We start from the raw sequence: 57,050 nt of genomic DNA, 5'->3' as shown, positions 1-57,050 counted from the left end.
GTGCCTTCATGGCGCGCGCCGGTGAGCTGGGCGCCGACCAGGCGCTGACCTTCCTGCGCGAGATCGACTCCATCAACATGCGGCGCCGCGGTCAGATGGTGGAGATGGCCCGGGACGCGCTCGGCGGCGATTCGTTCCTCGGCAAGCGGGTGGCCGTGCTCGGCGCGACCTTCAAGCCGGACTCGGACGACGTGCGCGACTCCCCGGCCCTGAACGTCGCCGGGCAGATCCACCTCCAGGGCGGCCAGGTCACCGTGTACGACCCGAAGGGCATGGAGAACGCCAAGCGGCTGTTCCCGACGCTCGGGTACGCGGACTCCGCCGTCGAGGCCGTACGGGGTGCCGACGTCGTGCTGCACCTGACGGAGTGGCGCGAGTTCCGCGAGCTGGACCCGGCGGTGCTGGGCGAGGCGGTCTCGTCCCGCGTGCTGCTGGACGGACGGAACGCGCTGGACCCGGAGCTGTGGCGCCGGGCCGGCTGGACGTACCGGGCGATGGGCCGCCCCACGGCCTGAGCCCGGCCCTGCGCCCTCGACGGGCGAACACCGCCGGCGGCCGGGGCCCCCTGCTCCGGCTCCAGATCCAGCTCCAGCTCCAGGCGGCTGGGTCCGGTTTCGAGGCCGGGCGCCAGTCTCGCCTTCAGCTTCAGGCGGCAGGGTCCGGTTCCGAGGCCGGGCGCCGATCCCGCTTCGGCTTCAGGCGGCGGGGTCCAGCTCCGGTCCCGAGGCGGGGCGCCGATCTCAGCGCCGGCTTCGGCTTCAGGCGGCAGGCTCTGGCCCCAAGGTCGGGCGCCGATCTCAGCGCCGGCTTCGGCTTCAGGCGGCAGGCTCTGGCCCCAAAGTCGGGCGCCGATCTCAGCGCCGGCTTCGGCTTCGGGCGACAGGTTCCGGTCCCGAGGCGGGGCGCCGAACTCAGCGCCGCCGGCTTCGGCTTCGGCTTCGGGCGAAGCGCGGGCGGGTGCGGCGGGCACGGCGTCGGTCGAGGGCGTGGCGGTGGACGCCGGTCCGGCCGAGGCTCAGTCGGCCGGACCGTCGCCGGTTGCATTCTGCACCACTTCGCTGTGCCGTGACCGGAGACCGCCGGACCGCGTCCGGCTCCCGGCCCCGCCGGCCGCGGGATCCGGGGCGGCCGGACGCTACCTGGCGCGGTAGCGGCGCATCTTGGCACGGGCCCCGCACACCGCCATCGAGCACCAGCGGCCACGGCCCGCGGGCGAGCGGTCGAAGTACGCCCAATGGCAGGTCGGGGCCTCGCAGGCCTTCAGCCGCTCCCAGGTGCCCTCGATCAGCGACTCGGCGATCGCGGCGGCCACACGGAAGTCCAGGGGCGGCGCCGGGGAGGCCGCGGCGTCCGGACCGGCCACGACGGGCACCAGGCGCGCGGCTCCTCCGTCCGCGTCGAGCGTCACCCGCAGGGGCGCGCGGGCGAGGAGTTCGCCGAGCGGGGTCACCTTCCGGTGCGCCGGATGCCCCGCGTGCGCCAGGCACACCGCCCGCAGCGACTCGCGCAGCTCACGCGCCTGCGCCGCCTCGCCCGCCGTCAGACCGAAGCGCGCCAGCCCCTCGGGCGTGTCCAGGACATCGGCGCCCGACTCGATGTCCAGGGTGTTCACCAGGGCCTGGACCAGGGCAAGGCCACCGGGTGCGGGCGCTCGGTCATTCATGCTTGCGACGTTACCCCCAATGCGGGAGCATGAGGTAACCGTTACCTCATGAAGGTGTTTACGGGTAACCCATCAGTGTTGCTGGAGATCCCACGGAGGAAGTCATGGCTCTCGCCGAACTGGACGTCGTCGTCCTGGACTGTCCCGACCCGCGCGCCCTGGCCGAGTTCTACGCGGGGGTGCTGGGCGGCACCATCACGGAGGAGACCGACTGGTTCGACCTGGACGTGCCCGGCGGCCGGAAACTGGCGTTCCAGGCCGCGCCCGGGTACGTACCGCCGCGCTGGCCGTCGCCCGACGGCTCGCAGCAGCTCCACCTGGACCTCAAGGTCGAGGACCTGGACTTGGCGGAGAAGGGCGTTCTGGCGCTCGGAGCGACGCCGCTGGACACCGAGGACCGGGCACGTTCGTTCCGGGTGTACGCCGACCCGGCCGGGCACCCGTTCTGCCTCTGCGCCTGCTGAACGGAGCCGGCGGCGCCCAGCAGTTCGGGACGGCCCGTCGGCCCGTCGGGCCGGCCGTCCGGATCAGCCGTCCAGGTCGGCGATCCTCGCGGAGGACGGCGGCCTGCGGTGCTGCGCGGCGCGGGCGGTGAAGTCCGCGCCGCGCAGCACGCGCTGGACGTTGCCCCAGGTGAGCAGGGCGAGGTCGGAGGCGGACCAGCCGCGGGTGATGAGCTCCGCGATCAGATGCGGATAGCAGGAGGCGTCGGCGAGGTCCTGCGGGTGGGCGGTCCCGGAGTCGTACGTGCCCGAGAGGCCGACGCAGTCCGCTCCCGCGAGCGCGCGGACGTGGTCGAGGTGGTCGGCGACGTCCCGTACGGACGGGCCGGTCTGCTCGGCGGTGAGCGGGACCATGCAGAGGCCCTTGGCGACACCCAGTTCGGCCAGGACCGCGTCGGACAGGTTCGAGGGGTGGGGGCGCAGCGCGCGGGCCGCCGAGCGGGTGAACAGGGCCGGGGCCTTCGAGGCGGCCAGGGCGCGCACGATCGTGGCGTCGGAGGCGCCGGAGAGGTCGGCGAGGACGCCGAGCCGGTTCATCTCGCGCAGCACCTCCTCGCCGAACCGGGTCAGGCCCGTCTCACCCGCCCACGACGCGCCGGTGAGGGTGAGGACGCGCAGGCCGAGCGCGTGCAGGGCGCGCAGGATGCCGAGCGAGTCGCCGAGCGCCGCGGCTCCGGCCGGGCCGAGGACGACTGCGACGCGGCCGCAGTTGCGGGCGTCGGCGACCTCGCCGGCGCCGCGCGCCAGCCGCAGGCCCTCGGGGTGGGCGTCGGTCACCGTCTTCACCAGGTCGAGCTGCTCCAGGGTGGCGCCGACGGCCCGGTCCCCGGCGATGCCCCTGGGCAGGTGCAGCGACCAGAACAGGGCGCCCACGTGCCCTTCGCGCAGTCGCGGCAGGTCCGTGTCCACGGCGCTCTCGCCGAGCTCCAGGTCGAACCAGGGCAGATGGCGCAGGGCCCAGGGCAGCCCGCTGTAGCCGTCGGCGACGGGGGTCCCGGCCAGGAACGTACGGGCCCGCGCCAGCGGGTCGGGGCCGTCGGCCAGCGGGTCGGGGCCCTCGGCCACCGGGGCGCGGTCCGGGGCACCGGAGCCGGCGTCGGGGCCCTCGGCCACCGGGGCGCGGTCCGGGGCACCGGAGCCGGCGTCGAGGCCCGTGACAACGCCGAGGAGGGTCGCGGGGGCCGACGGCTCGGTGTCGGGCCAGGCAGCGGGCGGGTCGAGCTCCCCCACCTCGGCGGTGGTGCGCAGTTCGTCCTGCAGGTCTGCCATGAAGGACTCCGGGGTGTGGGCAGCGGTGATCACCAGCGGTGTTACCGCCACCGTGGCACGCGGCCCGGGGTGCTTCCTGGTGGGTGCGGCGTTCGGGGGAGCCCACCGCTCCGCCGCCCCGGAACGCCCCGGCACCACCACCGGACACACGCGGAAACGGCCCCCATCGGACACACGCGGAAACGGCCCCCATCGGACACACGCTGAAGGCACACCCCGCCCTCGCCACAGCCACGCGGAAGCCGCACCCCCGCCCCAGAACACCCGGAAGCCGCACCCCACCCCGGCCATAGCCACGCGGGAAGCCGCACCCCGCCGCCACCGGACGCACGCGGAACCGCCCCCGCACCCCACCAGCGCCACACTCAAGCCGCACCCCCCGCTCCGGCACACACGAAAGGCGCCCGGGCGGGGAGCCCGGGCGCCTTCGTGTGGGCCGCGGAGTGCGGGGCCCGGTGGCTCGGTGAGCCGGCGGCTTCAGCCGTCCAGCTGTTCCAGCGTCGCGTTCGACGGTGCCCGGCGGGAGCGGAGGTCGCGGGCCACGTCCTCCGCCGCGCCCAGCACGCGCACCGCGTTCTGCCAGGTCAGCTTGGCCACGTCCGTGGTGGACCAGCCGCGGTCGAGGAGCTCGGCGATCAGGTTCGGATAGCCCGAGACGTCGTCCAGTCCGGACGGGGTGAACGCCGTGCCGTCGTAGTCGCCGCCGATGCCGACGTGATCGATGCCGGCGACCTCGCGCATGTGGTCGAGGTGGTCGGCGACCGTCGACACGGTGGCGATCGGGCGCGGGTTCTCCTCCTCGAAGGCACGGTGGACCTTCATGGCCTCGGCGGTGGTGTCGAGGTGGTGGAAGCCGTTCGCGCGCATGTTGTCGTCGGCCGCGGCCGTCCAGTCGACCGCCGCCTGGAGGACGAACTTCGGCACGAACGTCACCATCGCCACTCCCCCGTTGGCGGGCAGCCGCTCCAGCACGTCGTCCGGGATGTTGCGCGGGTGGTCGCACACGGCGCGGGCCGAGGAGTGCGAGAAGATCACCGGCGCGGCGGAGGTGTCGAGCGCGTCGCGCATGGTCGTCGCGGCCACGTGCGAGAGGTCCACGAGCATGCCCTCGCGGTTCATCTCCCGGACGACCTCGCGGCCGAACGCGGACAGGCCGCCCACGACGGGGACGTCCGTCGCCGAGTCCGCCCAGGCGATGTTGTCGTTGTGGGTGAGGGTCATGTACCGGACGCCGAGCGCGTACAGCCCGCGCAGGGCGGCGAGGGAGTTGTCGATCGAGTGACCGCCCTCCGCGCCCATGAGCGAGGCGATACGGCCCTCGGAGCGGGCCGCCTCCATGTCGGCGGCCGTCAGCGCGGACCGCAGGTCCGCCGGGTACCGGTCGATCAGCTGCCGTACGCAGTCGATCTGCTCCAGCGTCGCGGTGAGCGCGCCGGGCAGGTCCGAGCGGACGTACACCGACCAGTACTGGGCGCCGACGCCGCCCGCGCGCAGCCGGGCCAGGTCCGTGTGGAGGTGGGCGCTCTGGTCGGTGGCGATGTCACGGGCGCCGAGGTCGTAGCGGACCTGCTCCCGCAGCGCGTAGGGCAGGTCGTTGTGTCCGTCGACGACCGGGAACTCGTCCAGCAGGGCGCGGGCGCGGTCGATCGAGGGCAGGGAGGACGACGGCATCCGCGTCACTTCCCGAAGCCGAAGCCGCCGGCGGCGCCCTCGACCTTGGCGCGCAGCCGCTTGCCCTTCTCGGTGGCCTGGTCGTTCAGCTCCTGCTGGAACTCCCGCATCCGGCCGAGCAGCTCCTCGTCGTGGGCGGCGAGCATCCGGGCGGCCAGCAGACCCGCGTTGCGGGCGCCGCCGACGGAGACGGTCGCCACGGGCACGCCGGCCGGCATCTGCACGATGGAGAGCAGCGAGTCCATGCCGTCGAGGTACTTGAGCGGGACGGGCACGCCGATGACGGGCAGCGGGGTGACCGACGCCAGCATCCCGGGCAGGTGGGCGGCGCCGCCGGCGCCAGCGATGATCGCCTTGAGCCCGCGCTCCGCGGCCTGCTCGCCGTACGCGATCATCTCGTGCGGCATGCGGTGCGCCGAGACGACATCGACCTCGTACGGGATCTCGAACTCGTCCAGCGCCTGGGCGGCGGCCTCCATGACCGGCCAGTCGGAGTCCGAACCCATGACGATGCCTACAACGGGGCTCATTCGGTGATCGTGCCTCTCAGGTAGCCGGCTGCGTGCCGGGCGCGATCGAGGACGTCGTCCAGGTCGTCGCCATAGGTGTTGACGTGGCCGACCTTACGGCCGGGCTTCACGTCCTTGCCGTACATGTGAATCTTGAGCTGCGGGTCGCGGGCCATGCAGTGCAGGTACGCGGAGTACATGTCGGGGTAGTCGCCGCCGAGGACGTTCGCCATGACCGTCCACCTGGCGCGCGGGCGCGGGTCGCCGAGCGGGAGGTCGAGGACCGCGCGCACGTGGTTGGCGAACTGGGAGGTGACCGCGCCGTCCTGGGTCCAGTGGCCCGAGTTGTGCGGGCGCATGGCCAGTTCGTTGACGAGGATGCGTCCGTCGCGGGTCTCGAAGAGTTCGACGGCCAGGTGGCCGACGACGCCGAGTTCCTTGGCGATGCGCAGCGCCAGTTCCTGCGCCTCCAGGGCCAGCTCCTCGGCGATGCCGGGCGCCGGGGCGATCACGGTGTCGCAGACGCCGCCGACCTGCTGGGACTCGACGACGGGGTACGCGACGGCCTGGCCGTGCGGGGAGCGGACGACGTTCGCGGCGAGCTCCCGCGCGAAGTCGACCTTCTCCTCGGCGAGGACGGGGACGCCGGCGCGGAACGGGTCGGCGGCCTCCTCCAGGGAACGGACGAACCAGACGCCCTTGCCGTCGTAGCCGCCGCGGACGGTCTTGAGGATGACCGGGAAGCCGTCGCCCTCCTCCCCCTCGGCGAGGCCCTCCGCCGCGAAGGCGGCCACGTCCGCGACGTCGGTGACGATGCGGTGCCGGGGGCACGGCACACCGATCGCGTCGAGCTTCGCGCGCATCACCCCCTTGTCCTGGGCGTGCACGAGCGCGTCGGGGCCGGGGCGGACGGGGATGCCGTCCGCCTCCAGGGCCCGCAGGTGCTCGGTCGGGACGTGCTCGTGATCGAAGGTGATCACGTCACAGCCCCGCGCGAAGTCACGCAGCGTGTCGAGGTCGCGGTAGTCGCCGACGACGACATCGCCGACGACCTGGGCCGCGGAATCCTGCGGAGTGTCACTGAGGAGCTTGAACTTGATGCCGAGCGGGATGCCCGCCTCGTGTGTCATACGAGCGAGCTGGCCACCGCCGACCATGCCGACTACCGGGAACGTCACGCTCCAAGAGTATCGGCCGCGCCGCAGTGGCCGATTTCCGCGGCGATTCGCCCGATTTTCCCTTCCGCTGACCGGCTCTTTTCTTACCTGTGAGCACATGCACAGGCACCGCGAGGGGGCGCTGGTTAGCATGGGCTGGTTGGCGTATTCCATCGCGCGTTCACTCGCGCGGCACACGATCTAGACCCACCGACGGGGGCTGGCGAGACCATGGGCAGTGCTACACCGGGGCCTCATAGGGGGCCTCGCAGCGCGGTTCGGCGCCGCTTCGACCTGCTCTTCCGTGAGGTCGCCAAGTTCGGCGCGGTGGGCGGTGCGGGGCTGCTCGTCAACCTGCTCGTGTTCAACCTGGTGCGCCACCTCACGGACCTGCAGGTCGTGCGGGCCAGTGTCATCGCGACGGTCGTGTCGATCGCCTTCAACTACGTCGGGTTCCGCTACTTCACCTACCGGGACCGCGACAAGGGCGGGCGCACCAAGGAGCTCACGCTGTTCCTGCTGTTCAGCGCGGTGGGCCTGGTCATCGAGAACGGCGTCCTGTACGTGGCGACGTACGGCTTCGGCTGGGACAGTCCGCTGCAGAGCAACGTCTTCAAGTTCCTCGGCATCGGCGTGGCGACGCTCTTCCGCTTCTGGTCCTACCGGACCTGGGTGTTCCGGGCGCTTCCGGCCCGTGAGGCCGTGGCCAGTGCCGAATCGTTCCTGGACGAGGAGCCGGAGACCCGCCGTCCGCGGGCCCGCGTGAACTGACCGTTCCCTTGCCCGCCTGACCATTCCCTTGCCCGCCTGACCATTCCCTTGCCCGCCTGACCGTGCGCTCCTCCGCCTGACCGTGCGCTCCTGCGCCGGGCCGGCGGCGCGTCCCCCTACCTGACCGTGCGCTCCTCGTCGCCCTCGGCGAGCCGGGGCGGGCGCTTGTGCGGGGTGCGGGAGAGGAAGAGACCGAAGACCGGCGGCTGGGCCTGGAGCATTTCCAGGCGGCCCCCGTCGGCCTCCGCGAGGTCGCGGGCGACGGCGAGACCGATGCCGGTGGAGTTGCGGCCGCTGATGGTGCGCTCGAAGATGCGGGCGCCCAGGTCGGTGGGGACGCCGGGGCCCTCGTCGGTGACCTCGACGACGGCCTGGTTGCCGGTCACCCGGGTGCGCAGCGCGACGGTGCCGCCGCCGTGCATGAGGGAGTTCTCGATCAGTGCCGCGAGGACCTGGGCGACCGCGCCCGGGGTTCCCACCGCCTGGAGATGACGCTTGCCGGAGCTGACGATCGCGCGTCCGGCGCTGCGGTAGGCGGGGCGCCACTCCTCGAGCTGCTGCTTGATGACCTCGTCCAGGTCGAACGAGACGGCGGAGCCGGTCCGCGGGTCGCGGGCGTTGGTGAGCAGGCGCTCGACCACGTCCGTGAGGCGCTCCACCTGCGTCAGCGCGATGGTCGCCTCCTCCTTCACCGTGTCGGGGTCGTCGGTGAGGGTGATCTCCTCCAGGCGCATGGAGAGCGCCGTCAGCGGTGTCCTCAGCTGGTGGGAGGCGTCGGCGGCGAGGCGGCGCTCGGCGGTGAGCATGCGGCCGATGCGCTCGGCGCTGCCGTCCAGTACGTCGGCGACCCGGTCGAGCTCGGGGACGCCGTAGCGCTTGTGACGCGGGCGGGGATCGCCCGAGCCCAGCCGTTCCGCCGTCTCGGCGAGGTCGGTGAGCGGGGAGGCGAGCCGGTTGGCCTGGCGCACGGCGAGCAGGACGGCGGCGATGATCGCGAGGAGGGCGACGGCGCCGATGACCAGGAGCGTGCGGCCGACCTCCTTGGTCACCGAGGAGCGGGGCTCCTGGACGGTGACGGTCTCGCCCGACTCGCCCTTGGCGGTGTACTGGATGACGTCACCGGTGGGCTGGTTGCCGACCTCGATGGGGTCGCGGCCCGGAATCCTGATCACGGCGTAGCGCCGGTCGGTGACCTGGTTCTTGAACGTGTCGTCGGTGATGTTCTCGTCGCCGAGGATGCGGCTGTCCACGATGCTGGCCAGCCGGAGCGCCTCGGAGTCCACGCGCTCCTGGGCGCTGTTGCTGATCGTGCGGGTCTCCACGATCACGAGGGAGACGCCGAAGACGGCGATCACGACGAGGACGACGGCGAGGGTGGACTGGATCAGACGGCGACGCACGGGGCCCTCCGGGCAGATGGCTGTACCGGGACCAGTGTGCACGTTCGCCGCCGCGGCCCGGGCCGGCCACCGGTCCGGAGCGCGGGGTTTCCCCGCGGACCGGACCGGACAGGTCGGGCATCGCGCACGCCTCCGTGGAGGGCGGAGCCTCAGCTCTTCTCGAAGCGGAAGCCGACTCCTCGTACCGTCGCGATGTAGCGAGGGTTCGCGGCGTCGTCGCCGAGCTTCTTGCGCAGCCAGGAGATGTGCATGTCGAGGGTCTTGGTGGAGGACCACCACGTCGTGTCCCAGACCTCGCGCATGAGCTGGTCGCGGGTGACGACGCGGCCGGCGTCCCGGACCAGGACCCGCAGGAGGTCGAACTCCTTCGCCGTGAGCTGGAGTTCCTCGTCGCCCATCCAGGCGCGGTGCGACTCGACGTCGATGCGCACGCCGTGGGTGGCGGGCGGCTGCTGGGGTTCGGCGGAGCCGCGCCGGAGCAGCGCCCGGACCCGGGCGAGGAGTTCCGCGAGCCGGAACGGCTTGGTGACGTAGTCGTCGGCACCCGCGTCCAGGCCGACGACGGTGTCCACCTCGTCGGCACGCGCGGTGAGGATGAGGATGGGCACGGTGTGGCCCTCGGCGCGAAGGCGGCGGGCGACTTCCAGGCCGTCCATGCCGGGCAGTCCGAGGTCGAGGACCACCAGGTCGACACCGCCCTGCATTCCGGCGTCGAGCGCGGTGGGGCCGTCCTCGCGGACTTCGACCTCGTAACCCTCCCGGCGCAGGGCACGGGCCAGCGGCTCCGAGATGGACGCGTCGTCCTCGGCGAGCAGTACACGGGTCATGGGGTGATGGTAGTCCGCCGTGCAGTACGCCAGGGCAGTGATCCGCCCGTGGGATTCACACCCTCCGTCCGGGTGTTTCTTACCTGTGGGTGTGGGATGAGATCGTGGATGACACCTTCGAAAGATCGCTCGCGGTTCCATGATTGCCTGTGATCCATCTCTCAAGTCCTTCCATATGGGGCATTGCGATGTCGTATGGTGACCAGACGCCTGTTGCACCACATCGGGACCTTTGGCTCGAACTTGATGCTGAAGGTCTCTTCTGTGTGCGGGCTGGTGTCAGCCAGCCTCGAAGGAATGACCTGTGGCCGGGCCCGGACACGCTGACGCGTGACGGGCGTGGATCCCGGTGGTCGCCGTCCGCCGCTCCGGCAATGCCGGAGCGGACTCCCCATGGGCGTGGGGAAGGACGCGGAACCCCGCCGGTGCCGGCCGCCCCCCATGGGCGCGTAATTCCCCCGAGCTCCCGCTGTCCGCGTGAGTGAGGGGACCCCCCAACAGCGCGTCCCGACCAGCAAGGATCGACCATGGCGTCCAGCCTGACGAAGGACTCGGTGACTCCGGGAATCCCCGGCTCCGAGAAGACCTTCTTCGGCCACCCCCGCGGACTGGCCACTCTCTTCATGACCGAGATGTGGGAGCGTTTCTCCTACTACGGAATGAAGGCACTGCTCCCGCTGTACCTGGTGGCACCGGGCGGCCTGCACCTCAGCGCGGCCACCGCGACCGCGATCTACTCGGTGTACCTCTCCCTGGTGTACCTGCTCGCCCTGCCCGGCGGCTGGTTCGCCGACCGCGTTCTCGGCCCCCGCAAGACGGTCGCCGTCGCGGGTCTGATCATCATGCTGGGCCACCTCACGCTGGCTCTGCCCTCCTCCGGCACCTTCTACGCGGGCCTCGGCCTCGTGGCGATCGGTTCCGGTCTGCTGAAGGCCAACATCTCCACGATGGTGGGCCACCTCTACGACGGCCCGGACGACCCGCGCCGTGACGGTGGCTTCACGCTGTTCTACGTCGGCATCAACCTCGGCGCCTTCGCCGCTCCGCTGATCATCGGCACCGTCGGCGAGAACGTGAACTGGCACCTGGGCTTCGCCCTCGCCGCGCTCGGCATGGCGCTGGGTCTCATCCAGTACCTGCTCGGCGGCCGTCACCTCAGCGCGAAGTCGCACGAGGTCCCCACGCCTCTGACCGCCGAAGAAAAGTCCTCGACGCTGCGCAAGTCCGCGCTGTGGGCCGCTGTCGCCGTCGTCTTCTACGCGATCGTCGGCTTCTCCGGCCACTACACGCTGAACTGGCTGCTGGTCCCGATCACGATCGCCGGCCTGGTCATCCCGGTCATGGTCATCGGGCGCATCAAGCGCGACAAGTCCCTGGACCGTGCCGACCAGTCGAAGATGTCCGCGTACATCTGGTTCTTCGTCGCCGCGGCCGTCTTCTGGATGATCTACGACCAGGGCGGCTCGACGATGTCGATCTTCGCCGACGAGTCGGCCAAGAACACCATCTTCGGCTGGGAGTTCCCGGTCTCCTGGTACCAGTCGGTCAACCCGGTCATGATCATGGCGCTGGCCCCGGTCTTCGCCTTCGCCTGGCTGTGGCTGAACAAGCGCGGCAAGGAGCCGAGCACCGCGACGAAGTTCGCCTCGGGTCTGATCCTGATCGGCGCGTCGTTCTTCCTCTTCCTGGCCCCGCTGATGATCGCCGAGGGCGGTCACAAGGCGGCCGCGATGTGGCTGGTGGCGATCTACTTCGTGCAGACCGTCGGTGAGCTGACGCTGTCCCCGGTCGGCCTCTCCGTCACCACGAAGATGGCTCCCGCGAAGTACGCCTCCCAGATGATGGGCGTCTGGTTCCTGGCCGTCACCGCCGGTGACGCCACGACCGGTCTGCTCTCCATCGCCGAGGTCGACCTCAACAAGACGGGCATCGTCGCCATGGAGGCCACGCTCGCCGTGATCGCCGGTGTCGCGGTGTGGATGTACCGCAAGAAGGTCAAGGCGCTCATGGGCGACGTCCACTGACGTCGGTCCCGCAGCACGGCGAAGGGCCGCCGCACCGTCCGGTGCGGCGGCCCTTCGCCGTTCCCCGCGGGCCGTTCCCCGCGGGCCGTTCCCCGCGGGCCTTCTCACGGGCCGTTCCCGCGGCCGGTACGGGAACCGGCCGCGGGCCACGGGGATCAGAACGTGCCGGTCACCGTGTCCGGCGGCGGCCCGGCATGAAGGTGAAGACCGCGCCGCCCAGCAGAACGACCGTGCCCGCCACCAGGCCGAGCGCCTGGAGGGCGCTGTGGCTGTCGGAACCCGTCTCCGCCAGGCCGCCCGACGTTCCGGCGGAACCCGAGCCGGACGAGGTGGACCCGCCGCCCGAGGCGCCGCTCGCCTGCTCCGAGGTGTCCAGGGTCAGCGAGACCTCGGACCTCGTCGGGGTGCAGGTCGTCGTCGTGCCCAGGGCCATCACCGTCAGCACGCCCGGGGACAGCGTCGAGCTCCCGGTCGCGCCCGGCTTGTAGGTGCCCTTCAGATCGGGGATCTCGATCGGGTCGCCGGACTTGATGGGCGCGGAGTTCGTCGGGCCCTCCACGTGCACCGTTCCCTTGTCGGCGCCGCCGAGGACCACCTCCATCGACGGCTTCACCGAATCAGCCGGGATGTCCGCCGGGCTGTCCATGACCGACGCCTTGAACCGCACCGTGAGCGCGAAGCTCCCACCGTCCTTCTTGGCGTTGATCTGGACGGCCGAGGTGGCGTTCTTGTCTCCGATGGGTGTCTTGCACGCGTAGGGGACGGAGACCTCCTTGCCCGTGAAGTCGGTCTGCCCGCCGGACCCGCCGTCGGTCCCGCTGCCGCTCGGCGACGGGGTGGCCGAACCGCTCGGCGACGGCGCGGTCGGACTGGGACTGGGAGTCTGGGTCGGAGTCGGTGTCGGCGTGCCGCCCGAACCGCCGCCGCTCGTCACCTTGATGGTCGCCGAGGAGTTCACCGACTCCTTGGGCGTGCACTTGGTGTCGGTGGAGATCGGCTTGCTGACATTGATGTTGTACGCGTCCGGGGTGAGCGTGACGTCGCCCGCCGTCGTCAGCTTCAGCCTGCCCGTCATGTCGGACAGCTTCATGGCGCTGTTCTTGGGGATGGCGGGGTTCTCGCGCGGTCCCTCCATCGCGATGTCCGCCGTCTGCGCGCCGCCCGCCTTCAGCGTCCCCGTGGGCTTGACGGTGTTCGCGTCGAGGTCGAGGACGTCGGGGTTCTTCGAGGCGGCCTGCACGAACTTCCAGGTGATGGTGACCTCGTCGCCCACCTTGGCCTCCGCGGGCGCGGTGATCTCCACCTTCGTGGTGCCCTGAACGGGGGGCAGCCCGGAGATCGCGGGCGGAATGCACTCCGTGCTGTACGAGACCTCCGCGGCCTGCGCGGGGACGGCGGCCACTCCCAGCAGGATGCCCGCACCGCCAAGCATCAGCGCGACCCCGGCCGCGCCCGCTCTGCGGCCTCCGGCCCGTTCCACTCTCCGTTGCGTGCTCACGTATGCCCCTTTCTCGTCTGCGTCGTCGGACCGTTCTCGTGCGGTGCGGAGAGCTGACCGTTCGCCCCGGTCCCCGGACCGGCGTCCGGGGTGAACCAGGGCAGGGCCGGAGCCGGGGAGGCGGGGTCGTCCGCCGGGGTGCGGGGGGCGGGGTTCGTCCAGGGCAGCCGCAGGGTCGGCCCGCCCGGTCGCAGCCCCCGGTGCCGTGCCGCCCGCCCGGTCGACCTGCGGGGGCGCACCCGGTCGACCACGGCCATGCCGACACGGAACACGGCGGCCGGGACGACCACGCAGAGCAGGATCCAGAAGACGGTGACTCCCCAGGGGCGGCCCACGCCCCACGGCTGCTCGGCGAGCACCTTCCCGCCGTACTTCAGCGAGATCGTGTAGTCGCCGTGCGCCCCGGCCGGCAGTTCGACCGGGAGTCTGATCTGTGCCTTGCGGCCGGGCGCGATGCTGCCCCGCCACTGCTGCTCCTCCCACCGCGGGGCGAACACCCCGTGGGAGGTGCCGACCTGGAAGACCGGGTCCTTCACGGGGCTGGTGCCGACGTTGCCGACGGTGAGGACGAGGGTGCGCGAGGGCGGTGAGCCGAACCAGGTCAGCAGGCCACTGGACCCGTCGAGCCGGGGGTCGGTCAGCACCGCGACGCGGCCGCCGCTCTCCTCCTTCGGCAGCGGCGCGACCGCGTGGCCGGCCACCATGAAGATGGCGTCGGCCTCGGCCTTCTCCCCGGTGACGGTGGCGACGTGCACCACACAGGGACAGGGCCTGGGCGGCTCGGCGACCGGCAGTCTCCTGCTGAAGCCGCCCTTCTCGTCGGTGGTGACGGCCCGTCCGTCGGCGTTGGCGCAGGAGTTGGTGCCGCCGATCACCCCGCGCGAGGGCACGGACTGCCCGCAGATCAGCATCATCAGCAGTGTCCCGGGCCGCCATCCGCTGCCGGTCACGGTGATCGAAGCACCGGTTCCCGCCTCGGACCTGGACAGCGTGACGCCGGGTTTCCCTGCGGCGGACGCCGAACCCGACAGGCCCACCACCGACGGGACCAGGACGAGGGCCAGCACCGCCCCCAGCGCCGCCGCCCGCACCTTTCCGCCCAGGACGCTCACGACACCGCTCCCGTCAACTCGACCTCCGTGCCGGTGTGTTCACCGGCTCCGTCGTCCCGCGCCCGACGTCCGCGAGGCCCCGGCATCCCGGGGCGCCTCCGGTGCCGTACGACGGACAGGGCGGCCGTCAGCGCCACCAGGGCGCCCGACACCCCGGCCACCGCGCCCCACGGCACGAAGCGGACCTTCGCGCTCGCCGTCGCGCGCACCCCGTCCGCCGCCGTCACCGTCAGCCGCACCTGCGCCGCGTCGAGCGCCGGCGGGCCGGTCCACGGCTCGTGGAGGGTGACGCGGCGGCCCGGCAGGAGTTCGACGGGCAGGGCGCGCGGGCCCCGGTCGAGCAGCGCGCCGAACACCCCGTCCGCGCGCACGGCCAGCCGCGGGGCGAGGACCGTGGTGCCGCGGTTGACCAGCTCGTACGAGATCCTGCCGCCGCCGACCCTGACGTGCTCCACGGTCAGCGCCGACAACGCCGGCCCCGGCACCCGCAGTTGGACCCGGACCGCCGAGGTGCGGCCGCCGCCGCTCGCGACGATCGCGCCGGGATGGTCGCCGGGAGCCGCTCCGGCCGGGACGCCGATGCTGAACGGCACGTCGGCCCGGGTGTGGCCCGGCACCCGTACGGACAGTTCCCGCACCGCGGTCCTGCGGCCGCCCGCGTGCCCGGCGAAGGCGATCCACGCGCCCGCGTCCGCCGCCCGTTCGCGCACCGTGAAGGCGCCGTCGGCGGCGTTGTCCGCGTCGGCGCCGCGCAGCCGGACCGTGACGGGCCGCGTACCGGGGTTGAGCACGGACACCGCGTCCTGGAGCACCGTGCCGGGCGTGCCCTCCGCGTAGACGGAGGGCCGTCCGTCGGCCGCGCCGCCCGCGGCCGGAACGACGGACCAGCCCTCGGCGGCCAGGGCCGTCGGTGCCGCGCTCAGCAGCACCAGGGTCAGGCCCAGCACGCGGGCAGCGGGGAGTGCGTACGGCATGCGGCGGCTCCAGGTCGTGGTGCGGGACGGTCAGCGGCGTACCGCCTGATGCCTGCGCGTCAGCCACAGCACGCCTGCCGCGCCGGCGAGCAGGACCGTGCCGCCGAGGGTGCCGAGAGCGATCACGGAGTCCTCGGGCCCGGTCTGCGGGAGGGAGTCGCCGGAGCCGGTGCCACTCTGGCTCCCGCTGGAGCCGGAGGAGCCCGAACTCGACGAACCCGAACTCGACGAACCCGAACCGCCGGCCGCCGTGACGTCGAGGGTCAGCGAGGGCCCCGGGTTGTTCGAGGGCGTGCACGTGGTCGTGGTGCCGAGGGCCTTGATGGTGAGGACGCCCGCGGTGAAGGTGACCTTGCCCGACTTCTTCGGCGTGTACGTGCCGCTCAAGTCACTGATCTTGATGGGGGTGTTGGCGGGGATGGCGGCCGCGTTGGCCGGTCCGCTGACCGCGACCGTTCCGCTGTCCGCGCCACCCACCTTGATGACGGCGCTCGGTGACATCGCGCCCTTGCCGAGCTCGACCGGGCTGGAGGAGACGCCCTTCTGCCAGGACATCGTGAGCTTGTAGGCGCTGCCGCTCTTGACGCCCTTGATGTCGATGGGAGAGACGGCGCTCTTGTCGCCGATCGGCGTCTTGCACTGGTAGTTGACGTCCACCACGTCGGCCTGGGCTGCGGGGGCGGCCGTCAGCACCGCCGAGCCGGCCAGGGCCGCGGCGAACGCGAGCGCGGCGGTTCGTTTCTGGTACGTCCGGTACGTCACGGGCTCGCCCTCATTCCTGACGGTACATCAGATCGGCCGTCAAGGTACGCCCGGTGACTTGTGGAGGGAAGACAAAGTGCGCGCCGGATCCGTGGGGATCCGGCGCGCATCGGGTGGTGCGGGAGGAGGGGTCGGGACCGCGGGGGCGCCGGGCGGCCGGACCCGCGGACTACGCGGGAGCGCCCAGTTCCGCCCAGACGGTCTTGCCCGCGACCCCGGGCGTCCGCAGGACCCCCCAGTCGAGACAGAGCCGCTGCACGATGAACATGCCGTGGCCGCCGGGGCGGCCGGCGCGGTGCGGGGTGCGCGGGGCGGGCTGGCCCGAACCCCGGTCGGAGACCTCGATGCGCAGCACCTTGTTGTCGCAGGAGACGCGGAGCTCGTCCGGGCCCTCGGCGTGCAGGCAGGCGTTCGTGACCAGCTCGGAGACGACCAGCAGGACGTCCTCGGCGGCCGCCCGCCGGTCGGCGCTCGCCGCGGGCAGCCAGCCCCAGGCGTACAGCGCCTGCCGGGCGAAGTCGCGGGCGAGCGGCACGACGCCGCTCTCGCCGGCGAGGTTCAGCGCCCTGACCTGGCCACCGACGGACACGGAAGCCTTGGCCGCGGCGCTGTCGACAGGCGCCGCACCCGCGGGGGAGACACCGCCGTCGGGCGCCGCACCCGCAGGGGAGCCACCGCCGTCGGGCGTCACACCCGCCGGGGTGCCCTTGTCGACGGGTGCCGGACCCGCCGGGAAGGCACCGCCGTCGGGCGTCGCGCGGGCCGGGGAGCCACTGTCGACGGGCGTCGCGCCGTCCACGGGCGCCACGCTCCGCGCGGACACCGCGGAAGCGCCGCCGTCGCCCGACTCGGGGCCGCGGTCGCCCGGCGAGCAGGGCCGGGTGGTGCTCATCAGCGCTTCACCTCACCGATTCACCGGTTCACGATTCAAAACTCAGTACGCAGTACTCAGTACGGATGGATCAACGGCTTTCGCCGCTTGTGGATCAACAACTACCGCCGAGCCGGCCGCCGGCCCCTGGACCGCCGGAGCATTCACGATGTCTCCTGCCCGACGAAACCGTCCGAACACCCATCTTTTCGGCGCGGGATCTGTGACGCGGGTAACGCGCCGATCGCGCAGAGGCGCCCGGGACGGGGAAGGAGGCATGGCGGAAGGCCTCCGGCTCAGCCGGACAGCGCCGCTTCGAGCGTGTCGTGGACGGTGAAAACGGCCTCCGCCCCGGTGATCTCGAAGACCCGCGCGACCACCGGCTGCATCGCGGCCAGGTGCACCCCGCCGCCCGCGGCCTCGGCCTTCAGCCGGGCGCCGAGCAGCACATTGAGCCCGGTGGAGTCGCAGAACTCCAGCCGGGAACAGTCGATGATCAGGCGCGCATACCCCTTTTCGAGGCAGCCCTCGAGTGGCTCACGCAACAAATCGGCCGTGTGGTGATCGAGCTCACCCGCGGGAGTCACGACGGCGCTCGCGCCCTCTTCCCGCACCTCGACAAGAAGCCGGCCAGACTGTGCGCTGCCGACCGTCCCGCGGTCCATGCCGTCTCTCTCCCGAGTGTCGCGACTACTGACGTACGCACTCGAACACTACGCCTTCTCTACGTCACCCGACACCCGAACAACCCCCTGATATTGGACATTTCACCACAGATGACACTTGCGGTGAGTTCCGGAAACCGGGTAGGGCTAGTAGAGACACCTATCCGACCCGGCCGGCTTTGGAGGCGCCGCACACCGCAGTGCACGTATTGGCATCGGCGGCCATATGCCGAGAACGATGGAGGACACATGTCACCCCGGCTCGACGCATCGCAGACCCTGACGGCGACGTCGACACCTTCTCCGGACGCCCCGGAGCACGTCGACGCGACCGGAACCCACGGAGTCGACGCACTCACCGGACTCGACGGACTTCCGGAGATCCCCCCGTACGACGAGGTGGGGCCGGTGGACGCACGGGCTCTGTCCAAGACACTCTTCGCGCGGCTCGAATCCCTCGAAGAGGGCACGCACGACCACGCGTACGTACGCAACACGCTCGTCGAACTCAACCTCGCGCTGGTGAAGTTCGCCGCCTCCCGCTTCCGCTCCCGCAGCGAGCCGATGGAGGACATCATCCAGGTCGGCACCATCGGCCTCATCAAGGCGATCGACCGCTTCGAGCTGAGCCGGGGCGTCGAGTTCCCCACCTTCGCGATGCCGACGATCATCGGCGAGATCAAGCGCTTCTTCCGCGACACCTCCTGGTCGGTGCGGGTACCCCGCAGGCTCCAGGAACTCCGGCTCGACCTGGCCAAGGCCGGCGACGAGCTGGCCCAGCGCCTCGACCGCGCCCCCACCGTGGACGAGCTCGCCGAGCGGCTCGGCATCGGCCGCGACGAGGTCGTCGAGGGCATGGCCGCGTCGAACGCCTACACGGCCAGTTCGCTGGACGCCCAGCCCGAGGAGGACGACTCCGAGGGCGCGCTCGCGGACCGCATCGGCTACGAGGACCACGGACTCGAAGGCATCGAGTACGTGGAGTCCCTCAAGCCGCTGATCGCGGAACTCCCGCAGCGCGACCGGCAGATCCTCTCCCTGCGCTTCGTGGCGAACATGACCCAGTCCGAGATCGGCGACGAACTCGGCATCTCCCAGATGCACGTCTCCCGGCTGCTGTCGCGCACCCTCGTGCGACTCCGCAAGGGCCTGACCGTCGAGGAGTGACACGACTTCGCGGCCCGCGGGGCCGCGCGTCCGAGAGGTCCGGTGCCGACGGCGCCGGACCTCTCCGCTTCTCCCCGCACGCGCCCGTGTCACGCACGGGCAACTTCCCTGTCCCGCACGGACATTGGGTGGGCGGATTGAGAGCGCTCCCAAGGAATCGTTGTCCGGCAACTCTTTCCCCGGAAGGCCGATCCGGTCACTATGGGGCTCCCAAACTGGCCGGTACGTCAGGACGGGACGAGCACGCACCAGGTGCGGGGAGGCGGACGAACATGGCACAGGGCGACCCGGCCGGCAAAGACACACCGGCCGAGGCCGACGGACTGCCCGCGGGAGCGTCCGACGCACGGCTGACCGAGCTGCTGCGCTCCGGCACCTCGACCGCGTACGCGGCTCTCCAGGAACTCCGCACCCGCCACCGCGCCTCCGTCCTCGCCTACGCCCGGCTGTGCACCACCGGCGACTCCGGAGCCTCGCAGCTCGCCGCGCAGACCTTCACCCTCGCGGCCCGCGAGACGGCACGCGGCATCGACCCGAACGTCCCCTGGCGGCACCAGCTCCTGCTGCTGACCGGGCGGGTCGCGGCCTCCTGGGCCCGCGACCAGCGGGCCGCGGGACTCGACCCCGGGCTGCTCCTCGTCCTCAGCACGGCGGGCCCCGGCGGCCCCGTACCCTCCCTGCTGCCCGCCTTCCAGTCCCTCCCGTCCCGCGCCCAGGGCCTCATCTGGTACGCGGTCCTGGAGCGCGAGCCCGCCGAACGGACGGCGGTCCTGCTCGGCCTCACCGCCGACGACGTCACGTACGGCACCGACCAGGCACTCCAGTTGCTGGGCCAGGCCTGTCTGAGGTACCGGCTGGCCGCCTCGGACGATCCGCGCTGCGGGGACTTCCGCCGGCTCATCGAGGAGTCGGTGCGGCCCGACAACCCCCGCACCAGCAACGACCTGCACACCCACATGGCGCGCTGCGCGCACTGCTCGGCCGCGTACGAGGAACTGACCGCCCTGCGCGACCACCCGCGCTCCGCCCTGGCCGAGGGCCTGCTGCCCTGGGCGGGCACGGCGTACGTCTCGGACGACATGCCGCGCACGGGCGCCGTCCCGTCCGGTCCCGCCCCGGCCCGGCGGACGTCGCCGCTGCCCTGGCCGCCGTCCCGCCGGTTCGTCCTGACCTCGGCGGCGGCGCTGGGCGTGGCCCTGGCACCGGTGCTGTTCCTGCTGCTGTCCTCGGGCGACGAGCCGTCCACGGGTGCGGCGGGCTCGGTCGGGGCGCTCCCGGGTCCGCCCGCGGTGACCGTCACGGCGACGGTCCCGGTCACCCCGTCGGCCTCCGCGACCTCGCGCCCGCCCTCGCCCTCGGACTCGGCGACCTCCGCCTCGCCCTCGCCGTCCCGCAGTCATGCGCCGACGAGATCACCGAGCCCGAAGCCGGCCCCGACCGTCGTGTTCCGCCCGCCGGGCGGCACCTACACCCAGGTGGTGAACGTCGCCTCGGGGCTGTGCCTGGACATCCGCGACGGCGACCTGGACAAGGGCACCGACCTCGTCACGGCGCCCTGCACCTCCTCCTCCACCCAGCGCTGGCGCGTCGCCGACGGTTCCCTCCGGTCGGCCGCGGACGACGACTTCTGCCTGGACAGCCGCGGTTCCGTCGATCGCGGTGTGGGCATCTGGGAGTGCTCCTCGCTCGACGGCGACCACGGCGACAACCTCCGCTTCACCGTCGACCCGGACGGCGTGATCCGTCCGGCCGTGGCCATCGAGACGGCCATGACTCCGGACGGCGAGGGAGGACTGTCCCTGGTACCGCTGACCGGAGGCACGGGCCAGCGCTGGCGCGCGGGCGGCGCCTGAGAGCCTCCACGTCGGCCCGTGTCGGCCGGCCGCTTCGGGGGCGGAGCCTTCGGGCTCAGATCTCGCGGACGCCGCGTCGCCAGACGCCGGTGACCAGCGGGACGCCCGGGCGGTAGGCGAGGTGCACGTGGCTCGGGGCGTCCAGGAGGGTCAGGTCCGCGAAGGCGCCCGGCGTGATCCGGCCGACGTCGTCCCGGCGCAGCGCCCGCGCGCCTCCCGCGGTCGCCGACCACACGGCCTCGTCCGGGGTCATCCGCATGTCCCGTACCGCGAGCGCGATGCAGAAGGGGACGGACGAGGTGAACGACGAGCCGGGGTTGCAGTCGGTGGACAGGGCCACCGTGACACCGGCGTCGATCAGCCTGCGGGCGTCGGGCCACTCGGCGCGGGTGGAGAACTCGGCGCCGGGCAGCAGGGTCGCCACGGTGTCGCCGCTCGCCAGGGCGTCGACGTCCGCGTCGGTCAGGTGGGTGCAGTGGTCGGCGCTCGCCGCGTCCAGCTCGACGGCGAGCTGGACGCCGGGGCCGTACGAGAGCTGGTTGGCGTGCACGCGCGGGTGCAGGCCCTTGGCCTTGCCCGCCGTGAGGATCGCGCGCGCCTGGTCGCCGTCGAAGGCGCCCTTCTCGCAGAAGACGTCCACCCAACGGGCGTACGGGGCACAGGCGTCGAGCATCTCGCCGGTCACCAGGGCGACATAGCCGGCCGGGTCGTCGGCGTAGTCCGGCGAGACGATGTGCGCGCCGAGGTAGGTGACCTCGTCGGTGTGCGAGGCGGCGATGCGCAGCGCGCGGGCCTCGTCCTCGACGGTCAGGCCGTAGCCCGACTTGGTCTCGAAGGTCGTGGTGCCCTGGCGCAGGGCCTCGCGCAGGTAGCGCGTGAGGTTGCGCTCCAGTTCCTCGTCGGACGCGGCGCGGGTGGCGGCGACGGTGGTGCGGATGCCGCCCGCGCTGTAGGCGCGGCCGGACATGCGGGCGTTGAACTCCTGGGTGCGGTCGCCGGCGAAGACCAGGTGCGAGTGGGAGTCGACGAAGCCCGGAATCAGCGCGCGTCCGCCGGCGTCGACCCGGTTGTCGGTGGCGGGTGCTTTGCTTGATTCACCGGTCCACGCGACACGGTCGCCGTCGATGACGACGGCCGCGTCCTGGATCAGACCGAGGGGGGAGCCGTCGCCGAGGGAGGGATCGTTGGTGACCAGACTGGCGATGTTGGTGATGACGGTCGTGCTGCTCATGGCGTCCTCAGGGGTGGCGGGACTGCTGGTGGGGGGTGCCGGGCGGGTGGTGGGAACTGCCAGCCGGGTGGCGGGTGGTGGCGGACGGGCGGTGTCCGCCGCCCGTCCGGGACTCAGGAGCGCAGCGCCTGGACGGCGTCCGCGAGCGCTGCCGGCACATCCGGTACGAGCCTGTGCGCGCCGTCGCGCACGACGTGCCGGCCCGCCACGACCGTGTGCCGGACGTCGGCGGCCGTGGCCGCGAATACGGCTGTCTCCGCGCCGAGGCGCGGCACCGGTCCCGCTGTTCTGACCGAGTCGAGGGCGATCGTCGTGAAGTCGGCGAGCGCGCCCGTCTCGATGGTGCCCGCCTCGTCCCAGCCGAGGGCGGCGTGGCCGTCTGCGGACGCGGCGCGCAGCAGGGCGGCGGCCGTCCAGTGACCGCGGGTGCGGGTGCGCAGCCGCTCGTTCAGTTCCATCGCGCGGGCCTCTTCGAGGAGGTCGATGACGGCGTGGCTGTCGGAGCCGAGCGAGAGGGGTGAACCCGCGCGCTGGAGGGCGACGGCGGGGCCGATGCCGTCGGCGAGGTCACGTTCGGTGGTGGGGCACATGCAGGTGCCGGTGCCCGAGCCGCCGAGCAGGGCGATGTCCTCGTCGGTGAGGTGAGTGTTGTGGACACCTGTGGTGCGCGGTCCGAGGACGCCGTGGTCGGCGAGCAGCCGGGTGGGCGTGCGGCCGTGGGCCTCCAGGCAGGCCTCGTTCTCCGCGGTCTGCTCGGACAGGTGCACATGGAGCGGGGCGCGCCGCTCCTCGGCCCAGCGCGCCACGGTGGCGAGCTGCCCGGCGGGCACGGCCCGTACGGAGTGGATCGCCGCGCCGATCCGTGCGTGATCCCGGTCCTTGAGAAGTGAAGAGCGATCCGCCCAGGCGTCGGCGGTGCCGTCGGAGAAGCGCCGCTGGTGGGCGTTGGGCGGCTGGCCGAAGCCGGAGGAGAGGTAGGCCGTGTCGAGCAGGGTGATGCGGATCCCGGCGTCGGCGGCCGCGGCGATCAGTGCCTCGCCCATGGCGTTGGGGTCGCTGTAGCGGCTGCCGTCGTGGGCGTGGTGCACGTAGTGGAACTCGCCCACCGCGGTGACTCCGGCGAGTGCCATCTCCGCGTACACCGCGCGGGCCAGCGCGTGGTAGGTCTCCGGGGTCAGCCGGTCGGCGAAGGAGTACATGATCTCGCGCCAGGTCCAGAAGGTGCCGGAGCCGACCTGGACGGTGCCGCGCAGGGCGCGGTGGAAGGCGTGGGAGTGGGCGTTGGCGAGTCCGGGGAGGGTGAGTCCGCGCAGGATCTCGGCGCCCGGCGGCGGGGTGCCGACGCCGGTGCGGACGTCGGTGACCCGGCCGTCGGCACCGGCCCCGGAGCCGCCGGCCGACACGGTCACGGCGACGCCCGGCTCGACGTGGGTGTCGAGCCAGGCGTGTTCCAGCCAGTACGTCTGTGTCACCTGCAGGCCAGCCCTTCGAGTACGTCGGCGAGAGCGGTCACCCCGGCCACGCAGTCGTCCTCGGCGGCGTACTCGGCCGGGGAGTGCGAGACACCCGTGGGGTTGCGTACGAACAGCATGGCGGTCGGGACGGTGCCGGACAGGATTCCGGCGTCGTGTCCGGCGCCGGTCCCGAGGACGGGCACGTTCAGGGCGGCGTCCCGGTCCTTGCCCAGGATGCGGGCGAGTTCGTCGCGCAGGGCGTGCTCGAACTCGACGACGGGGGTGAACGACTCGCGGATCACGTCGAGTTCGACGCCCTGTGCCTCGGCGTACTCGCGAGCCGCCTTCTCGACGCCGCCGACGACCGTGTCGAGGGTGGCCTGGTCGGCGGCGCGGGAGTCGAGCCAGCCGCGGACGAGGGAGGGGATGGCGTTGACACCGTTCGGCTCGACGGCGATCTTGCCGAACGTGGCGACGGCGCCTGCGAGCCGGGCCTCGCGGCGGGCGGCGAGGACGGTCTCGGCGTAGGGCAGCATCGGGTCGTGGCGGTCCACGAGCCGGGTCGTGCCCGCGTGGTTGGCCTCGCCGCGGAAGTCGAAGCGCCAGCGGCCGTGCGGCCAGATGGCGCTGGCGATGCCGACCTGGTCGCCACTGAGGTCGAGGGCGCGGCCCTGCTCGACGTGGAGTTCGACGAAGGCGCCGATCCGGCCGAGGCGTTCGGGGTCGGGGCCGATGCCGGCGGGGTCGTACCCGGCGCGTTCCATGGCCTGCGGCAGGGTGATGCCGTCGGCGTCGGTGAGCCGGTGCGCCTGCTCGACGGTGAGCTGTCCGGCGGCGAGCCGGGAGCCGACGCAGGCGAGGCCGAAGCGGGCGCCTTCCTCGTCGCCGAAGTTGACGATGGCGAGGGGCTTGGTGAACCGGACGCCCCGGGCACGGAGTTCGTCGAGCGCGGCGAAGGAGGAGACGACACCGAGGGGGCCGTCGAAGGCGCCGCCGTCGGGCACGGAGTCCAGGTGCGAGCCGGTGACCACGGCGTCGCCCCCGGCGGGGTCGCCGAGCCAGGCCCACTGGTTGCCGTTGCGGTCCAGCTCGTAGGTGAGCCCGCGGGACTCGGCCTGCTGCCGGAACCAGGCGCGGCAGTCGGTGTCGGCCCCGGTCCAGGCGAACCGTCGGTAGCCGCCGGAGGCGGAGCTGCGGCCGACCGGCAGCAGCTCCGCCCACATGCTGTGGAACGTCACGCGTCGTCACCTTCGCGCATCGGGATGCGCACACCGCGCTCGTCGGCCACCGACTCGGCGATGTCGTAGCCGGCGTCGACGTGGCGGATGACGCCCATGCCGGGGTCGTTCGTCAGGACGCGGCGGATCTTCTCGCCGGCGAGCTTGGTGCCGTCGGCGACGGAGACCTGGCCCGCGTGGATGGAGCGGCCCATGCCGACGCCGCCGCCGTGGTGGAGGGAGACCCAGGAGGCGCCGGAGGCGACGTTCACCATGGCGTTCAGCAGCGGCCAGTCGGCGATCGCGTCGGAGCCGTCGAGCATGGCCTCGGTCTCGCGGTACGGGGAGGCGACGGAGCCGCAGTCGAGGTGGTCGCGGCCGATGGCGAGGGGGGCGGCGAGTTCGCCGGAGGCGACCATGTCGTTGAAGCGCTCGCCGGCCTTGTCGCGCTCGCCGTAGCCGAGCCAGCAGATGCGGGCGGGCAGGCCCTGGAAGTGGACGCGCTCGCCGGCCAGCTTGATCCAGCGGTGCAGGGACTCGTTCTCGGGGAAGAGGTCGAGGATCGCCTTGTCCGTCTTGCGGATGTCCGAGGCCTCGCCGGACAGGGCGGCCCAGCGGAAGGGGCCCTTGCCCTCGGAGAAGAGCGGGCGGATGTAGGCGGGGACGAAACCGGGGAAGGCGAAGGCGCGGTCGTAGCCGGCGAGCTGGGCCTCGCCGCGGATGGAGTTGCCGTAGTCGAAGACCTCGGCTCCGGCGTCCATGAAGCCGACCATGGCCTCGACGTGCCGGGCCATGGACTCGCGGGCGCGGGTGGTGAAGCCGGCCGGGTCCTTGGCGGCCGCGTCGGCCATGTCGTCGAAGTCGACGCCGACGGGGAGGTAGGCGAGCGGGTCGTGGGCCGAGGTCTGGTCGGTCACGATGTCGATGGGCGCGCCCTCGGCGAGCATGCGGGGAAGCAGCTCGGCCGCGTTGCCGAGCAGGCCGATGGACAGCGGCTTGCGCTGGTCGCGGGCCTCGACGGCGAGCTGGAGGGCGTGCTCCAGGGAGTCGGCCCGCACGTCCAGGTAGCGGTGCTCGATGCGGCGCTCGATGGCACGCGGGTCCACGTCGATGCAGATCGCGACGCCGTCGTTCATCGTCACGGCCAGGGGCTGGGCGCCGCCCATGCCGCCGAGACCGGCGGTCAGCGTGATGGTGCCGGCGAGGGTGCCGTTGAACTTCTTCGCGGCGACGGCGGCGAAGGTCTCGTAGGTGCCCTGGAGGATGCCCTGGGTGCCGATGTAGATCCAGGAACCGGCGGTCATCTGGCCGTACATGGTCAGGCCGAGCTGCTCCAGGCGCCGGAACTCCTCCCAGTTGGCCCAGTCACCGACCAGGTTGGAGTTGGCGATGAGGACGCGCGGGGCCCACTCGTGGGTCTGCATGACACCGACGGGGCGGCCGGACTGGACGAGCATCGTCTCGTCCTGCTTGAGGGTCCGCAGCGTGCGGACCATGGCGTCGTAGGAGCGCCAGTCGCGGGCGGCCTTGCCGGTGCCGCCGTAGACGACGAGCTTGTCGGGGTGCTCGGCGACCTCGGGGTCGAGATTGTTCTGCAGCATCCGCAGGGCGGCTTCCTGCTGCCATCCCAGGGCGCTCAGTTCCGTACCGCGCGGCGCTCGGACGGGGCGGGGTCCTGACATGGTCTGCCTCCTAGCGGACTGTTGCTGTGGATATTCACATCCTGGCTCTTTGAATAGAGCTAGTCAATAGGTGCGCGGCCCCGCGCGCGCCCCTCCCGGATGTTTGGCTGGGACCCATGGGCGCAGAGATGGACAGGGCAGGGGATCGGGCAGGCGGCGACGACCGGGCGGGTGGGGCTGCGATGTCTTCGGCACAGGCCCGGGACGCGGCGCGCGTCTCGCGGCGGGACGACGCCGTACGGGCCGCCGTGGAGCAGGGGCTCCTCGCGCCGGACCGGCCCGTCGTCGCGCTCCTGGACGTCCCCGGCATACGGGCCTCGGCCGCCGCCCTGCACTCCGCCTTCGCGGCGGTGACCGCCCCCGGAACTCCGGTGCTGCACGCCTTCGCGGTGAAGGCGACGCCCCTCGTCCCCGTCCTGCGGCTGCTGCGCGAGGAGGGCATCGGCGCCGAGGTGGCGAGCCCCGGGGAACTCGCGCTCGCCCGGGCGGCCGGCATCCGGGCCGGGCGGACCGTGCTCGACTCGCCGGCCAAGACGCCCGCCGAACTGCGCGAGGCGCTGGCGCTGGGCATCGCGGTCAACGCGGACAACCCGCAGGAGCTGCACCGCATCGACGCCCTCGTCCGCTCGGCGGCCACCCGCTCCCCCATCGGACTCCGGGTGAACCCGCAGGTCGGCGGGGGATCGATCGGTGCGCTGTCCACCGCGACGGCGACCTCCAAGTTCGGGGTCGCGCTGCGGGACGAGGGAGCCCGCGCCTGGATCGTGCGGGCGTACGCGGAGCGGCCCTGGCTCACCCGGCTGCACGCGCACTCGGGCTCGCAGGGCATGCCGCTCCCGCTGATGGCACGGGGTGTGGCGGAGACGTACGCGCTGGCCGAGGAGATCAACCGGCACGTCGGGCGACAGCAGGTCGACACGATCGACATCGGCGGCGGACTGCCGGTCGACTTCGGCTCCGACACCATGGCGCCGACGTACGAGCAGTACGCGCGGCTGCTCGCGGAGGTGACACCGGGGCTGTTCGACGGGCGGTACGGGCTGGTGACCGAGTTCGGGCGGTCTCTGCTGGCCAAGCACGGGACGGTGCTGGCCCGGGTCGAGTACACGAAGTCCGCCGGGGGCCGGGCCGTCGCGGTCACCCACGCCGGGGTGCAGGTGGCGACCCGCACCGTGTACGCGCCGGAGTCGTGGCCGCTGCGGATCGCCGCGTACGACGCGAAGGGCCGGCCCAGGACGGGGCCGGACGTCGTCCAGGACGTCGCCGGACCGGCCTGCTTCGCGGGCGACCTGCTCGCCGAGGGCCGCCCGCTGCCGCCGCTCGAACCGGGCGACCATGTGGCCGCCCTCGACACGGGCGCGTACTGCTTCGCGCACCACTACGCGTACAACTCCCTGGCCCGCCCCGGCATCTACGGCTACGCACCGGCTGAGGGCGACCCGGGTGCCACCCGCTTCGCGGTCGTACGGACCCCCCAGACCCTCCCCGAGATCGTCACCGAGTCGGGCGGCCCCCACACCCACTCCCTCACCGGCTTGTAGAAGATCAGCCCCTCCCCTCCCCTTCGGCCGCGGGAAAACTCAGCCCCTCCCCTCACCTTCGGCCGCGGGAAAAATTCAGCCCCTCCGGCGTTTGAGGAGCGGGGTCCGGGGCGGAGCCCCGGGAACGGGACGGGAAGGGGCGGAGGGGGCGAACCCTAGAACGCAGGCACCGGCCGACCGGCACCACACTCACCGGCGGACGCCACAGCGCACCCGACACGACGAGCGCCCCCTCACACCCGCATACGCCCCCGCACTCCCGCCCCAGGGCAGCACAAACCGACCCCAGGGGGTTTAGGCACGCCTGAGAATGTGGTCAGTTGACCCACCTTAGTCATCGCGGGCATTTTCCACAGGAAAATGCCGGATCACTCCCTTCCCGTGCACACAGTGCGTAACTTCGGCGTCACTCGGCCGAACCCTTTGGCGGGAGGGAGACACGGTGCCCGGTATCGACGAGTGCCTGCTGGAGGCCATGACACTGCCCGGTGCGCGGGGCGCATCGGTGGTCGACTGGACCAGCGGCCTGGCCCTGGGCACGGTCGGCGACGCTCCGGGCGACGACCACGAGACGACCGCGGCGGAGGCGGCCGAACTGGCCCGGCTCGCCGCGGAGAACCGCTCGTTCGCCCCCAAGGGCGGCTCCGACTGGTCCGAGTGGTCCGACCAGGAAACCCCGATCGAAGACCTGATCATCAGCAACCGCGACAGCTACCACGTCCTGCGATTCGTCCGGACCGCCTTCGACAGCAGCGTGTTCCTGCATCTGTGGCTGGCCCGCTCGGACGGCAATCTCGCCCTGGCCCGCATCCGACTGGGCGAGATGGCCGGACGGCTGGTGCTCGTATGACCACGGTCAGGACCTCTCCCCCGCCCCGGCTCCCGATGAGGGACCCGGCACCGGGCGCCGCCGGCGGCGCCTCACCGATGCTCAGCAGGCTCGCCGACGAACGGGCCACCGGCGTCCTGATCCGCGAACGCGGCACCCTCTACCTCGCCGACGGCGAGGTCGTGCACGCCGAGAGCCCGGCCACCCCCGGACTCGACGTCCTCTTCTCCGTCCACGGCGTCCTGGACCCCGAGGTGTGGCGGGAGGCGGTCGCCACGGCCGGGGCGCGCCGCCGGGTCGGCCGGTTCCTGATCGACAGCGGGCGGATCGCGGAGGGCGCGCTGGAACTGTGCCACCTCGGCTCCCTCTACGACGCCGCGTACTTCGTGCTCGGGCCGAGCAGCACCCCGAGCCGCTTCCGTTACGGCGCCGCCCACTGGTTCGGCCCGGTCCGCCCCGTCCCGGTCGCCGCGCTGGAGCGCGAGACGGTGCGCCGGCGGGAACTCCTGCACCGGATCTGGCCCGACCCGGCCACCGACACCGCACCGCTGCGGCGCGCCCGGCTCACCGCGGGGCCGACGGTGCCGCTGCGCCAGGAGGCCGTCCTCGGCCGGGTGGACGGTGTCCGCACGGCGGCCGACGTGTCCCTCGCGCTGGGGCGGCCCGCCTTCCACACGCTCGTCGACCTGCGCCGGCTCGCCGCCGCCGGACTCGTGACGGCCGCGCCCGAACCGCAGCCGCTTCCCCCGCCCGGCGTGCTCACCCAGACCTCCGCCGATCCCGACGTCGCGTTGCTGCGGCGACTCAGAGACGCGCTGGAGGCCTTGTGAGTCCCAACCCCGCGGGAGGCCTTGTGATCCGCGCGCTACGACAGCGTGCCGAGAGGAGACTGCTGATGGCGGCGGAGGCCGAAGTCCTGGACGAACTCCATCGGCTCCGGGCCCGCGTGCCCCAGCTGACCGGAGCCCTCGCGGCCAGTGCCGACGGCCTCGTCCTCGCCCATGACACACCGGGCGTGGAGCCGGACGGCCTGGCCGCGCTCACCGCGGCCGCCCTGGGCGTCGCCATACGCATGGCCGAGTCCACCGGCCACGGCGACCTGCGCGAACTGCTGGTGCGCGGCGTGCACGGCTATGTCGCGACGTACGCCGCGGGCGGCTCCGCGGTGCTCACGCTGCTCGCCCAGGACCGGGTCAACGTCGGCCGGCTGCACCTGGAGGGGCGGCGCTCCGGCACCCGGATCGGCGAACTCGTCGACGCCGCCACGGCTCGCGGCGAACCGGCCGCCGAACCGGCCAAGACCTCCGCCAAGACCCCACTGCGCACACGCACCCCACGGGGCGCCACCCCGCGGTCCACATCCACTCCTGCCACCAACCCGAGAACATCAGAGAGCTGAAGGAGCACCCCATCATGACGAACACCGAGACCGCCCTCAAAGAGGCTCTGGCGTCCATCGAGGGCGCGACGGGAGCCGCGCTCGTGGACTACACGAGCGGAATGGCGCTGGGCACCATCGGCGGCAGCAAGAGCTTCGACCTCACGGTCGCGGCCGCCGGCAACACCGACGTCGTCCGGGCCAAACTGCGCACGATGGAACACCTCGGCCTGAAGGGCGACATCGAGGACATCCTGATCACGCTCTCCGACCAGTACCACCTGATCCGGCTGATGAAGGGGCGCGGCGGGAACGGCCTCTTCCTGTACCTGGTGCTCGACCAGAAGCGTGCCAACCTGGCGATGGCCCGGCACCAGTTGAAGAGGATCGAGGCCGATCTGGAGATCTAGTCCGCGCCACCGGGTCCGGAGCCGCTCCGGTCAGTGACGCCGCGCCCCACCGGGCGCGGCGTCACCCGCCGCCACTCCGGTGGCCCGGACGGCACGGACCGGCTTACCCACGGGCGCGCCGGCGCGCGGGCCGAGCCAGTCGACGCGCACCCAGATCAACGCCTGTTCGGCTCGCTCCACCCGACCGAGCCGGGCGGCCTTCAGCCACAGTCCGACACCCGCCCCGGCGAGCAGCATGCCGCCCGCGGCGGGCACCGCGAACGAACTGCCCAGCGCGGCGGCGAAGCCGAGCAGCAGCCACCAGCGGTGGCCCCGGCGCCAGTTGCGGACGGTCACGGCACGGTCCTGGAGCACATCGTGCTTGCCCGCGCGGGCGGCCGAGCGGACCAGGGCGTCGTACCGCTTCCTGCGCCACAGCGCCACCACGGCGGCCGTGACGAGAAACAGCGCGGCGCCCCCGAGGACGCCGATCCTGCGCCCGGTCAGCCCGGGGAGCAGCACTCCGACTCCGGCCGCCAGTACTCCGCACCACCACAGCGGTGATGCTCCCGCCCGCACCACGACGGCCACTCGGGCCAGTCCCTGTCCTCCGCGCGCCACGATCCGCCTCCCGTCCCCAGCGTCTGCACGTCCACGGGCGGGCCGCCGACGGCCGCCACGCCCGTATGTCTTCGGGCGCGCAGGTTAGCCACGGAAGGTGAGACGCGTCTGAGAAACACCGGAATCGCCGCTCCGGCGCCGGGGGACGACGCTCCTCCGCTCCCCGAACGGGGCCCTCTGAAAGCGGGGCTCTCGACGAACGGGCCCTCCACGAACGGGCCCTCCACGAGCAAGGCCCCGCACGGCGCCCGCTACTCCACGAACAGGCCCCGTACGGCGGCGCGTGCGTCGAACTGCTCCAGTCGCGCCTGCGCGTCCGGCAGGTCGTCGCACATGGCCTCCAGCAGGACACGGCCCAGCAGCATCGGCGCGCACGCCGTGTCGAACGCGAGGCCGGTGCCGACGGCGGCGGGGAGCAGCAGGTCGGACACCTTCGCCACCGGCGCGAACGCCGAGTCGGCGACCGTGACGACGGTCAGCCCGGCCTCCTTCGCGTAGCCGAGGGCGTCGACGACCTCGCGCGGGTGGCGGGGCAGCGCGAAGCACAGCAGGGCCGTGGCCCCGGCCCGGACGGCCGCGTCGATGCGGTCCTGGAGCATCGTGCCGCCCTCGTGCAGCAGCCGGACGTCGGGGTGCACCTTGGCGGCGAAGTAGGCGAAGCCGTAGGCCTGGGAGGCGGCGGCGCGCAGCCCGAGGACGGGCAGCGGGCGGGACGCGGCCAGCAGCCGCCCCGCGCGAGCGACCGGCCGCGGATCGGCGAGCACGGCGGCGAGGTGACGCAGGTTCTCGATCTCGGCCTCGACGGCCTGCTGGTACTCGTTGTACGAGGCGGTGTCGGCGGCCTGTTCGGTGGGCGCGACCTCGCGCAGGTGCCTGCGCAGCGCCGGGTAGCCGTCGAAGCCGAGCGCGACCGCGAAGCGGGTGACGGAGGGCTGGCTGACTCCGGCGAGTTCCGCGAGTTCGACGCTGGACAGGAACGGCACGTCGGCGGCGCTGCGCACCATGCTGTGGGCGATGCGCCGCTGGGTCGGGGTGAGCCGGCGCCCCTCGAAGAGGCTCTGGAGCCGTCCGGCGGGGCTGTCGCCCACGCCCGCGTCGCCCTGCGGTCCGACGCCTTCCGACGCCTCGCCGGCGCCCGACGCCCCACCGGCGCCCGGCGCCTCGTCGACCCCCGTCGCCCGGCCGACCCCCGTCGCCGTACCGTCCCGCATCGTCCCGCCGCCCCCCATCGTCCCGCCGTCCCCGTCCTTGTCGCCGCCTGCGGCCCTGTCGCCGAGCGTGCTCATGACGTGCTCCCCCTCCAGATGTCCGTGAACCGGCCGGGCTCCGGGTCGGGCCGCAGGTCGCGGCGGCGCGGCGCCCGTACCGCGGCGCCCGGTTCACGGCCGACGACGGGACGGTGCGCACCACACGCGCGCGGCGTCCGGCGTGCGGCGTGAGAGGCGGAGCCCGCCTGTTCCTCGACGCCCCGGGAGAGTACAGCGTGGCCGGGCGGGGCGGGGGCGGAGAGGGCCCGCAGGTCACGGAGCGCGGGACCGGCGGCGTACTCCTGGACCGTCCCGCCCGGGGACACGGCCTCGTGAGCGGCGAGGAAGGGGCGCGGCCGGGCGCGGCCGGGTCCGCGAAGGACTCCGGCGCCGCGGCCGTGAAGGACCGCGGGCGCGGCGGCCGTCGGAGGCGACACCGCGCACGACGTGTCCACGATCCATGACGACCCCACGCGCACACCCTTCTATTCAGGTACCGAGAACTCTGCATGACGATATGCAGACCGGCAAGGGGCACCCTCCGGGGGCCCGGCCCCGCCGCAACACGGGGGCTATCCCCAGTGCCAGGGGCGCCCCGGCTGCCTAACGTGATGGACATGACCGGTATGAACGCCCGCCATGACGACGCGGAGCTGAAGAAGGAACTCGACGCCACCCTGCACGCGCGCAGGGAACTCGGCGAGGAGTACGAGTCCGCGCTGGTCGACTCGTTCCTGGAGAAGGTCGAGCAGCGCCTCGACGGCGCCGTCGACCGCCGGGTGCGGCGCCGGCTCGCCGAACAGCAGATGACGGTGGCGCGCGGGTCGCGCGCTCCCCAGTCCGCCGACTCCTGGGGCGAGCGGTTCGGCTTCGGCATCGTCTCACTCGTCCTCGCGATCCCGCTGTCCGCGATCGGCGCCGCCCAGGCCGGCCTGCCCGGTCTGCTCGTCGCCTGGGGCGGCATCGTCGGGGTGAACGTGGTCCAGGCGGTGCGCCTGTCGCCCGGCTTCTTCGGCCGCCGCGCGTCCCGGCAGGAGTCGGACTGGGAGGAGTAGGCGCCCGACGGCATACGAAAGGGCCCGGCACTCGGGACGAGTGCCGGGCCCTTCGACGTATTGCGCGGGGACCGCCGCACCCCCGGTGAAGGGGGGCGGGACGACGGCGGTCCCCGCGAGGGACGCGGGCCGGGTCAGGACCAGGCTTGCGCGTCCTAGGCGTCCATGGAGGTCCGGGAGCCGCTCCGGAGGTCCTTGGCGCCGTTCGCCGCCGGCCCGGGCGGGGAGCCGCTCCCGCCCTGCCGACACCCACTAATGTGCCGGACCCGTGTTAAGCGGGTGCTGCGCGGACGTGACGCGCTCGTACCACTTCCGCGAAGTTCGCCCCGGCCGGAGCCGGAAGATCCACACGGATCCGGCACTTCGCGCGAAAACCCTGCTCCGGCGCCGGACGGGTCAGGCCCTGGTGCCGCCCTTGGCCAGGAAGGACAGCAGGTCCTGCCGGCTGACGACGCCGGTCGGCTTGCCCTCGACGAGCACGATCGCCGCGTCGGCGCCGCCGAGCACGGACATCAGGTCGGCGACCGGCTCACCGGAGCCGACCTGCGGCAGCGGCGACGACATGTGCTTCTCCAGCGGGTCGTCCAGGGAGGCCCGCTTGGTGAACAGCGCGTCCAGGAGCTCGCGCTCCACGACCGAGCCGATGACCTCGGCGGCCATCACGTCCGGGTGACCGGCGCCCGGCTTGACGATCGGCATCTGCGAGACGCCGTACTCACGCAGCACCTCGATGGCCTCGCCGACGGTCTCCTCCGGGTGCATGTGCACCAGCGAGGGGATCGAGGCGCCCGCCTTGTCGTTCAGGACGTCGGCGACACGGGCGCTCGGGCCGGTGTCCTCCAGGAAGCCGTAGTCGGCCATCCACTCGTCGTTGAAGATCTTGCTGAGGTAGCCGCGGCCGCTGTCGGGGAGCAGCACGACGACGACGTCGTCGGGGCCGAGGCGCTCGGCGACGCGCAGCGCGGCGACGACGGCCATGCCGCAGGAGCCGCCGACGAGCAGCCCCTCCTCCTTGGCCAGGCGGCGCGTCATCTGGAAGGAGTCCTTGTCGGACACCGCGACGATCTCGTCCGCGACCGTACGGTCGTAGGCGGTGGGCCAGAAGTCCTCACCGACGCCCTCGACCAGGTAGGGCCGGCCGGAGCCGCCGGAGTACACGGACCCCTCGGGGTCGGCGCCGACGACCTGGACCTTGCCGTCGCTGGCGTCCTTCAGATACCGGCCGGTGCCGGAGATCGTGCCGCCGGTGCCGACGCCCGCGACGAAGTGCGTGATCTTCCCCTCGGTCTGCTCCCAGAGCTCGGGGCCGGTCGAGTGATAGTGCGAGAGGGGGTTGTTCGGGTTGGAGTACTGGTCGGGCTTCCAGGCTCCCGGGGTCTCCCGCACGAGCCGGTCTGACACGTTGTAGTACGAGTCCGGGTGCTCCGGGTCGACGGCGGTGGGGCAGACCACGACCTCGGCTCCGTACGCGCGCATCACGTTGATCTTGTCGGCGGAGACCTTGTCGGGGCACACGAAGATGCAGTGGTACCCCTTCTGCTGCGCCACGATGGCGAGGCCTACACCGGTGTTTCCACTGGTCGGCTCGACGATCGTGCCGCCGGGCTTGAGCGCGCCGCTCTCCTCCGCGGCCTCGATCATGCGCAGGGCGATGCGGTCCTTCACGGATCCGCCCGGGTTGAAGTACTCGACCTTCGCCAGGACGGTCGCCTGGATCCCCGCGGTCACGTTGTTGAGTCTCACCAGCGGGGTGTTGCCGACGAGACTGATCATCGAGTCGTGGAATTGCACCGTTGTCTCCGGAGCTGCGTTTTTTAAAGGAATGGTCCCGTCAGCCTACGGCCCTGAGCAGCCGTTCACCCTCAGTTGCGATTGGCCCACCCGCTCTTCGGGGCAAGCAGTGGTTGTACGGCTACAGGAGGTGGCGGCGACGGATGTCGAGCATGTCGAGAGCGAGGGTGGCCCGGCGGATCGCCGCGGGCGCGGCGTACGGCGGGGGCGGCGTCGGGCTGGTGGGTGCGGCGGCCGTCGGTCTGGTGCTGGCCGAGGTGCAGTTCGTGAAGCGGCATGTGAACAACGGACACGCTCCCTACGCCCCGCGCGCGGACGGTCTGTACGGGTACGACTACGCCGGTGCCTCCCCTGACGAACCCCCGCTGCGGCTGACGATGCTCGGCGACTCGACGGCCGCCGGCCAGGGGGTGCGCAGGGCCCGCCAGACGCCGGGGGCGCTGCTGTCCTCGGGGCTCGCGGCGGTGGCCGAGCGGCCGGTGGAGCTGTGCAACGTGGCGCTGCCCGGCGCCCAGTCGGACGACCTGGACCGTCAGGTCGCGCTCGCTCTCGCGGACACCTCGCGGCTGCCCGACATCTGCGTGATCATGGTCGGCGCGAACGACGTGACGCACCGGATGCCGCCGACGCGCTCCGTGCGTCATCTGTCCGCGGCGGTCCGGCGGCTGCGCACGGCCGGTGCCGAGGTGGTCGTCGGCACGTGTCCCGACCTGGGCACGGTCGAGCAGGTCCAGCAGCCGCTGCGGTGGCTGGCGCGGCGTGCGTCCCGCCAGCTCGCCGCCGCGCAGACGATCGGGACGGTCGAGCAGGGGGGCCGGACGGTGTCGCTGGGCGACCTGCTGGGCCCCGAGTTCGCGGCGAACCCGCGTGAGCTGTTCGGTCCCGACCACTACCACCCCTCGGCCGAGGGGTACGCGACGGCCGCCATGGCTCTGCTGCCGACGGTCTGCGCGGCGCTGGGGCTGTGGCCGGCCGAGGACGAGCGGCCCGACGTCTCGCGTCACGAGGGGTTCCTGCCGGTCGCGCGGGCGGCGGCGGAGGCCGCGGCCGAGCCCGGCACCGAGGTGGCTGCCGCCATGCCGACCGGGCCCCGTGGCCCCTGGGCCCTCCTGAAACGCCGCCGCCGCCAACGCCTCCCGGCAACAGACCCGACCCCGACCCCGTCGAACTGACCCAGGTGCGGGCACGCGGGGGCCGGCCGCGCAGTTCCCCGCGCCCCTAGACACCTCACCCCGGCCGGCACCGGAAAGGCGGCCCCGGTCGGGGCGAGCCGGACCGTACCCGGCCGCGGGTGCGTGGGGGCCGGTCGCGCAGTTCCCCGCACCCCTAGGCACCTCACCCCGGCCGGCACCGGAAAGGCGGCCCCGGTCGGGGCGAGCCGGACCGTACCCGGGTGCGGGTCCGTGGGGGCCGGTCGCGCAGTTCCCCGCGCCCCTAGGCACCTCACCCTGACCGGCACCGGAAAGGCGGCCCCGATCCGGGCGGGAGCGAGACCGTACCCGGGTGCGGGTCCGTGGGGGCCGGCCGCGCAGTTCCCCGCGCCCCTAGGCACCTCGCCCTGACCGGCACGGGAAAGGCGGCCCCGGTCGGGGCGAGCCGGACCGTACCCGGGTGCGGGTCCGTGGGGGCCGGTCGCGCAGTTCCCCGCACCCCTAGGCATCTCACCCTGACCGGCACCGGAAAGGCGGCCCCGGTCGGGGCGAGCCGGACCGTACCCGGGTGCGGGTCCGTGGGGGCCGGTCGCGCAGTTCCCCGCGCCCCTAGGCACCTCACCCTGACCGGCACCGGAAAGGCGGCCCCGATCCGGGCGGGAGCGAGACCGTACCCGGGTGCGGGTGCGTGGGGGCCGGGCGCGCAGTTCCCCGCGCCCCTAGGTAGCTCGCCCTTGGCCTGGTCAGGAAGGAGCCGGAATCCAGGCCCAACCCGCAGGATTCAGCCCGCCCGGCACAAGAATTCAGCGCCGCCCGGCACAAGAATTTCAGCCCCTCCGGCGATTGAGGAGCGGGGTCCGGGGCGGAGTCCTGGAAGATTCAGCCCCTCCGGCGATTGAGGAGCGGGGTCCGGGGCGGAGCCCCGAGTGGGTGCTTGGCGTGGGGTGGCTTGGAGTGCCGGTCTGGGGGACGTACCCCCTCCTCCAAGGCGCCCCCGCCAGGAAAAAGCAAGCGCTTAGAAAAGTGCGGCCGGTGTCACACCCCAACACCGGTGACCCCGGCGGTACGTACGGGTAACTTCCCAAGCAGCCCCGCACACTTCCCGTACGCCAATGGAGCCGTGATGCCCGAAGCCGTGATCGTCTCAGCCGCCCGCTCCCCGATCGGCCGCGCCTTCAAGGGCTCCCTGAAGGACGTGCGCCCCGACGACCTGACCGCCACGATCATCCAGGCCGCCCTCGCCAAGGTCCCCGAGCTGGACCCGAAGCTCATCGACGACCTGATGCTCGGCTGCGGCCTCCCCGGCGGCGAGCAGGGCCACAACCTCGGCCGCATCGTGGCCGTGCAGATGGGCATGGACCACCTCCCGGGCTGCACCATCACCCGCTACTGTTCCTCGTCCCTGCAGACCTCCCGCATGGCCCTGCACGCCATCAAGGCGGGCGAGGGCGACGTCTTCATCTCGGCGGGCGTCGAGATGGTGTCGCGGTCCGTCAAGGGCACCTCCGACGGCATGCCGGACACCCACAACCCCCTCTTCGCCGACGCCGAGGCCCGCACGGTCGAGGTCGCGCAGTCGGAGGGCTCGACCTGGCACGACCCGCGCGAGGACAGCCGGATCCCGGACGCGTACATCGGGATGGGCCAGACCGCCGAGAACCTGGCCCGCCTCAAGGGCGTCACCCGCCAGGACATGGACGAGTTCGGCGTCCGCTCGCAGAACCTCGCCGAGGAAGCCATCAAGAACGGCTTCTGGGAGCGCGAGATCACCCCGATCACGACCCCGGACGGAACGGTCGTCAGCAAGGACGACGGCCCGCGCGCGGGTGTCACGCTGGAGGCCGTCCAGGGCCTCAAGCCGGTCTTCCGCCCCGACGGCCTGGTCACCGCCGGCAACTGCTGCCCGCTGAACGACGGCGCCGCCGCCCTCGTGATCATGTCCGACACGAAGGCCCGCGAGCTCGGCCTGACCCCGCTCGCCCGCATCGTCTCGACCGGCGTCACCGGCCTGTCCCCCGAGATCATGGGCCTCGGCCCGGTGGAGGCCAGCAAGCAGGCGCTCAGCCGCGCCGGCCTCACCGTCGACGACATCGACCTGTTCGAGATCAACGAGGCCTTCGCCGCCCAGGTGATCCCGAGCGCCCGCGACCTGAACATCCCGCTGGACAAGCTGAACGTGAACGGCGGCGCCATCGCGATCGGCCACCCCTTCGGCATGACCGGCGCCCGCATCACCGGCACGCTCATCAACAGCCTCCAGTTCCACGACAAGCAGTTCGGCCTGGAGACCATGTGCGTCGGCGGCGGCCAGGGCATGGCGATGGTCATCGAGCGCCTGAGCTGACAGCGACGACCCGTTCCTGTGACGGGAATTGAACCCAGCGTGAACGAATCGGCCCAGAAGCCCGGAACCACCGGGCCTCTGGGCCGATTTGTGATCCAATCCCTTCCAAGATGTGACCTATGTCCCTCCGGAAGGGTATTTCCGCAGGTCAGATGCATTGCACAGCTAAACCTGAGGCCCAAAGTCCTGTCCTATTCGTGACGTTACGCACTGACAGTTTGGTGGTTCGCCCTTCAAGCTGATGTAGGAAGTCGGGGGCCGACTTTGAACCGGGAGTACGTCAGTGAGCGCCATGCCGATTGCTCTGCTGCTCGCCACCGCCGCAAGTGCGGCCGTGGGCGTCGCCGTTCTGCGCACCCTGTGGGGTGTGCGTCGGCAGGTCGCAGCCCTGCACAGCGAACTCGTCGCGAGCCGCGCAAGCGCGGCGCGGGCCCTGGTGCCCGCGGCGCGAGGATCCGCCGACGCGGACGAGATACGCACGGCCGTGGCCGACGCGCTGGCCGAGGAGCGGGAACGCGAGCTCGCCGAGGCGCGGGCCTTCTGGGCCGCCCAGGAGGCGCGTGACGCCTCCGACGCGCCGTCGCTGCTCGGGCTGCCGGACACCGAGCTGTTCCTGCCGCGCCACTCGGACTTCGCGGGCCTCGATCACCTGGAGCCGGTGGCCGAGACGGGCACGGACCTGGAGGAGCTCCAGCAGACCGGCACCGCCGGCGACTCCCCGGAGCTCGCCGCGGCCCGCCGCCGTCACCCCTCGCACCCGGACTTCGTCCCGGTCCAGTCACCGGTGGTCGGCGACCACGAACGCACGGTGGCCCGCCTGGAGGAGCTCGCCGAGTCCCGTACGGAGCTGGCGGACGTCCGCCCCGGCCCGCTCGGCACCCTCGACGTCTACGTCTTCGCCGACGGCACGACCCTGTGCATGACCCCCGGCCACCGCGAGACCGCGCAGCGGCTCGCCGCGGCGCTGACGGCGGGCGAGGCGCCCGTCCTGCTCGGCGGCTCCGGCGTCTCGGGCGCGTACGCGCTGACCTTCTCCTTCGGCGAGGAGAGCGTGTACATCCTCGCGGACCGCGTCATAGCGTCGCTGTAGCGCCCGCCCCCAGGGGCGGGCCGCGGGGGCACCGCGCGCCGGAGTCGGCCGATCAGGTCAGACCCCGGCGCGTTTCTGTGCCTCGGCCACGAGCGTGACCGCTTCGGCCAGTTCCTCCTCGTTCTTCAGTACGAGGGCCAAGTCGTGCGCGGCGACCGTGATTTGGTCGGCGGCGGCGAACATCCCGGCGTCGGGCATCTCCCGGGGTTCCCCCGACGGGTCCTCGACCCGCTGGGCGCGCAGCGCGAACTCCCTGGCCAGCCCCAGTGCCTCGGCCGCGGCGCTGCGTTGCAGGCGGCTCTGCGGGGCGGCCCGCAACCGGTCGGCGAAGTGGTCCACGGCTCGGGTCAACGGCGTCGTATCCAGCACGCCGCGAGACTACGCGCAGCGGCGGGACTGTTGCCAACAACCCAACCCTCAGGCACGGTGGCGTGAAGGACCGGCTTACATCCCCTTTGCGTTCGGAGGCGCCGATGTCCCAAGTCTTCTCCGAGGAGACCCATCGCAACCTGCTCGCCCGCATCCCCCATTGCACCGGTCGTGAGATCTCCGACTGGCTTCGCACCGTCGACGAAGGCCCCGCCCTCTTCCGCTTCGAGGAGAAGGTGAGCTGGCTCCGCGCCGAGCACGACCTCGCGTACGGCCACGCCAAAGCGATCATCCACGAGTACGACCTGAGGAGGGCCGCGCGCAAACTGCTGTGAGCGCGCACCACCGAGACGACCGCCATCCGACGACACCCCCCGTGCCGACCGGCACCCATGACGAAGGGCCCGCGAACTGGTGGTTCGCGGGCCCTTCACGTTGTCGGACGGCCCCTCAGGCCGCCGGCGCGGCTAGTCGTCGCCGCTGAAGATGGCGACCAGCCGCAGCATCTCGACGTAGATCCAGACGAGCGTCATGGTCAGGCCGAACGCGGCCAGCCAGGCCTCTTCCTTGGGCGCGCCGTAGGCGATGCCGTCCTCGATCTGCTTGAAGTCGAGGGTCAGGAAGAACGCACCGATCAGGATCGCCAGGATGCCGACGATCGCGCCGAGCGGGCCGTTGCTGCGCAGTCCGCCGTCCGGGGCGACCCCGAAGACCACCAGCAGCAGGTTCACCGCCATGACGGCGACGAACGCGATGGCGATGGTCAGACCGATGCGGGCGTACCGCGCGGTCACCCGGATCCAGCCCGCCTTGTAGACGAGGAGGGTGGCGCCGGTGACGGCCATCGTGCCGAGCACGGCCTGGAAGGGCGCGCCGGACCATGCCGCGTTGTACATCTCGCTGAACACACCGAGGAAGACGCCCTCGAAGGCGGCGTAACCGAGGATCAGCGCGGGCGAGGCGTTGCGCTTGAAGGACTGCACCATCGCGAGGACGAAGGCGACCAGGGCGGCGCCGATGGCCAGGCCGTAGCTCGTGCTGGAGACCGGCAGCAGCGCCCAGGCCAGGACGGCGCCGACGACGACGGTGCCGAGCGTCATGGCCGAGCGCATGACGACGTCGTCCATCGTCATACGGCCGGTGGTGACCGGGGCCTGCGGCGGAGCGCCGTGCTGGAGGCCCTGCTGGGCGTAGGGGTTCTGCGCGTACGGGTTCTGCGCGTAGGGGTTGCCGCCCTGCTGGGCGTAGGGGTTCCCCTGCGTGCCGACAGCGGGTCCCCCGGCCTGCGGCGCCGCGTTGAAGCCCGCGTAGCCGTTGTCGCGGCTGAACCCCCGTCGCGAGAAGACCGGGTTACTGCTCCTCATTTCACTCCTCCATGGCCACCGTGCGTGGCCTTGGCCTCAAGGGTAATAGGTAGGCAAAGGAATGACCCTAGTGCTTGAGGAGGATCTTTCCCTCGTTGTGCCACCGTACGCGTGTGCCCTCTGGTACGCCCGCACTGGTACGAAGCCGTGACACCGCTCGTCGCGGCACCGGCTCGCGACGCGTCACGGCACCGGCTCGCGACCCTCGCGTTCGCCCGGTGAACCTTCCTTCACCTCTGCCTCGGCCACGGGTGTCCATCGTCCGGGAGACGGCCGCCGGCGGCTGAGCGGGGTGCCGCGAAGAGGGGCGGGGACCGAGGGGGGAATGCAGCCGGCGGGCCACGCTCGGAGTGTTCCGACTGTGGCCCGCGTCCTGCGTCACAGGGGCGGGAAGTGCCCGGAACCGGACTTGAACCGGTACGCCCGCGAGGGGCAGCGAGGTTTAAGCTCGCCGTGTCTGCATTCCACCATCCGGGCAGACCATGGGCTCCGCATCGAGGTTCCGAGCCTATCGGGGCGCATCACCCGAACAGCGGGCGTGCGGACCGCTGTTGTCTTATTTTATTGATGTCTGAGGGTGCATCAGTACGCTGCACAGGCCGTCAGCACTTGCCAACAGCCTCCCGGACGCACAGAGCCCGCGTACGCGAATTGACGGAATTTCACCGTCCGAACGCGATCACGCCGAACCCCGGACCGGATCCCGGGCCCGCTCCCGGGAGTACGGCCGCGCGCCACGCGCTCCCCGGCGCCGACCCGGACCGCTCTCAGGGAACTCCGTCATCCCCAGGTATGACACCGCCGCTCGCGGTCCGACCCGAGGCTGCCCCCGGAACCGGAACAGCGGGTGACTACATCCCCCGGATCGGCACGGACGATGGAACACGTCCCCAGCAACGTCCTCGTCCCGACAGGAGCACCCTCCCGTGACCACCACCCACCCCGCCCGCACAAGCACCGCCGTCGCAGCCCGCGCCACGGAACTGTCGAAGGTCTACGGGCAGGGCGAGACCCAGGTGGTCGCGCTCGACCGGGTCAGCGTCGACTTCCGGCAGGCCGAGTTCACCGCGATCATGGGCCCCTCGGGGTCGGGCAAGTCCACGCTGATGCACTGCGTGGCGGGCCTCGACACCTTCTCCTCCGGCTCGGTGCGCATCGGCGACACCGAACTCGGCTCCCTGAAGGACAAGCAGCTCACCAAGCTGCGCCGGGACAAGATCGGCTTCATCTTCCAGGCGTTCAACCTGCTGCCGACGCTGACGGCCCTGGAGAACATCACGCTCCCGATGGACATCGCCGGCCGCAGGCCCGACAAGGAGTGGCTGGACACCGTCATCAAGATGATCGGCCTCGCGGACCGGCTGAGCCACCGCCCCTCCCAGCTCTCCGGCGGCCAGCAGCAGCGCGTCGCCGTCGCCCGCGCCCTCGCCTCCCGCCCCGAGATCATCTTCGGCGACGAGCCGACCGGAAACCTCGACTCGCGCTCGGGCGCGGAGGTCCTCGGCTTCCTGCGCAACTCCGTACGCGAACTCGGCCAGACCGTGGTCATGGTGACGCACGACCCGGTGGCCGCCGCCTACGCGGACCGGGTCGTCTTCCTCGCGGACGGACGGATCGTCGACGAGGTGCACGAGCCGACCGCGGACTCGGTCCTCGACCGCATGCGGAACCTTCCCGGGGGAAACCCCCGGACCCCCGAGTTCGACGGCAAGAACCGCACTAGCTGACGCGGGCGCCGAGCCCTCCCGACGCCCCCACTCCTCGTACACCTGGACTGAGACACCCCATGTTCCGTACCGCCTTGCGCAACGTGTTCGCGCACAAGGCCAGGCTCCTGATGACCGTCCTCGCCGTCCTCCTCGGCGTCGCCTTCGTCTCGGGGACCCTGGTCTTCACCAACACCATCTCGGACGCCTACCAGAAGAGCTCCGCCAAGGGCTTCGACCAGGTCGACGTCGCCATCCGCCCCGAGAGCGCGGCCGACTCGGGCGACACGATAGGCAGGACGCACAAGCTGACGCGGTCCCTGCTCGACAAGGCCGCCCAGGTGCCGGGAGCCGCCTCCGCGATCGGCGTCGTCAACGGCTTCACCGCCATCGCCGACAAGGACGGCAAGCTCATCGGCGGCGGCTTCCAGTCCCAGGGCGGCAACTTCTGGGGCGAGAAGGACCCCCGCTATCCCCTGACGGCCGGACACGCGCCGCACGGCGCCGGCGAGATCGCCATCGACTCCGAGACCGCGAGGCGGGCCGGCTACAAGGTCGGCGACACCGTACGCCTGTCGGTCGACGGCCCCGTCCTTCGGCCCGTCGTCGCCGGCGTCTTCCGCACCGACGACGGCAACGTCGCCGCGGGCGGCAGCCTCGCCCTGTTCGACACGAAGACCGCGCAGCGGCTGTTCCACTCGGCCGGCTCCTACGACGAGATCGACGTGAAGGCCGCGCCGGGCACCAGCCAGAGCGCGCTGCGCGAGGCCCTCGACGCCGTCGTACCGAAGGACACCGCCTCCACCGTCACCGGCCGGCAGCTCGCCGACGACCAGGCCGAGCAGATCTCCGCGGCGATGAGCGGCATGAAGACGGGCCTGCTCGTCTTCGCCGGGATCGCGCTGTTCGTCGGCACCTTCATCATCGCCAACACCTTCACCATGCTGGTCGCCCAGCGCACCAAGGAGCTGGCGCTGCTGCGCGCCGTCGGCGCCTCCCGCCGCCAGGTCACCCGCTCGGTGCTGATCGAGGCGTTCGTGGTCGGCGCGGTGGCGGCCGTCGGCGGGCTCGCCGCGGGCATCGGCATCGGCGCCGCGATGCGCTCCCTGATGGGCACGCTCGGCGCCACGGTGCCGGACGGCCCGCTGGTCGTCTCGCCCGGAACCGTCGCCACGGCGCTGCTCGTCGGCGTCCTCGTCACGATGCTGGCCGCCTGGCTGCCGGGCCGGCGCGCCGCGAAGATCCCGCCGGTCGCGGCGATGAGCAGCGTCCACGCGAAGGCGACGACCAAGTCCCTGGTCCTGCGGAACACGATCGGCGCCCTGTTCGCGGCCGCGGGCGTCGCCGTGGTCCTCTACGCCACGACGATGGACGGCTCGGACGGCCAGGCCCCGATGGGTCTCGGCGCCGTGCTGCTCATCATCGGCGTCTTCGTCCTCACCCCGCTGCTGTCCCGGCCGCTGATCGCCGCCGCGGCCCCCGTCCTGCGGGTCTTCGGGATCTCCGGCAAGCTGGCCCGGCAGAACTCGGTGCGCAACCCGCGCCGCACCGCCGCCACCGCCTCGGCCCTGATGATCGGTCTCACGCTGATCACCGGCATGACGGTGATGGCCGGCAGCCTGCAGAAGTCGATCGACAAGATGGCCAGTTCGGCGATCAAGGCGGACTACGTCGTGTCGATGGCGAACGGCAACTCCCTCTCCCCGGACGTCGAGAAGAAGCTCGCCGCGGTCGACGGGGTCACCGACAGCAGCCCGCTGCGCAACGCGCCCGCCCGCATCGACCGGCAGACGGAGTTCCTGACCGGCGTCACCGGCTCGGCCATCGGCAAGCTCACCGAACTCGACGTCACGGACGGCGCCTTCGAGGTCGGCGGCACCCGGGTCGTGGTCGACTCGGACACGGCGAAGTCCCACGACTGGAAGGCCGGTTCGGACTTCCAGGTCTCCTACGAGGACGGCGCGAAGGAGCGCCTGACCGTGGCCGGGGTGTACGAGGCCAACGAGATGATCCGGGGCATCATCCTCGACAACGCCGCGCTCTCCCCGCACCAGCGTGACGCCTCCGACATGCAGGTCATGGTGAAGACGGCGGGCGGCGCCTCGGCCGCGGCCAAGGACCGGCTGGAGAAGGCCCTCGGCGACAACCCCGCCATCACGGTCCAGGACAAGCAGGACATCTCCGACGGCATCGCCAAGATGTTCACGCTGATGCTGAACATGCTCTACGGCCTGCTGGCGATGGCGGTGATCGTCGCCGTCCTCGGCGTCATCAACACCCTCGCGATGTCGGTCTTCGAGCGCTCGCAGGAGATCGGGATGCTCCGCGCGATCGGCCTGGACCACAAGGGCATCAAGCGGATGGTCCGCCTGGAGTCCCTGGTCATCTCGCTCTTCGGCGGCGTCCTCGGCATCGGTCTCGGCGTCTTCTTCGGCTGGGCGGCCGGCGAGTTGCTGGGCAGCAGGATGCCGACGTACGAACTCGTGCTGCCCTGGGGCCGGATGGCGCTCTTCCTGCTCCTCGCGGCGACCGTCGGCGTCCTGGCCGCGCTCTGGCCGGCCCGCCGGGCGGCCCGTCTGAACATGCTGACGGCGATCAAGTCCGAGTGAGCGGACACCGCGAGCGGACCTGAGCGAAGGCTCCGGTGACGCGGGGGAGGGGGTCACGTTCCGGACGGAACGTGACCCCCTCCCCCGCGCCGTGCCGCCGCACGGCACGGCGTCTCCGGGCCGCCGCCCGGAGCGCGCATCCCGGCGCGTCAGTTCCAGGTTCTCGCCCGCAGCGGCATCCCGGACGCGCCGGACGCCCGGGGAGTCTTCACCGCCAGGACCTGGTTGACGCCGATCTCGTTGCGCTCGAAGGCGACCGCGCTCGCCGCCATGTACAGCCGCCAGACGCGGGCCCGCCCGGCCCCGGTGAGCCGGACGGCCCGGGACCATCCCGCCTCCAGGTTGGCGACCCAGCGGCGCAGGGTGAGCGCGTAGTGCTCGCGCAGGGCCTCGACGTCACGCACCTCGAAGCCGGCCCGTTCGAGCTGCGCCACGGTCGTCCCGACGGGAGCGAGTTCGCCGTCCGGGAACACGTAGGCGTCGATGAACGCGTCGACGGCGTACGACGACTCGTCGCGCTGCGGACGCCGGCCGATCTGGTGGTTGAGCAGCCGCCCGCCGGGGGCGAGGAGACGGCCGAGCACCTCGGCGTACTCCAGGTAGCGCTCGGCGCCGACGTGCTCGGCCATGCCGATCGAGGAGATCGCGTCGTAGGGCCCGTCGGTGACGTCCCGGTAGTCCTGCACCCTGATCTCCACACGGTCGGTCAGACCCTCGTCCGCGACCCGTTTACGGGCGTACGCGGCCTGTTCCTGCGACAGCGTCACCCCGACCACCCGCACGCCGTGTTCCCGGGCGGCGTGCACGGCCATCGAGCCCCATCCGCAGCCGACGTCGAGGAGCCGCTGACCGGGCTTCAGCGCCAGCTTCCGACAGACGAGTTCGAGCTTGTCGCGCTGCGCCTCCTCCAGGGTGCCGCCCTCCTTCCAGTAGGCGCACGAGTAGACCATCGACGGGCCGAGGACGATCTCGTAGAAGCCGTTGCCGACGTCGTAGTGGTGGCTGATGGCGCTCCGGTCGGTTCGCCGGGTGTGCAGATGGCGGTGGCGGCGCATCTCCTCGCGGGGCGGGGCGGGCGGCAGCGGCAGTCCGCCCATCCTCACCAGCCCGCGGACCGCGGCGCGCACCTCGGGGTCGCGCAGCGCCGCCCCCAGCCCGCGCGCGTCCTCGCCGCGCTCCCAGACGAGCCCGGACAGCAGGTCCAAGGCGGTGTACAGGTCGCCCTCGATGCCGAGGTCGCCGGAGACCCAGGCCCGGGCCAGCCCCAACTCGCCCGGCTTCCACAGCAGTCGGCGCAGCGCCCGCCGGTTGCGGACGACGAGTGCCGGCGCCGCGGGCGGACCCGCCTCGGAACCGTCCCAGGCACGGACGCGCAAGGGAAGCGGGGCTCCCAGCAACTGTTCGACCAGACCTTTGAGCCGCGGTGCGGCGTCCTGCATGGCGTACACCTCCGAGACAGCACTCCCGAACGCTCCGACACCCCGTAAACATCTACCCCCTGGGCGCGCAGTCCCCCTTCCACGACACAGATTCGCAAAATGTGTGTACGCACCATGCTTTGAGGGGTGCCCCGTGCGCGCCGGGCCGCGCGGGAGCGGGAACGCCGAAGGGGCCGCCCGCACCACGGATGGCGGGCGGCCCCTTCGGGGCGTTCGGTGACCGGAGGGTCAGGAGGCCTTGGCCTTCTCCTCGGTCTTGACGGCGGGCGCCGGGGCGGCCGGAGCCGGCTTGGCGGCCTCGTAGAACTCCTCGCGCGGAGTCTCCATGGCGCCCAGGGAGACGACCTCGCGCTTGAGGAACATCGCGAGCGTCCAGTCCGCGAAGACGCGGATCTTGCGGTTCCAGGTCGGCATGGCCAGACCGTGGTAGCCGCGGTGCATGTACCAGGCGAGACGGCCCTTGAGCTTGATCTTCATCTTGCCCATGACGATCATCGCGACGCCCTTGTGCAGGCCCAGACCGGCCACGGCGCCCTTGTTGGCGTGCGCGTACTCCTTCTGCGGGAAGCCCCGCATGCCGGAGATGACGTTGTCGCCGAGGATCTTGGCCTGACGCAGCGCGTGCTGCGCGTTCGGCGGGCACCAGGCGTTCTCGACACCGGCCTTGCGGGCGGCGACGTCCGGCACCTGGGCGTTGTCGCCCGCGGCCCAGATGTAGTCCGTGCCCTGCACCTGGAGGGTGGTCTGGGTGTCCACGTGGCCACGCGGGCCGAGCGGCAGACCGAAGCGGGAGAGAACGGGGTTCGGCTTGACGCCGGCCGTCCAGACGATCGTGTTGGAGTCGACCTCGAGGCCGTTCTTCAGCACGACGTGGCCGTCGACGCAGGAGTCCATGGAGGTGGAGAGGTAGATCTCCACGCCGCGACTCTCCAGGTGCTCCTTGCCGTACTGGCCGAGCTTGGGGCCGACCTCTGGAAGGATCTTGTCCGCGGCGTCGACGAGGATGAAGCGCATGTCCTCGCGGGACACGCTGCTGTAGTACTTGGCCGCGTCGCGGGCCATGTCCTCGACTTCACCGATGGTCTCGGCGCCGGCGAAGCCGCCACCCACGAAGACGAAGGTCAGCGCCTTGCGGCGGACGTCCTCGTCCGTGGTGGAGTCGGCCTTGTCGAGCTGCTCGAGAACGTGGTTGCGCAGGCCGATGGCCTCCTCGATGCCCTTCATGCCGATGCCCTGCTCGGCGAGACCGGGGATCGGGAAGGTGCGGGAGACCGCGCCCATCGCGATGACGAGGTAGTCGAAAGGCAGCTCGTACGCCTCGCCCACGAGGGGGGCGACCGTGGCGACCTTGCGGTCCTGGTCGATGGTGGTGACCCGGCCGGTGAGGACCTCCGCCTTGGGAAGTACACGCCGCAGCGGGACGACGACGTGCCGCGGGGAGATGCTGCCGGCGGCTGCTTCGGGGAGGAAGGGCTGGTAGGTCATGTACGACCGGGGGTCGACGACCGTGACGGTCGCCTCTCCGTAGCGCATCTGCTTGAGGATGCGCCGAGCTGCGTACAGGCCTACGTACCCACCGCCTACTACGAGGATCCTGGGACGCTCCGTGGTGCTCATGCCATCGAGTATCCACCTGCTTCAGGGGGGTCGCTCGTGCGCCCCTTCACAAGCTCGGACAGGCCCTCTGCTACACTCCGCGGCCCCCGCGACGGAGGCCATGTCGGCGGGGGTGGACCGCCGTACGGTTCGTACCGTTGTCAACACCGTGTGAGCTGCGGCCCGACCCGTTCGGCCGAGCGGACCACACGTGTGTTTCATCGCGCCGAAACGCGGCCGCAACGCTTCACCGATCATGCTGCCGGACCGGTCCGGGCCTCCGGAAGGGCCCAAGTGGCCCCTTCGTCGCCCAGCAGGACCTTTTTCCTTGTGAAGAACTTCACGAAGTTTCTCGGCGGAGCCTCGCCGAAGGGTCTCCAGGACCCCTTCCGGCATGCTCATACGCTATCCGACCCGCTCAGCCGAGGCTACTGATCAGTAGCAAAGGAGACCGGTGCCACGCCGTGCGGCACGGCCCCGCACGGCCTCCCGGAGCCCTCTCCGGCCGCGCCGGGGACCGCGGACGGCCCCGGCCCCGGAAGGGGAGCAGGGGCCGCCTCACACCCGTTCCCGACGCCTCACGGGACGCGGGCCGCGCCCTGCCGGCGTCAGTCGCCCTGCCGGGCGGCTTCGGCCTCCTCCGCCACCTTGAAGGCGATGCCGTCGAGGATGTCGTGCTCGCTGACCACGACCTCCCCGGCCCCGGTGCGCTCCATGATCGAGAGCAGGACGAGAGCCCCGGCCCCGATCACGTCGACCCGGCCGGGGTGCATCGAGGGGACGGCCGCGCGCTCGGCGTGGGTGGAGCGCAGCAGCCACTCGGTGATCTCGCGGACGCGCTCGACGGAGACGCGGGAGTGGTGGATCCGCTCGGAGTCGTACTCGGCGAGGTCCAGCGCGATCGCCGCGATGGTGGTGACCGAGCCGGCCAGACCCACCAGGGTGCGCGCCTCACGCAGCGGGACCGTCTCCTCGGCGAGGTCGAGGGCGGCCTCGATGTCGGCACGCATGGCCGCGACCTGCTCGGCCGTGGGCGGGTCGGTGACCACGCCGTCGCGCACGAGGTGACGTTCCGTCATCCGTACGCAGCCGATGTCCACGGAGCGTGCCGCGCGCACCTCGTCGGCGCCGACGACGAACTCCGTCGAGCCGCCGCCGATGTCCACGACGAGGTAGGGCGTGGCGAGGTCGTCGCGCCCGGAGAGCTCCCTGGTCGCGCCGGTGAAGGAGAACTCGGCCTCCTGGTCCCCGGTGACGACCTCCGGCTCGACGCCGAGGATGTCCAGCACCCCGCGCACGAACTCGTCCCGGTTCTCGGCGTCCCGGGAGGCGGAGGTGGCGACGAAGCGCACCCGCTCGGCGCCGTGCTCCTCGATGGTGCGCGCGTAGTCGCGGCAGGCGGCGAAGGTCCGCTCCAGCGCCTCGGGGGCGAGCCGGCCGGTGCGGTCGACGCCCTGGCCCAGCCGGACGATGGTCATCCGCCGGTCCAGGTCGGTGAGTTCGCCCGTCCGCGGGTGCGCGTCGGCCACCAGGAGCCGGATGGAGTTCGTACCGCAGTCGACGGCGGCGACGCGGGTCACCGGCCGTCCTCGGCGGAACCCGGGGCCTCGGCGGAACCGGCGGACTCCGCGGAACCGGCGGCGCCGGTGGGCTCCGCGGGATCCCCGGCCTTCGTTCCCTCGCAGGCCGCCTGGCCGGTGAGGGTGACGCAGGCGCCCTTGCGCCACCACTCGGGCAGCATGGCGATGGCCTCGTCGCCGAGCGGGTTGACGCCGGGACCGGCGGCCAGCGAGTGCGCCACCAGGACGTGCAGGCACTTCACCCGGTCCGGCATGCCGCCCGCGCTCGGGAAGCCCTCCAGGACCTCGATCGCGTCACGGCGCGCGATGTAGTCCTCGTGGGCGGCGCGGTAGGCCGCGGCCAGCTCGGGGTCGGTGGCGAGCCGTTCGGTCATCTCCTTCATGACCCCGTTGGCCTCCAGCGTCCCGATCGCGGACGCGGCCCGCGGGCACGTCAGGTAGTACGTGGTCGGGAACGGCGTGCCGTCGGGGAGGCGGGGCGCCGTCTCCACCACGTCCGGCTGGCCGCAGGGGCAGCGGTGCACGATCGCGCGCAGCCCGCGCGGCGGCCGGCCGAGCTGCTGCTTGAAGGCCTCGACGTCGGTGTCGGTGGGCTCGGTGCGCGGGGTGGTGGGCGGTGGCGTTTCCATGCCGTGAGTCACGTGTCTTTCTGGTCAGTTCATGGGTCGTCAGCGGTCGGCGGCGTCGGATTTGTCCACGCCGTCCCAGACATTGGTGTACCAGGGGCGGTCCGCGGTGCCGCGTTCGGCACGGGACTGCTTCGCGGCGTCCGGGTCGATCACGATGTAGCCGGTCTCGCCCGGCATCACATAGTGCAGCCGCTGCCGGATCTGCTGCTTCGCGTACGCGTCGTCCTGCCAGCGCGCCTTGAGGTCGCGCAGCTGCTCCACCCGCTGCCGGGCCTGCTCCCGCTGCCGCTCCAGATCGCCGATCTGGGCGCGCTGGGAGACGTACTGCCGCATCGGGTACGCGAGGGCGACGATCAGGGAGCACAGGACCATGGCGAGCAGCGCGGCCCGGCCGGTGAGCCGGGAGCGGCGGGCCTGCCGTTTGGTCTGGGAGCGGTAGACCCTGGCCGCCGTCTGCTCGCCGAGCAGCTTCAGCCGGGTCGAGGTGGAGAACCGGTCCCGGTCCTTCACGGCCATGAGTCCCGCCTCCCCAGTACCGGCCCGCCGTGTGCGGGCCCCTCACGTGCGTACGTCCCCGCACACGGTACGGGACCGGGTACGGGGACGTACGGAGGACGCTTCCTGGGACGCGCTGGGCTCAGCCCTTGAAGCGCGGGAAGGCGCTGCGGCCGGCGTACACCGCGGCGTCGTCGAGGATCTCCTCGATGCGCAGGAGCTGGTTGTACTTGGCGACGCGGTCCGAGCGGGCCGGGGCGCCGGTCTTGATCTGACCGCAGTTCACGGCGACCGCGAGGTCGGCGATGGTGACGTCCTCGGTCTCTCCGGAGCGGTGGGACATCATGCACTTGAAGCCGTTGCGCTGGGCCAGCTCGACGGCGTCCAGGGTCTCGGTCAGCGAACCGATCTGGTTGACCTTGACGAGCAGGGCGTTGGCCGAGCCCTCCTCGATGCCGCGGGCGAGGCGCTCCGGGTTGGTGACGAAGAGGTCGTCGCCGACGATCTGGACCTTGTCGCCCAGCTGGTCGGTGATGATCTTCCAGCCGGCCCAGTCGTCCTCGAACAGCGGATCCTCGATGGAGACGAGCGGGTACGCCGCGACGAGCTCGGCGTAGTACTCGGTCATCTCGGCGGCGGAGCGCTCCTTGCCCTCGAAGGTGTAGACGCCGTCCTTGTAGAACTCGGAGGCGGCGACGTCGAGGGCGAGGGCGATCTGCTCGCCGGGGGTGTAACCGGCCTCCTTGATGGCCTCGAGGATGAGGTCGAGGGCGGCGCGGTTGGACTCGAGGTTCGGGGCGAAGCCGCCCTCGTCGCCGAGGCCGGTGGACAGGCCCTTGGTCTTCAGCACCTTCTTGAGGGTGTGGTAGACCTCGGCGCCCCAGCGCAGGGCCTCGGAGAAGGACTCCGCGCCGATCGGGGCGATCATGAACTCCTGGATGTCCACGTTGGAGTCGGCGTGCGAGCCGCCGTTCAGGATGTTCATCATCGGAACGGGCAGCAGGTGCGCGTTCGGTCCGCCCAGGTAGCGGAAGAGCGGCAGGTCGGACGCCTCGGAGGCGGCGTGCGCGACGGCGAGCGAGACGCCGAGGATGGCGTTGGCGCCGAGCGAGCCCTTGTTGTCGGTGGCGTCCAGGTCGAACATCGCCTGGTCGATCAGGCGCTGCTCGGTGGCGTCGTAGCCGACGAGCTCCGGGCCGATCTGCTCGATGACGGCGAGGACGGCCTTCTCGACACCCTTGCCCTGGTAGCGGTTGGGGTCACCGTCGCGAAGCTCGATGGCCTCGAACGCTCCGGTGGAGGCGCCGGACGGAACGGCGGCACGACCCGTGCTGCCGTCGTCGAGGCCGACCTCGACCTCGACCGTGGGGTTGCCTCGGGAGTCCAGGATTTCCCGGGCTACGACGACGTCGATGGACGGCACGAGCATCTCCTTATGGGATGTGACGCGGGTACGCGGAGCTTGGCAGCCCCGCGGGATGAGCCTAACCGGCTCAGGGGGATCGGCCAGCGATCGACCACCCCTTGAGCGGACCGAGCCTACATATTGTTCCTGAACGGAACAAAAAAAGAAATAAAAAACCCCGCTCCGGCGCGTGCGGGGGAACACGCGCCGGAGCGGGGAGCCCGTGGGGACGGGAACCTCGGCGGGTCTCCGGTGCGTGCGGAGACCCCCACGAGGGGGCTGTTGCCTGCCGGGTGTCGCGGCGGTGCCGGAATCACGGCCGCCCTCCGCCGAAAGCGGCCGGGTCAGCCGGCGTGCCGCACCGCTCAGTGCAGGTGGAGCTGCTGGCCCGGGTAGATGAAGTCGGCGTCGGCGACGATGTCCTTGTTCAGCTTGAACAGCTTCTGCCAGCCGCCCTTGACGTGCTTCTTCTCGGCGATCGAGCTGAGGGTGTCACCCTTGACGACCTTGTACTCGCCGTCACCCTTCTTGACCTTCTTGCCGGTCGGGGTGGTGACGGTCTTCTGCGCGGCGGGGCGCTCCGCGGAACGGGAGGCGGGCTGCTCCGTCGTACGGGTGGCCGGGGCGCTCTGCGAGGCGTCGGACGAGGAGGACGACGGGGCCGCCGGGGCCGAGCCGCCGCCGTAGGGGGTGCTCGACAGGCCGGTGCCGCAGGTCGGCCAGGCGCCCTTGCCCTGAGCGGCGAGGACCTTCTCGCCGATGGTGATCTGCTGGGCCTTCGAGGCCTGGTCGGCCGTCGAGGCGTAGGCGGTGCCGCCGTACGCGGCCCAGGTGGAGGACGAGAACTGCAGGCCGCCGTAGTAGCCGTTGCCGGTGTTGATCGACCAGTTGCCGCCGGACTCGCACTGGGCGACGGCGTCCCACTCGGAGGCGGTGGCCGCGGAGGCGTTGCCGGCCGCCATCAGCGGGGCGGCGATGGCGACGCCGGTGACACCGGCGAGCGTGGCGACACGGGTGGCCTTGTTCGGGCGGCGGTGCTTGCCCTTGCTGGAGAACAGCATGGAGAGATCCCCTCACCGACGCCTGCGAGGTGAGCTGTCGGGTTCGGGCCGAATGAGTTGCCCGGCCGCATGCCTTCGTCCTGTCTCCAGGACGTCCGGCACGCGGCTTCACCCCGAGCCGTTCCCGGATGTCTCTCGACTCCCGGGCCCGGCACTTACCTTGGGTCCCCCGCTCCTGCCTACGGCGCATGACGCGACGACTGTTCCCGTACGGCCGTTGGCAGGATTCGGCGTTGCGACCGTCGGGGCCCGCTGTGGCGAGCGGTCACGACCGTAAGCAGTCGATTGGCGGAATTTCAAAGACGATCAGGGCTTCTGAGACCCATCTCTCACTTGCGCCAAATGGGACATTCCACAGCGAACCGTGACGTGAACTCCCGCTACTTCTGCACCGTTTCGGCCGTGTCCACGATGCTTCGACCAGGGATGACGAGGCCGGGACCGCTGCTGTCCGCCCCCGTGTCCACCTTGGGCAGATCGCCCCATCCGCTTTCGAGACCAAGGGCGTCGGAAACGCTCCAGAGGTTGTCGATGGCGTCCGCGACGTACGCGGGGTCGGCGGTCTCGGTCGCGGGGCTCGCGGCGTGCCGCCCGGTGGAGGCGTCGGCGCCGGCGTCGGCCGCGCTCTCCGCCGCGTCCCCGCCGCGGTGCCGCCCGGTGCCGCCGGTCGACGCGTCGGACGGGGCCGAAGAGGCGTCCTTCTTGCCCGACTTGGCCGACTTGTCGCTCTTGTCGGCCGCCGCGTCCGAGCCGTCGGAGCTCTGCGAGGCGCTGGGCGTCGCGGTGTCGCCGCCCGCGTCCGAGGAGTCGCCCGAACCGGACGAATCACCCGAAGGGGAGGAGCTGGGCGAAGTGGCGAGACCGGACGAAATGTACGAATCGGAATCGTCGCCGGTGCTCGACGAGTCGCCGGCCACACCCGTGTCGACGCCGATCCCGGCGGAGCCCTTGCTGAGGCCCGAGAGCGGTCCGCAGGTCGGCCAGGCCTTGAGGCCAGAGTCGGCGAGCACCTTCTCGGCGACGGCTATCTGCTGCGAGCGGCTGGCCTGGTCGGCCGTCGGGGCGTAGTCGAGGCCGCCGTGCGCCTCCCAGTTGTCCTGGTCGAGCTGGAGGCCGCCGTAGTAGCCGTTGCCGTCGCTGGAGCTCCAAGCGCCACCGCTCTCGCACTGCGCCACCCGGTCCCAGGTGGTTCCGTCGGCCGCGCTCGCGCTCGCCGCGGCGAGCAACGGGATGGCGATCGCCGATCCGGTCACCCCTGCGGCGACGATGAGAGCCGGGGCCTGACGAGGGCGACGGTGACGGCCGTTCCCGGAGAGCATGCGAGAGCCTTTCGAGCGACAGCGGGGAGCATCGCGACTCCTGCTGAACGAGTGGCGCAGGTGCCGCGTTGTTGATGGGTGAAGGTAGTCGCACTCGAACGCTGGTTACAAGTCGATGCAGTACTGATCACGTGAAGATCACGGATTTGACGGAGCGTCATGTTCCGGTAGCCGTAAGGGCTCTCCTTCCGGTATGCGGAAGAGCCTCTTCGGCATGGTCGGCGAAGGGTCACCGATGCACCGATCGCGTCCTATTTGACCGGGGTGAACTCCACAGGAAGCGTACGCAATCCACGCATAATGAGGCCTCCGCGCCAGCGCAAATCGGCCGATTCTCCGGCGAGTTGGATGTCGGGAAGACGGCTGAGGAGCGTCCCGAGCGCGGTCTGTCCCTCCAGCCGGGCGAGCGGCGCACCCAGGCAGTAGTGGATGCCGTGGCCGTAACCCAAGTGCTGAAGGTCACGTCGTGAGAGGTCGAGCGTGTCCGGCTGTTCGAAGCGTTCCGGGTCGCGGTCCGCGGCGGCGAGGACCACGAGCACGGGGTCGCCGGCCGCGATGTCCTGACCGCCGATCCGCACGTCCTCGGTCGCGAACCGCCACGTGGCCAGTTCCACGGGCCCGTCGAAGCGCAGGAGTTCCTCTACGCCCGTCTCGAGCAGTCCGCTCTCCCCCGCCTCGATGGACGCCTGCAGCCGTGCTCGCTGCCCGGGATGGGTGAGCAGGGCGTGCATCCCGTTCCCGATGAGGTTGACCGTGGTCTCGAAACCGGCGAAGAGCAGGATGAAGGCCATGGCGGCGGCCTCGTTCTCGGTCAGGTGCTCGCCGTGGTCGGAGGCGCGGATGAGCCCGGAGATGAGGTCCTCGCCCGGCTCGGGCTCGGCGGTCAGCGCCTCGCGCTTGCGGTGGATGAGTTCGGCGAGGTATCCGCGCATCTTCTTCACGGACCGGGCGACCCCGCCCCTCGGCCCGCCCCCGTGCCGGATCATCATGCCCGCCCAGTCGCGGAAGTCGTCCTGGTCCTCGCGCGGTACGCCGAGCAGGTCGCAGATGGCGTAGATGGGGAGCGGGAAGGCGAACTCGTGGATGAGGTCAGCGGATCCCCTGGCCGCGAACCCGTCGATGAGCTGATCCGTCAGTTCCTGCACCCGGGGCGCGAATTCGGCCACGCGCCGGGGTGTGAACGCCTTGCTGACCAGCTTCCGCAGCCGGGTGTGGTCCGGCGGGTCGATGTTCAGCAGATGCGTCATCAGGTCCGCCTTGCGCTCCCCGGGGATCCCGGTCCGGCCCTTCGCGTGCGCGGGCTCGTCGTGGTGCGCGGGGTTCTTGGACAGCCGCTGGTCGGCGAGTGTCTGCCGGGCGTCGGCGTACCGCGTGACGAGCCAGGCCTCCACCCCGCTGGGCAGCCGCGTGCGGTGCACGGGCGAGTTCTCCCTGAGCCAGGCGTACGCCGGGTAGGGGTCGGTGGCGAACTCCCAGGTGAAGAGTTCGGGGGCGGCGCTGTCGGAGGCTTCGTGCTCGGTCACTCCCCGACGGTATCCGCAGAGGCACACGGCCCCCTGCCCGCCCTGTGGCGCGACCGTGCGGTGTCACGGGGTCCGGCTCCGGGTTCGGTCCGGTGGGTGGGTCGGGGCCGTCACCGGTGGGCGTCGCGGGTTCCGCCGGTGGGTGGGTCGGGGCCGTGCCGGTGCATCAGGCCGTCGCTGTCGGGCGGAGAAGTGACCGTTAGTGGCGACGGCCATCGATGTACCGGCACGTCCCCTCC

At 71.9% G+C, this 57,050-nt stretch carries 49 protein-coding genes, 1 tRNA gene, 1 pseudogene and 1 riboswitch (1 of these 52 running past the window's edge); of the genes and pseudogenes, 18 read left to right on the top strand and 33 right to left on the bottom strand.

Features of this window, described 5'->3' with window-relative positions; all coding sequences use genetic code 11:
- Nucleotides 1-515: the 3' portion of a UDP-glucose dehydrogenase family protein gene (locus ACFYYF_RS37590; protein ID WP_388783037.1), read on the top strand. 829 nt of this gene lie to the left of the window's left edge; the window shows 515 of its 1,344 coding nt (coding positions 830-1,344); its start codon lies off the left edge, out of view; its stop codon occupies nt 513-515.
- Nucleotides 516-1,135: 620 nt separating this feature from the next.
- Here ACFYYF_RS37590 and ACFYYF_RS37585 read toward each other — a convergent pair.
- Nucleotides 1,136-1,663, bottom strand: a complete 528-nt coding sequence (locus ACFYYF_RS37585; RefSeq protein WP_388783034.1) for a CGNR zinc finger domain-containing protein — start codon at nt 1,661-1,663, stop codon at nt 1,136-1,138.
- Nucleotides 1,664-1,767: 104 nt separating this feature from the next.
- Between ACFYYF_RS37585 and ACFYYF_RS37580 the strand changes: the two genes are divergently transcribed.
- A complete protein-coding gene (locus tag ACFYYF_RS37580) occupies nt 1,768-2,127 on the top strand; it encodes a VOC family protein (protein ID WP_388783031.1) in 360 nt (119 codons plus the stop codon).
- Nucleotides 2,128-2,190: 63 nt separating this feature from the next.
- Here ACFYYF_RS37580 and ACFYYF_RS37575 read toward each other — a convergent pair whose 3' ends face one another.
- From ACFYYF_RS37575 to ACFYYF_RS37560, 4 genes are all read right to left on the bottom strand, one after another.
- The gene (locus ACFYYF_RS37575) at nt 2,191-3,435 is read right to left on the bottom strand and encodes a dipeptidase (RefSeq protein WP_388783028.1); all 1,245 of its coding nucleotides are present in this window, start codon (nt 3,433-3,435) and stop codon (nt 2,191-2,193) included.
- A 477-nt stretch (nt 3,436-3,912) separates the two neighbouring features.
- Nucleotides 3,913-5,106: a dipeptidase gene (locus ACFYYF_RS37570; protein WP_361692721.1), complete on the bottom strand. Its 1,194-nt coding sequence runs from the start codon at nt 5,104-5,106 to the stop codon at nt 3,913-3,915.
- A 5-nt stretch (nt 5,107-5,111) separates the two neighbouring features.
- Nucleotides 5,112-5,636: a 5-(carboxyamino)imidazole ribonucleotide mutase gene (purE, locus tag ACFYYF_RS37565; RefSeq protein ID WP_151471261.1), complete on the bottom strand. Its 525-nt coding sequence runs from the start codon at nt 5,634-5,636 to the stop codon at nt 5,112-5,114.
- Nucleotides 5,633-6,793 (bottom strand): 5-(carboxyamino)imidazole ribonucleotide synthase, encoded by a 1,161-nt coding sequence (locus tag ACFYYF_RS37560; protein WP_388783024.1) that lies wholly within the window; start codon nt 6,791-6,793, stop codon nt 5,633-5,635. Before ACFYYF_RS37560 ends, purE begins: the two co-directional genes overlap by 4 nt.
- A gap of 210 nt (nt 6,794-7,003) precedes the next feature.
- On the opposite strand from ACFYYF_RS37560, the gene ACFYYF_RS37555 reads away from it, so the two are divergent.
- Nucleotides 7,004-7,543 carry a GtrA family protein gene (locus ACFYYF_RS37555; RefSeq protein WP_361692715.1) on the top strand — a complete coding sequence of 180 codons (540 nt, stop codon included), beginning with the start codon at nt 7,004-7,006 and terminating at the stop codon, nt 7,541-7,543.
- Between the two features lie 116 nt (nt 7,544-7,659).
- On the opposite strand, the gene ACFYYF_RS37550 is transcribed toward ACFYYF_RS37555, so the two are convergent.
- Nucleotides 7,660-8,943, bottom strand: coding sequence for an ATP-binding protein (locus tag ACFYYF_RS37550; RefSeq protein ID WP_361692712.1), 1,284 nt, complete (start codon nt 8,941-8,943; stop codon nt 7,660-7,662).
- 149 nt (nt 8,944-9,092) lie between these two features.
- The gene (locus ACFYYF_RS37545) at nt 9,093-9,770 is read right to left on the bottom strand and encodes a response regulator transcription factor (RefSeq protein WP_037628240.1); all 678 of its coding nucleotides are present in this window, start codon (nt 9,768-9,770) and stop codon (nt 9,093-9,095) included.
- Nucleotides 9,771-10,297: 527 nt separating this feature from the next.
- On the opposite strand from ACFYYF_RS37545, the gene ACFYYF_RS37540 reads away from it, so the two are divergent.
- On the top strand, nt 10,298-11,794 hold the full coding sequence (locus ACFYYF_RS37540; protein ID WP_388783020.1) for an oligopeptide:H+ symporter: 1,497 nt from the start codon (nt 10,298-10,300) through the stop codon (nt 11,792-11,794).
- A gap of 169 nt (nt 11,795-11,963) precedes the next feature.
- On the opposite strand, the gene ACFYYF_RS37535 is transcribed toward ACFYYF_RS37540, so the two are convergent.
- The 6 genes from ACFYYF_RS37535 to ACFYYF_RS37510 all read right to left on the bottom strand — a co-directional run bounded on the left by ACFYYF_RS37535 (nt 11,964) and on the right by ACFYYF_RS37510 (nt 17,676).
- On the bottom strand, nt 11,964-13,226 hold the full coding sequence (locus ACFYYF_RS37535) for a hypothetical protein (protein WP_388783099.1): 1,263 nt from the start codon (nt 13,224-13,226) through the stop codon (nt 11,964-11,966).
- Nucleotides 13,227-13,288: 62 nt separating this feature from the next.
- On the bottom strand, nt 13,289-14,395 hold the full coding sequence (locus ACFYYF_RS37530) for a hypothetical protein (RefSeq protein ID WP_388783096.1): 1,107 nt from the start codon (nt 14,393-14,395) through the stop codon (nt 13,289-13,291).
- 5 nt (nt 14,396-14,400) lie between these two features.
- Nucleotides 14,401-15,378: a hypothetical protein gene (locus tag ACFYYF_RS37525; protein WP_388783017.1), complete on the bottom strand. Its 978-nt coding sequence runs from the start codon at nt 15,376-15,378 to the stop codon at nt 14,401-14,403.
- Between the two features lie 30 nt (nt 15,379-15,408).
- Entirely contained in the window at nt 15,409-16,140 is a 732-nt protein-coding gene (locus ACFYYF_RS37520) for an LPXTG cell wall anchor domain-containing protein (protein ID WP_388783015.1), read from the bottom strand.
- A gap of 169 nt (nt 16,141-16,309) precedes the next feature.
- Entirely contained in the window at nt 16,310-17,032 is a 723-nt protein-coding gene (locus ACFYYF_RS37515) for an ATP-binding protein (protein ID WP_388783012.1), read from the bottom strand.
- A 275-nt stretch (nt 17,033-17,307) separates the two neighbouring features.
- Entirely contained in the window at nt 17,308-17,676 is a 369-nt protein-coding gene (locus tag ACFYYF_RS37510; protein WP_361684099.1) for an STAS domain-containing protein, read from the bottom strand.
- A gap of 249 nt (nt 17,677-17,925) precedes the next feature.
- Between ACFYYF_RS37510 and ACFYYF_RS37505 the strand changes: the two genes are divergently transcribed.
- Nucleotides 17,926-18,843, top strand: a complete 918-nt coding sequence (locus tag ACFYYF_RS37505; protein WP_361684096.1) for an RNA polymerase sigma factor SigF — start codon at nt 17,926-17,928, stop codon at nt 18,841-18,843.
- Between the two features lie 272 nt (nt 18,844-19,115).
- Nucleotides 19,116-20,696, top strand: a complete 1,581-nt coding sequence (locus ACFYYF_RS37500) for a ricin-type beta-trefoil lectin domain protein (RefSeq protein ID WP_388783008.1) — start codon at nt 19,116-19,118, stop codon at nt 20,694-20,696.
- Between the two features lie 55 nt (nt 20,697-20,751).
- Here the strand turns inward: ACFYYF_RS37500 and hutI are convergent, their stop codons facing one another.
- The 4 genes from hutI to hutU all read right to left on the bottom strand — a co-directional run bounded on the left by hutI (nt 20,752) and on the right by hutU (nt 26,280).
- Nucleotides 20,752-21,927: an imidazolonepropionase gene (gene hutI / locus ACFYYF_RS37495; RefSeq protein WP_388783005.1), complete on the bottom strand. Its 1,176-nt coding sequence runs from the start codon at nt 21,925-21,927 to the stop codon at nt 20,752-20,754.
- Between the two features lie 113 nt (nt 21,928-22,040).
- Entirely contained in the window at nt 22,041-23,399 is a 1,359-nt protein-coding gene (locus ACFYYF_RS37490; protein WP_388783003.1) for a formimidoylglutamate deiminase, read from the bottom strand.
- Nucleotides 23,396-24,619, bottom strand: a complete 1,224-nt coding sequence (locus ACFYYF_RS37485; protein WP_388783001.1) for an allantoate amidohydrolase — start codon at nt 24,617-24,619, stop codon at nt 23,396-23,398. Before ACFYYF_RS37485 ends, ACFYYF_RS37490 begins: the two co-directional genes overlap by 4 nt.
- Entirely contained in the window at nt 24,616-26,280 is a 1,665-nt protein-coding gene (gene hutU, locus ACFYYF_RS37480) for a urocanate hydratase (protein ID WP_388782998.1), read from the bottom strand. The genes ACFYYF_RS37485 and hutU overlap by 4 nt, the downstream gene beginning before the upstream one ends.
- 182 nt (nt 26,281-26,462) lie before the next feature.
- Here hutU and ACFYYF_RS37475 point away from each other — a divergent pair, with 182 nt between their 5' ends.
- The 5 genes from ACFYYF_RS37475 (at nt 26,463) to ACFYYF_RS37455 (ending at nt 30,438) form a co-directional block, all read left to right on the top strand.
- Entirely contained in the window at nt 26,463-27,821 is a 1,359-nt protein-coding gene (locus ACFYYF_RS37475) for a diaminopimelate decarboxylase (RefSeq protein ID WP_388782995.1), read from the top strand.
- Between the two features lie 442 nt (nt 27,822-28,263).
- The gene (locus ACFYYF_RS37470; protein WP_037628227.1) at nt 28,264-28,671 is read left to right on the top strand and encodes a hypothetical protein; all 408 of its coding nucleotides are present in this window, start codon (nt 28,264-28,266) and stop codon (nt 28,669-28,671) included.
- 35 nt (nt 28,672-28,706) lie between these two features.
- On the top strand, nt 28,707-29,480 hold the full coding sequence (locus ACFYYF_RS37465) for a transcriptional regulator (RefSeq protein ID WP_361684124.1): 774 nt from the start codon (nt 28,707-28,709) through the stop codon (nt 29,478-29,480).
- A 65-nt stretch (nt 29,481-29,545) separates the two neighbouring features.
- A complete protein-coding gene (locus tag ACFYYF_RS37460; RefSeq protein ID WP_361684075.1) occupies nt 29,546-30,049 on the top strand; it encodes a roadblock/LC7 domain-containing protein in 504 nt (167 codons plus the stop codon).
- A gap of 14 nt (nt 30,050-30,063) precedes the next feature.
- On the top strand, nt 30,064-30,438 hold the full coding sequence (locus tag ACFYYF_RS37455) for a hypothetical protein (RefSeq protein ID WP_355763800.1): 375 nt from the start codon (nt 30,064-30,066) through the stop codon (nt 30,436-30,438).
- 30 nt (nt 30,439-30,468) lie between these two features.
- On the opposite strand, the gene ACFYYF_RS37450 is transcribed toward ACFYYF_RS37455, so the two are convergent.
- The 3 genes and pseudogenes from ACFYYF_RS37450 to ACFYYF_RS37440 form a co-directional block, all read right to left on the bottom strand.
- Complete coding sequence (locus tag ACFYYF_RS37450) at nt 30,469-31,038, bottom strand: hypothetical protein (RefSeq protein ID WP_388782992.1); 570 nt, start codon at nt 31,036-31,038, stop codon at nt 30,469-30,471.
- Nucleotides 31,039-31,289: 251 nt separating this feature from the next.
- On the bottom strand, nt 31,290-32,324 hold the full coding sequence (locus ACFYYF_RS37445) for a MurR/RpiR family transcriptional regulator (protein WP_388782990.1): 1,035 nt from the start codon (nt 32,322-32,324) through the stop codon (nt 31,290-31,292).
- Nucleotides 32,321-32,647, bottom strand: a pseudogene (locus ACFYYF_RS37440) (histidine ammonia-lyase); the annotation flags it as partial. The pseudogene ACFYYF_RS37440 and the gene ACFYYF_RS37445, both read right to left, overlap by 4 nt.
- 255 nt (nt 32,648-32,902) lie before the next feature.
- Here ACFYYF_RS37440 and ACFYYF_RS37435 point away from each other — a divergent pair.
- The gene (locus ACFYYF_RS37435) at nt 32,903-33,340 is read left to right on the top strand and encodes a hypothetical protein (RefSeq protein WP_388782987.1); all 438 of its coding nucleotides are present in this window, start codon (nt 32,903-32,905) and stop codon (nt 33,338-33,340) included.
- 396 nt (nt 33,341-33,736) lie between these two features.
- Here ACFYYF_RS37435 and ACFYYF_RS37430 read toward each other — a convergent pair whose 3' ends face one another.
- On the bottom strand, nt 33,737-35,131 hold the full coding sequence (locus ACFYYF_RS37430) for a cystathionine beta-synthase (RefSeq protein WP_388782985.1): 1,395 nt from the start codon (nt 35,129-35,131) through the stop codon (nt 33,737-33,739).
- Nucleotides 35,132-35,274: 143 nt separating this feature from the next.
- Here ACFYYF_RS37430 and ACFYYF_RS37425 point away from each other — a divergent pair, with 143 nt between their 5' ends.
- The 3 genes from ACFYYF_RS37425 to ACFYYF_RS37415 all read left to right on the top strand — a co-directional run bounded on the left by ACFYYF_RS37425 (nt 35,275) and on the right by ACFYYF_RS37415 (nt 39,716).
- On the top strand, nt 35,275-36,303 hold the full coding sequence (locus tag ACFYYF_RS37425; protein WP_361684059.1) for an SGNH/GDSL hydrolase family protein: 1,029 nt from the start codon (nt 35,275-35,277) through the stop codon (nt 36,301-36,303).
- Nucleotides 36,304-37,405: 1,102 nt separating this feature from the next.
- A complete protein-coding gene (locus tag ACFYYF_RS37420) occupies nt 37,406-38,626 on the top strand; it encodes an acetyl-CoA C-acetyltransferase (RefSeq protein WP_339129773.1) in 1,221 nt (406 codons plus the stop codon).
- A gap of 292 nt (nt 38,627-38,918) precedes the next feature.
- Complete coding sequence (locus ACFYYF_RS37415) at nt 38,919-39,716, top strand: hypothetical protein (RefSeq protein ID WP_388782980.1); 798 nt, start codon at nt 38,919-38,921, stop codon at nt 39,714-39,716.
- Between the two features lie 57 nt (nt 39,717-39,773).
- Here ACFYYF_RS37415 and ACFYYF_RS37410 read toward each other — a convergent pair whose 3' ends face one another.
- The gene (locus tag ACFYYF_RS37410; RefSeq protein WP_326787337.1) at nt 39,774-40,085 is read right to left on the bottom strand and encodes a hypothetical protein; all 312 of its coding nucleotides are present in this window, start codon (nt 40,083-40,085) and stop codon (nt 39,774-39,776) included.
- Nucleotides 40,086-40,189: 104 nt separating this feature from the next.
- Here ACFYYF_RS37410 and ACFYYF_RS37405 point away from each other — a divergent pair, with 104 nt between their 5' ends.
- Complete coding sequence (locus tag ACFYYF_RS37405) at nt 40,190-40,420, top strand: DUF4287 domain-containing protein (protein WP_103550712.1); 231 nt, start codon at nt 40,190-40,192, stop codon at nt 40,418-40,420.
- Nucleotides 40,421-40,552: 132 nt separating this feature from the next.
- Here the strand turns inward: ACFYYF_RS37405 and ACFYYF_RS37400 are convergent, their stop codons facing one another.
- Both ACFYYF_RS37400 and ACFYYF_RS37395 read right to left on the bottom strand, forming a co-directional pair.
- Complete coding sequence (locus tag ACFYYF_RS37400) at nt 40,553-41,449, bottom strand: Bax inhibitor-1/YccA family protein (protein ID WP_361684052.1); 897 nt, start codon at nt 41,447-41,449, stop codon at nt 40,553-40,555.
- Between the two features lie 394 nt (nt 41,450-41,843).
- A tRNA-Leu gene (locus tag ACFYYF_RS37395) sits at nt 41,844-41,926 on the bottom strand.
- 449 nt (nt 41,927-42,375) lie between these two features.
- Here ACFYYF_RS37395 and ACFYYF_RS37390 point away from each other — a divergent pair.
- Nucleotides 42,376-43,176 (top strand): ABC transporter ATP-binding protein, encoded by an 801-nt coding sequence (locus tag ACFYYF_RS37390; RefSeq protein WP_361684049.1) that lies wholly within the window; start codon nt 42,376-42,378, stop codon nt 43,174-43,176.
- A gap of 59 nt (nt 43,177-43,235) precedes the next feature.
- A complete protein-coding gene (locus ACFYYF_RS37385) occupies nt 43,236-45,764 on the top strand; it encodes an ABC transporter permease (RefSeq protein ID WP_388782975.1) in 2,529 nt (842 codons plus the stop codon).
- A 149-nt stretch (nt 45,765-45,913) separates the two neighbouring features.
- Here ACFYYF_RS37385 and ACFYYF_RS37380 read toward each other — a convergent pair whose 3' ends face one another.
- From ACFYYF_RS37380 to ACFYYF_RS37340, 9 genes are all read right to left on the bottom strand, one after another.
- Nucleotides 45,914-47,203, bottom strand: coding sequence for a class I SAM-dependent methyltransferase (locus ACFYYF_RS37380; protein ID WP_388782972.1), 1,290 nt, complete (start codon nt 47,201-47,203; stop codon nt 45,914-45,916).
- 228 nt (nt 47,204-47,431) lie between these two features.
- Nucleotides 47,432-48,820, bottom strand: a complete 1,389-nt coding sequence (locus tag ACFYYF_RS37375) for an NAD(P)/FAD-dependent oxidoreductase (RefSeq protein WP_326787331.1) — start codon at nt 48,818-48,820, stop codon at nt 47,432-47,434.
- Between the two features lie 587 nt (nt 48,821-49,407).
- The gene (locus tag ACFYYF_RS37370) at nt 49,408-50,379 is read right to left on the bottom strand and encodes an exopolyphosphatase (protein ID WP_388782970.1); all 972 of its coding nucleotides are present in this window, start codon (nt 50,377-50,379) and stop codon (nt 49,408-49,410) included.
- Entirely contained in the window at nt 50,376-51,008 is a 633-nt protein-coding gene (locus tag ACFYYF_RS37365; protein ID WP_388782968.1) for a DUF501 domain-containing protein, read from the bottom strand. Before ACFYYF_RS37365 ends, ACFYYF_RS37370 begins: the two co-directional genes overlap by 4 nt.
- A gap of 39 nt (nt 51,009-51,047) precedes the next feature.
- A complete protein-coding gene (locus ACFYYF_RS37360; RefSeq protein ID WP_361684034.1) occupies nt 51,048-51,524 on the bottom strand; it encodes a septum formation initiator family protein in 477 nt (158 codons plus the stop codon).
- A gap of 121 nt (nt 51,525-51,645) precedes the next feature.
- A complete protein-coding gene (gene eno, locus ACFYYF_RS37355) occupies nt 51,646-52,932 on the bottom strand; it encodes a phosphopyruvate hydratase (RefSeq protein ID WP_361684031.1) in 1,287 nt (428 codons plus the stop codon).
- Nucleotides 52,933-53,273: 341 nt separating this feature from the next.
- Nucleotides 53,274-53,969, bottom strand: a complete 696-nt coding sequence (locus tag ACFYYF_RS37350) for a transglycosylase family protein (protein ID WP_361684028.1) — start codon at nt 53,967-53,969, stop codon at nt 53,274-53,276.
- Between the two features lie 4 nt (nt 53,970-53,973).
- Nucleotides 53,974-54,166, bottom strand: a riboswitch (cyclic di-AMP (ydaO/yuaA leader).
- Between the two features lie 183 nt (nt 54,167-54,349).
- Nucleotides 54,350-55,222, bottom strand: coding sequence for a transglycosylase family protein (locus ACFYYF_RS37345; protein WP_388782964.1), 873 nt, complete (start codon nt 55,220-55,222; stop codon nt 54,350-54,352).
- Nucleotides 55,223-55,539: 317 nt separating this feature from the next.
- Complete coding sequence (locus tag ACFYYF_RS37340; protein WP_388782961.1) at nt 55,540-56,811, bottom strand: cytochrome P450; 1,272 nt, start codon at nt 56,809-56,811, stop codon at nt 55,540-55,542.
- Nucleotides 56,812-57,050: the final 239 nt, after the last annotated feature.

It is taken from the genome of Streptomyces sp. NPDC001914 (assembly GCF_042891215.1).
Classification (GTDB): Bacteria; Actinomycetota; Actinomycetes; order Streptomycetales; family Streptomycetaceae; genus Streptomyces.
Note: the sequence above shows the minus strand (reverse complement) of the source record. Positions and strands in the feature narration are given on the sequence as shown.

Coding starts and splice junctions, on each gene's coding strand:
- ACFYYF_RS37380 (WP_388782972.1), bottom strand. CDS start 47,203: ATGCAGGACGCCGCACCGCGGCTCAAAGGTCTGGTCGAACAGTTGCTG.
- ACFYYF_RS37400 (WP_361684052.1), bottom strand. CDS start 41,449: ATGAGGAGCAGTAACCCGGTCTTCTCGCGACGGGGGTTCAGCCGCGAC.
- ACFYYF_RS37360 (WP_361684034.1), bottom strand. CDS start 51,524: ATGGCCGTGAAGGACCGGGACCGGTTCTCCACCTCGACCCGGCTGAAG.
- ACFYYF_RS37575 (WP_388783028.1), bottom strand. CDS start 3,435: ATGGCAGACCTGCAGGACGAACTGCGCACCACCGCCGAGGTGGGGGAG.
- ACFYYF_RS37540 (WP_388783020.1), top strand. CDS start 10,298: ATGGCGTCCAGCCTGACGAAGGACTCGGTGACTCCGGGAATCCCCGGC.
- ACFYYF_RS37435 (WP_388782987.1), top strand. CDS start 32,903: ATGACCGGTATGAACGCCCGCCATGACGACGCGGAGCTGAAGAAGGAA.
- ACFYYF_RS37415 (WP_388782980.1), top strand. CDS start 38,919: ATGCCGATTGCTCTGCTGCTCGCCACCGCCGCAAGTGCGGCCGTGGGC.
- ACFYYF_RS37570 (WP_361692721.1), bottom strand. CDS start 5,106: ATGCCGTCGTCCTCCCTGCCCTCGATCGACCGCGCCCGCGCCCTGCTG.
- ACFYYF_RS37375 (WP_326787331.1), bottom strand. CDS start 48,820: ATGAGCACCACGGAGCGTCCCAGGATCCTCGTAGTAGGCGGTGGGTAC.
- ACFYYF_RS37500 (WP_388783008.1), top strand. CDS start 19,116: ATGGCACAGGGCGACCCGGCCGGCAAAGACACACCGGCCGAGGCCGAC.
- ACFYYF_RS37420 (WP_339129773.1), top strand. CDS start 37,406: ATGCCCGAAGCCGTGATCGTCTCAGCCGCCCGCTCCCCGATCGGCCGC.
- ACFYYF_RS37425 (WP_361684059.1), top strand. CDS start 35,275: ATGTCGAGCATGTCGAGAGCGAGGGTGGCCCGGCGGATCGCCGCGGGC.
- purE (WP_151471261.1), bottom strand. CDS start 5,636: ATGAGCCCCGTTGTAGGCATCGTCATGGGTTCGGACTCCGACTGGCCG.
- ACFYYF_RS37455 (WP_355763800.1), top strand. CDS start 30,064: ATGACGAACACCGAGACCGCCCTCAAAGAGGCTCTGGCGTCCATCGAG.
- ACFYYF_RS37465 (WP_361684124.1), top strand. CDS start 28,707: ATGAGGGACCCGGCACCGGGCGCCGCCGGCGGCGCCTCACCGATGCTC.
- ACFYYF_RS37535 (WP_388783099.1), bottom strand. CDS start 13,226: ATGCTTGGCGGTGCGGGCATCCTGCTGGGAGTGGCCGCCGTCCCCGCG.
- ACFYYF_RS37385 (WP_388782975.1), top strand. CDS start 43,236: ATGTTCCGTACCGCCTTGCGCAACGTGTTCGCGCACAAGGCCAGGCTC.
- ACFYYF_RS37510 (WP_361684099.1), bottom strand. CDS start 17,676: ATGGACCGCGGGACGGTCGGCAGCGCACAGTCTGGCCGGCTTCTTGTC.
- ACFYYF_RS37445 (WP_388782990.1), bottom strand. CDS start 32,324: ATGAGCACGCTCGGCGACAGGGCCGCAGGCGGCGACAAGGACGGGGAC.
- ACFYYF_RS37350 (WP_361684028.1), bottom strand. CDS start 53,969: ATGCTGTTCTCCAGCAAGGGCAAGCACCGCCGCCCGAACAAGGCCACC.
- ACFYYF_RS37555 (WP_361692715.1), top strand. CDS start 7,004: ATGGGCAGTGCTACACCGGGGCCTCATAGGGGGCCTCGCAGCGCGGTT.
- ACFYYF_RS37545 (WP_037628240.1), bottom strand. CDS start 9,770: ATGACCCGTGTACTGCTCGCCGAGGACGACGCGTCCATCTCGGAGCCG.
- ACFYYF_RS37580 (WP_388783031.1), top strand. CDS start 1,768: ATGGCTCTCGCCGAACTGGACGTCGTCGTCCTGGACTGTCCCGACCCG.
- ACFYYF_RS37475 (WP_388782995.1), top strand. CDS start 26,463: ATGTCTTCGGCACAGGCCCGGGACGCGGCGCGCGTCTCGCGGCGGGAC.
- ACFYYF_RS37585 (WP_388783034.1), bottom strand. CDS start 1,663: ATGAATGACCGAGCGCCCGCACCCGGTGGCCTTGCCCTGGTCCAGGCC.
- hutI (WP_388783005.1), bottom strand. CDS start 21,927: ATGAGCAGCACGACCGTCATCACCAACATCGCCAGTCTGGTCACCAAC.
- ACFYYF_RS37460 (WP_361684075.1), top strand. CDS start 29,546: ATGGCGGCGGAGGCCGAAGTCCTGGACGAACTCCATCGGCTCCGGGCC.
- ACFYYF_RS37505 (WP_361684096.1), top strand. CDS start 17,926: ATGTCACCCCGGCTCGACGCATCGCAGACCCTGACGGCGACGTCGACA.
- ACFYYF_RS37515 (WP_388783012.1), bottom strand. CDS start 17,032: ATGAGCACCACCCGGCCCTGCTCGCCGGGCGACCGCGGCCCCGAGTCG.
- ACFYYF_RS37365 (WP_388782968.1), bottom strand. CDS start 51,008: ATGGAAACGCCACCGCCCACCACCCCGCGCACCGAGCCCACCGACACC.
- hutU (WP_388782998.1), bottom strand. CDS start 26,280: ATGTCAGGACCCCGCCCCGTCCGAGCGCCGCGCGGTACGGAACTGAGC.
- ACFYYF_RS37405 (WP_103550712.1), top strand. CDS start 40,190: ATGTCCCAAGTCTTCTCCGAGGAGACCCATCGCAACCTGCTCGCCCGC.
- eno (WP_361684031.1), bottom strand. CDS start 52,932: ATGCTCGTGCCGTCCATCGACGTCGTCGTAGCCCGGGAAATCCTGGAC.
- ACFYYF_RS37525 (WP_388783017.1), bottom strand. CDS start 15,378: ATGCCGTACGCACTCCCCGCTGCCCGCGTGCTGGGCCTGACCCTGGTG.